Annotated in this window: 69 protein-coding genes (1 of these 69 running past the window's edge); 59 read left to right on the top strand and 10 right to left on the bottom strand. The window is 47.5% G+C overall.

Translation table 11 applies throughout. The features are described 5' to 3' along the window. From BM099_RS17795 to rplQ, 29 genes are all read left to right on the top strand, one after another. Nucleotides 1–129, top strand: a 129-nt coding sequence (locus tag BM099_RS17795) for an EF-Tu C-terminal domain-related protein (RefSeq protein ID WP_090731033.1), incomplete at its 5' end; no start/stop codon positions are given. A gap of 178 nt (nt 130–307) precedes the next feature. After that, the gene (rpsJ, locus tag BM099_RS17800) at nt 308–619 is read left to right on the top strand and encodes a 30S ribosomal protein S10 (protein ID WP_028470348.1); all 312 of its coding nucleotides are present in this window, start codon (nt 308–310) and stop codon (nt 617–619) included. 113 nt (nt 620–732) lie between these two features. Then, nucleotides 733–1,371, top strand: coding sequence for a 50S ribosomal protein L3 (rplC, locus tag BM099_RS17805; RefSeq protein ID WP_090730176.1), 639 nt, complete (start codon nt 733–735; stop codon nt 1,369–1,371). Between the two features lie 11 nt (nt 1,372–1,382). Then, nucleotides 1,383–1,988 carry a 50S ribosomal protein L4 gene (gene rplD, locus BM099_RS17810; protein WP_090730178.1) on the top strand — a complete coding sequence of 202 codons (606 nt, stop codon included), beginning with the start codon at nt 1,383–1,385 and terminating at the stop codon, nt 1,986–1,988. Then, nucleotides 1,985–2,281 (top strand): 50S ribosomal protein L23, encoded by a 297-nt coding sequence (gene rplW / locus BM099_RS17815; RefSeq protein WP_090730180.1) that lies wholly within the window; start codon nt 1,985–1,987, stop codon nt 2,279–2,281. Before rplD ends, rplW begins: the two co-directional genes overlap by 4 nt. A gap of 13 nt (nt 2,282–2,294) precedes the next feature. Beyond that, nucleotides 2,295–3,122, top strand: a complete 828-nt coding sequence (rplB, locus tag BM099_RS17820; RefSeq protein ID WP_090730183.1) for a 50S ribosomal protein L2 — start codon at nt 2,295–2,297, stop codon at nt 3,120–3,122. A 19-nt stretch (nt 3,123–3,141) separates the two neighbouring features. Continuing rightward, nucleotides 3,142–3,420 carry a 30S ribosomal protein S19 gene (rpsS, locus tag BM099_RS17825; RefSeq protein ID WP_090730185.1) on the top strand — a complete coding sequence of 93 codons (279 nt, stop codon included), beginning with the start codon at nt 3,142–3,144 and terminating at the stop codon, nt 3,418–3,420. Between the two features lie 14 nt (nt 3,421–3,434). Continuing rightward, a complete protein-coding gene (rplV, locus tag BM099_RS17830; RefSeq protein WP_090730188.1) occupies nt 3,435–3,764 on the top strand; it encodes a 50S ribosomal protein L22 in 330 nt (109 codons plus the stop codon). A gap of 24 nt (nt 3,765–3,788) precedes the next feature. Then, entirely contained in the window at nt 3,789–4,475 is a 687-nt protein-coding gene (rpsC, locus tag BM099_RS17835; RefSeq protein ID WP_090730190.1) for a 30S ribosomal protein S3, read from the top strand. 11 nt (nt 4,476–4,486) lie between these two features. Next, nucleotides 4,487–4,900 (top strand): 50S ribosomal protein L16, encoded by a 414-nt coding sequence (gene rplP / locus BM099_RS17840; RefSeq protein WP_090730192.1) that lies wholly within the window; start codon nt 4,487–4,489, stop codon nt 4,898–4,900. Further along, nucleotides 4,900–5,094 carry a 50S ribosomal protein L29 gene (gene rpmC / locus BM099_RS17845; RefSeq protein ID WP_090730194.1) on the top strand — a complete coding sequence of 65 codons (195 nt, stop codon included), beginning with the start codon at nt 4,900–4,902 and terminating at the stop codon, nt 5,092–5,094. Before rplP ends, rpmC begins: the two co-directional genes overlap by 1 nt. Further along, nucleotides 5,091–5,354 (top strand): 30S ribosomal protein S17, encoded by a 264-nt coding sequence (gene rpsQ, locus BM099_RS17850; protein WP_090730196.1) that lies wholly within the window; start codon nt 5,091–5,093, stop codon nt 5,352–5,354. The genes rpmC and rpsQ overlap by 4 nt, the downstream gene beginning before the upstream one ends. Nucleotides 5,355–5,429: 75 nt before the next feature. Continuing rightward, nucleotides 5,430–5,798, top strand: coding sequence for a 50S ribosomal protein L14 (gene rplN, locus BM099_RS17855; RefSeq protein ID WP_028470359.1), 369 nt, complete (start codon nt 5,430–5,432; stop codon nt 5,796–5,798). 98 nt (nt 5,799–5,896) lie between these two features. Further along, nucleotides 5,897–6,220, top strand: coding sequence for a 50S ribosomal protein L24 (gene rplX, locus BM099_RS17860; protein ID WP_090730199.1), 324 nt, complete (start codon nt 5,897–5,899; stop codon nt 6,218–6,220). Nucleotides 6,221–6,232: 12 nt separating this feature from the next. Continuing rightward, nucleotides 6,233–6,772, top strand: coding sequence for a 50S ribosomal protein L5 (gene rplE / locus BM099_RS17865; protein WP_090730201.1), 540 nt, complete (start codon nt 6,233–6,235; stop codon nt 6,770–6,772). A 12-nt stretch (nt 6,773–6,784) separates the two neighbouring features. Next, a complete protein-coding gene (gene rpsN / locus BM099_RS17870) occupies nt 6,785–7,090 on the top strand; it encodes a 30S ribosomal protein S14 (protein WP_090730204.1) in 306 nt (101 codons plus the stop codon). An 82-nt stretch (nt 7,091–7,172) separates the two neighbouring features. After that, nucleotides 7,173–7,565, top strand: a complete 393-nt coding sequence (rpsH, locus tag BM099_RS17875; protein ID WP_090730206.1) for a 30S ribosomal protein S8 — start codon at nt 7,173–7,175, stop codon at nt 7,563–7,565. Between the two features lie 9 nt (nt 7,566–7,574). Next, nucleotides 7,575–8,108: a 50S ribosomal protein L6 gene (gene rplF, locus BM099_RS17880; RefSeq protein ID WP_090730209.1), complete on the top strand. Its 534-nt coding sequence runs from the start codon at nt 7,575–7,577 to the stop codon at nt 8,106–8,108. Nucleotides 8,109–8,117: 9 nt separating this feature from the next. Beyond that, on the top strand, nt 8,118–8,468 hold the full coding sequence (gene rplR, locus BM099_RS17885; RefSeq protein WP_090730211.1) for a 50S ribosomal protein L18: 351 nt from the start codon (nt 8,118–8,120) through the stop codon (nt 8,466–8,468). 11 nt (nt 8,469–8,479) lie between these two features. Continuing rightward, nucleotides 8,480–8,980, top strand: a complete 501-nt coding sequence (gene rpsE / locus BM099_RS17890) for a 30S ribosomal protein S5 (protein ID WP_028470366.1) — start codon at nt 8,480–8,482, stop codon at nt 8,978–8,980. Nucleotides 8,981–8,986: 6 nt separating this feature from the next. Then, entirely contained in the window at nt 8,987–9,169 is a 183-nt protein-coding gene (rpmD, locus tag BM099_RS17895) for a 50S ribosomal protein L30 (protein ID WP_028470367.1), read from the top strand. Between the two features lie 12 nt (nt 9,170–9,181). After that, complete coding sequence (rplO, locus tag BM099_RS17900; protein ID WP_090730213.1) at nt 9,182–9,616, top strand: 50S ribosomal protein L15; 435 nt, start codon at nt 9,182–9,184, stop codon at nt 9,614–9,616. Next, nucleotides 9,617–10,945 (top strand): preprotein translocase subunit SecY, encoded by a 1,329-nt coding sequence (secY, locus tag BM099_RS17905; RefSeq protein WP_090730215.1) that lies wholly within the window; start codon nt 9,617–9,619, stop codon nt 10,943–10,945. It begins immediately after the preceding gene. Nucleotides 10,946–10,963: 18 nt separating this feature from the next. Next, nucleotides 10,964–11,080, top strand: a complete 117-nt coding sequence (gene rpmJ / locus BM099_RS17910; RefSeq protein ID WP_007021200.1) for a 50S ribosomal protein L36 — start codon at nt 10,964–10,966, stop codon at nt 11,078–11,080. Between the two features lie 131 nt (nt 11,081–11,211). Beyond that, complete coding sequence (gene rpsM, locus BM099_RS17915; RefSeq protein WP_090730217.1) at nt 11,212–11,568, top strand: 30S ribosomal protein S13; 357 nt, start codon at nt 11,212–11,214, stop codon at nt 11,566–11,568. 25 nt (nt 11,569–11,593) lie between these two features. After that, nucleotides 11,594–11,983 (top strand): 30S ribosomal protein S11, encoded by a 390-nt coding sequence (gene rpsK / locus BM099_RS17920; RefSeq protein WP_028470372.1) that lies wholly within the window; start codon nt 11,594–11,596, stop codon nt 11,981–11,983. 15 nt (nt 11,984–11,998) lie between these two features. After that, complete coding sequence (gene rpsD, locus BM099_RS17925) at nt 11,999–12,619, top strand: 30S ribosomal protein S4 (RefSeq protein WP_090730219.1); 621 nt, start codon at nt 11,999–12,001, stop codon at nt 12,617–12,619. 26 nt (nt 12,620–12,645) lie between these two features. Next, nucleotides 12,646–13,650, top strand: coding sequence for a DNA-directed RNA polymerase subunit alpha (locus BM099_RS17930; RefSeq protein ID WP_090730220.1), 1,005 nt, complete (start codon nt 12,646–12,648; stop codon nt 13,648–13,650). Nucleotides 13,651–13,689: 39 nt separating this feature from the next. Next, nucleotides 13,690–14,082 (top strand): 50S ribosomal protein L17, encoded by a 393-nt coding sequence (gene rplQ, locus BM099_RS17935; RefSeq protein WP_090730222.1) that lies wholly within the window; start codon nt 13,690–13,692, stop codon nt 14,080–14,082. 52 nt (nt 14,083–14,134) lie between these two features. Here rplQ and uvrA read toward each other — a convergent pair whose 3' ends face one another. After that, nucleotides 14,135–16,963 (bottom strand): excinuclease ABC subunit UvrA, encoded by a 2,829-nt coding sequence (uvrA, locus tag BM099_RS17940; RefSeq protein ID WP_090730224.1) that lies wholly within the window; start codon nt 16,961–16,963, stop codon nt 14,135–14,137. Nucleotides 16,964–17,164: 201 nt separating this feature from the next. On the opposite strand from uvrA, the gene ssb reads away from it, so the two are divergent. Both ssb and rfbD read left to right on the top strand, forming a co-directional pair. Continuing rightward, nucleotides 17,165–17,695, top strand: coding sequence for a single-stranded DNA-binding protein (gene ssb, locus BM099_RS17945; RefSeq protein ID WP_090730226.1), 531 nt, complete (start codon nt 17,165–17,167; stop codon nt 17,693–17,695). Between the two features lie 551 nt (nt 17,696–18,246). Continuing rightward, complete coding sequence (rfbD, locus tag BM099_RS17955; RefSeq protein ID WP_090730230.1) at nt 18,247–19,182, top strand: dTDP-4-dehydrorhamnose reductase; 936 nt, start codon at nt 18,247–18,249, stop codon at nt 19,180–19,182. Here the strand turns inward: rfbD and BM099_RS17960 are convergent. Then, entirely contained in the window at nt 19,179–19,565 is a 387-nt protein-coding gene (locus tag BM099_RS17960; protein WP_090730232.1) for a SirB2 family protein, read from the bottom strand. The two genes, rfbD and BM099_RS17960, sit on opposite strands and share 4 nt — an antisense overlap. Before the next feature lie 117 nt (nt 19,566–19,682). On the opposite strand from BM099_RS17960, the gene BM099_RS17965 reads away from it, so the two are divergent. The 5 genes from BM099_RS17965 (at nt 19,683) to BM099_RS17985 (ending at nt 23,587) form a co-directional block, all read left to right on the top strand. Continuing rightward, on the top strand, nt 19,683–20,900 hold the full coding sequence (locus BM099_RS17965) for a molybdopterin molybdotransferase MoeA (protein ID WP_090730234.1): 1,218 nt from the start codon (nt 19,683–19,685) through the stop codon (nt 20,898–20,900). A 65-nt stretch (nt 20,901–20,965) separates the two neighbouring features. Next, nucleotides 20,966–22,096, top strand: a complete 1,131-nt coding sequence (locus BM099_RS17970; RefSeq protein ID WP_090730236.1) for a 1-acyl-sn-glycerol-3-phosphate acyltransferase — start codon at nt 20,966–20,968, stop codon at nt 22,094–22,096. Beyond that, entirely contained in the window at nt 22,089–22,571 is a 483-nt protein-coding gene (moaC, locus tag BM099_RS17975; protein ID WP_090730349.1) for a cyclic pyranopterin monophosphate synthase MoaC, read from the top strand. Before BM099_RS17970 ends, moaC begins: the two co-directional genes overlap by 8 nt. Beyond that, nucleotides 22,568–22,825, top strand: coding sequence for a molybdopterin converting factor subunit 1 (moaD, locus tag BM099_RS17980; RefSeq protein ID WP_198064161.1), 258 nt, complete (start codon nt 22,568–22,570; stop codon nt 22,823–22,825). The genes moaC and moaD overlap by 4 nt, the downstream gene beginning before the upstream one ends. A gap of 3 nt (nt 22,826–22,828) precedes the next feature. Beyond that, on the top strand, nt 22,829–23,587 hold the full coding sequence (locus BM099_RS17985; RefSeq protein ID WP_090730238.1) for a lysophospholipid acyltransferase family protein: 759 nt from the start codon (nt 22,829–22,831) through the stop codon (nt 23,585–23,587). Nucleotides 23,588–23,671: 84 nt separating this feature from the next. On the opposite strand, the gene fabB is transcribed toward BM099_RS17985, so the two are convergent. From fabB to ispB, 3 genes are all read right to left on the bottom strand, one after another. Next, on the bottom strand, nt 23,672–24,889 hold the full coding sequence (fabB, locus tag BM099_RS17990; RefSeq protein WP_090730240.1) for a beta-ketoacyl-ACP synthase I: 1,218 nt from the start codon (nt 24,887–24,889) through the stop codon (nt 23,672–23,674). Nucleotides 24,890–24,998: 109 nt separating this feature from the next. Further along, complete coding sequence (gene fabA, locus BM099_RS17995; RefSeq protein ID WP_090730242.1) at nt 24,999–25,514, bottom strand: 3-hydroxyacyl-[acyl-carrier-protein] dehydratase FabA; 516 nt, start codon at nt 25,512–25,514, stop codon at nt 24,999–25,001. A gap of 205 nt (nt 25,515–25,719) precedes the next feature. Further along, entirely contained in the window at nt 25,720–26,688 is a 969-nt protein-coding gene (gene ispB, locus BM099_RS18000; protein WP_090730244.1) for an octaprenyl diphosphate synthase, read from the bottom strand. A 225-nt stretch (nt 26,689–26,913) separates the two neighbouring features. Here ispB and rplU point away from each other — a divergent pair, with 225 nt between their 5' ends. The 4 genes from rplU (at nt 26,914) to proB (ending at nt 29,966) form a co-directional block, all read left to right on the top strand. Beyond that, nucleotides 26,914–27,225 (top strand): 50S ribosomal protein L21, encoded by a 312-nt coding sequence (rplU, locus tag BM099_RS18005; RefSeq protein WP_090730249.1) that lies wholly within the window; start codon nt 26,914–26,916, stop codon nt 27,223–27,225. Between the two features lie 23 nt (nt 27,226–27,248). Then, nucleotides 27,249–27,506 carry a 50S ribosomal protein L27 gene (rpmA, locus tag BM099_RS18010; protein ID WP_090730251.1) on the top strand — a complete coding sequence of 86 codons (258 nt, stop codon included), beginning with the start codon at nt 27,249–27,251 and terminating at the stop codon, nt 27,504–27,506. A 105-nt stretch (nt 27,507–27,611) separates the two neighbouring features. Continuing rightward, a complete protein-coding gene (cgtA, locus tag BM099_RS18015; RefSeq protein WP_090730253.1) occupies nt 27,612–28,820 on the top strand; it encodes an Obg family GTPase CgtA in 1,209 nt (402 codons plus the stop codon). A 42-nt stretch (nt 28,821–28,862) separates the two neighbouring features. Beyond that, complete coding sequence (proB, locus tag BM099_RS18020; RefSeq protein WP_090730256.1) at nt 28,863–29,966, top strand: glutamate 5-kinase; 1,104 nt, start codon at nt 28,863–28,865, stop codon at nt 29,964–29,966. Nucleotides 29,967–30,103: 137 nt separating this feature from the next. Here the strand turns inward: proB and rpsT are convergent, their stop codons facing one another. Next, nucleotides 30,104–30,367: a 30S ribosomal protein S20 gene (gene rpsT / locus BM099_RS18025; RefSeq protein WP_090730258.1), complete on the bottom strand. Its 264-nt coding sequence runs from the start codon at nt 30,365–30,367 to the stop codon at nt 30,104–30,106. 236 nt (nt 30,368–30,603) lie between these two features. Between rpsT and murJ the strand changes: the two genes are divergently transcribed. The 14 genes from murJ (at nt 30,604) to thiO (ending at nt 45,395) form a co-directional block, all read left to right on the top strand. Then, nucleotides 30,604–32,097, top strand: a complete 1,494-nt coding sequence (murJ, locus tag BM099_RS18030; RefSeq protein ID WP_090730354.1) for a murein biosynthesis integral membrane protein MurJ — start codon at nt 30,604–30,606, stop codon at nt 32,095–32,097. 74 nt (nt 32,098–32,171) lie between these two features. Continuing rightward, a complete protein-coding gene (gene ribF, locus BM099_RS18035) occupies nt 32,172–33,104 on the top strand; it encodes a bifunctional riboflavin kinase/FAD synthetase (RefSeq protein WP_090730260.1) in 933 nt (310 codons plus the stop codon). 15 nt (nt 33,105–33,119) lie between these two features. Next, a complete protein-coding gene (gene ileS / locus BM099_RS18040) occupies nt 33,120–35,951 on the top strand; it encodes an isoleucine--tRNA ligase (protein ID WP_090730262.1) in 2,832 nt (943 codons plus the stop codon). Between the two features lie 4 nt (nt 35,952–35,955). Next, complete coding sequence (gene lspA, locus BM099_RS18045) at nt 35,956–36,501, top strand: signal peptidase II (RefSeq protein WP_090730264.1); 546 nt, start codon at nt 35,956–35,958, stop codon at nt 36,499–36,501. Beyond that, nucleotides 36,498–36,941 carry an FKBP-type peptidyl-prolyl cis-trans isomerase gene (locus BM099_RS18050; RefSeq protein WP_090730267.1) on the top strand — a complete coding sequence of 148 codons (444 nt, stop codon included), beginning with the start codon at nt 36,498–36,500 and terminating at the stop codon, nt 36,939–36,941. The genes lspA and BM099_RS18050 overlap by 4 nt, the downstream gene beginning before the upstream one ends. 309 nt (nt 36,942–37,250) lie before the next feature. After that, entirely contained in the window at nt 37,251–37,748 is a 498-nt protein-coding gene (locus BM099_RS18055) for a GspH/FimT family pseudopilin (protein WP_090730270.1), read from the top strand. Between the two features lie 51 nt (nt 37,749–37,799). Beyond that, on the top strand, nt 37,800–38,267 hold the full coding sequence (gene pilV / locus BM099_RS18060; RefSeq protein ID WP_177201224.1) for a type IV pilus modification protein PilV: 468 nt from the start codon (nt 37,800–37,802) through the stop codon (nt 38,265–38,267). Next, nucleotides 38,264–38,980 (top strand): PilW family protein, encoded by a 717-nt coding sequence (locus BM099_RS18065; protein ID WP_177201225.1) that lies wholly within the window; start codon nt 38,264–38,266, stop codon nt 38,978–38,980. Before pilV ends, BM099_RS18065 begins: the two co-directional genes overlap by 4 nt. A gap of 20 nt (nt 38,981–39,000) precedes the next feature. Then, nucleotides 39,001–39,603 carry a pilus assembly PilX family protein gene (locus BM099_RS18070; RefSeq protein WP_177201226.1) on the top strand — a complete coding sequence of 201 codons (603 nt, stop codon included), beginning with the start codon at nt 39,001–39,003 and terminating at the stop codon, nt 39,601–39,603. A gap of 12 nt (nt 39,604–39,615) precedes the next feature. After that, nucleotides 39,616–42,912, top strand: coding sequence for a pilus assembly protein (locus tag BM099_RS18075; RefSeq protein ID WP_090730281.1), 3,297 nt, complete (start codon nt 39,616–39,618; stop codon nt 42,910–42,912). An 11-nt stretch (nt 42,913–42,923) separates the two neighbouring features. Then, nucleotides 42,924–43,244, top strand: a complete 321-nt coding sequence (locus BM099_RS18080) for a hypothetical protein (RefSeq protein WP_090730283.1) — start codon at nt 42,924–42,926, stop codon at nt 43,242–43,244. A 5-nt stretch (nt 43,245–43,249) separates the two neighbouring features. Then, complete coding sequence (locus tag BM099_RS18085) at nt 43,250–43,660, top strand: type IV pilin protein (RefSeq protein WP_090730286.1); 411 nt, start codon at nt 43,250–43,252, stop codon at nt 43,658–43,660. A 55-nt stretch (nt 43,661–43,715) separates the two neighbouring features. Then, complete coding sequence (locus tag BM099_RS18090) at nt 43,716–44,258, top strand: GspH/FimT family pseudopilin (protein ID WP_090730356.1); 543 nt, start codon at nt 43,716–43,718, stop codon at nt 44,256–44,258. A 45-nt stretch (nt 44,259–44,303) separates the two neighbouring features. Next, the gene (gene thiO, locus BM099_RS18095) at nt 44,304–45,395 is read left to right on the top strand and encodes a glycine oxidase ThiO (RefSeq protein WP_090730288.1); all 1,092 of its coding nucleotides are present in this window, start codon (nt 44,304–44,306) and stop codon (nt 45,393–45,395) included. Between the two features lie 22 nt (nt 45,396–45,417). Here thiO and nadE read toward each other — a convergent pair whose 3' ends face one another. After that, nucleotides 45,418–46,251, bottom strand: coding sequence for an ammonia-dependent NAD(+) synthetase (gene nadE, locus BM099_RS18100; RefSeq protein ID WP_090730290.1), 834 nt, complete (start codon nt 46,249–46,251; stop codon nt 45,418–45,420). A 69-nt stretch (nt 46,252–46,320) separates the two neighbouring features. Further along, complete coding sequence (locus tag BM099_RS18105) at nt 46,321–47,253, bottom strand: outer membrane protein assembly factor BamD (RefSeq protein WP_090730292.1); 933 nt, start codon at nt 47,251–47,253, stop codon at nt 46,321–46,323. 144 nt (nt 47,254–47,397) lie between these two features. Between BM099_RS18105 and rluD the strand changes: the two genes are divergently transcribed. After that, nucleotides 47,398–48,369 carry a 23S rRNA pseudouridine(1911/1915/1917) synthase RluD gene (gene rluD, locus BM099_RS18110; RefSeq protein ID WP_090730294.1) on the top strand — a complete coding sequence of 324 codons (972 nt, stop codon included), beginning with the start codon at nt 47,398–47,400 and terminating at the stop codon, nt 48,367–48,369. Nucleotides 48,370–48,383: 14 nt separating this feature from the next. Next, nucleotides 48,384–49,127 carry a peptidoglycan editing factor PgeF gene (gene pgeF / locus BM099_RS18115; protein ID WP_232349029.1) on the top strand — a complete coding sequence of 248 codons (744 nt, stop codon included), beginning with the start codon at nt 48,384–48,386 and terminating at the stop codon, nt 49,125–49,127. A 42-nt stretch (nt 49,128–49,169) separates the two neighbouring features. Here pgeF and BM099_RS18120 read toward each other — a convergent pair whose 3' ends face one another. Next, the gene (locus BM099_RS18120) at nt 49,170–49,637 is read right to left on the bottom strand and encodes an Lrp/AsnC family transcriptional regulator (RefSeq protein ID WP_090730296.1); all 468 of its coding nucleotides are present in this window, start codon (nt 49,635–49,637) and stop codon (nt 49,170–49,172) included. 105 nt (nt 49,638–49,742) lie between these two features. Here BM099_RS18120 and BM099_RS18125 point away from each other — a divergent pair, with 105 nt between their 5' ends. From BM099_RS18125 to tdh, 3 genes are all read left to right on the top strand, one after another. Continuing rightward, nucleotides 49,743–50,798, top strand: a complete 1,056-nt coding sequence (locus tag BM099_RS18125; RefSeq protein WP_090730298.1) for a PLP-dependent cysteine synthase family protein — start codon at nt 49,743–49,745, stop codon at nt 50,796–50,798. Between the two features lie 110 nt (nt 50,799–50,908). Beyond that, on the top strand, nt 50,909–52,099 hold the full coding sequence (locus tag BM099_RS18130) for a glycine C-acetyltransferase (protein WP_090730307.1): 1,191 nt from the start codon (nt 50,909–50,911) through the stop codon (nt 52,097–52,099). A gap of 11 nt (nt 52,100–52,110) precedes the next feature. Beyond that, a complete protein-coding gene (gene tdh, locus BM099_RS18135) occupies nt 52,111–53,139 on the top strand; it encodes an L-threonine 3-dehydrogenase (RefSeq protein WP_090730310.1) in 1,029 nt (342 codons plus the stop codon). Between the two features lie 13 nt (nt 53,140–53,152). Here tdh and BM099_RS18140 read toward each other — a convergent pair whose 3' ends face one another. Beyond that, nucleotides 53,153–53,603, bottom strand: partial view of a helix-turn-helix domain-containing protein gene (locus BM099_RS18140; RefSeq protein WP_177201227.1) — the 3' portion only. 104 nt of this gene lie beyond the right edge of the window; 451 of the gene's 555 nt are visible here — the last part of the coding sequence; the start codon falls outside the window, past its right edge; its stop codon occupies nt 53,153–53,155.

A 53,603-nucleotide genomic window follows, 5' to 3' on the forward strand; every position in this document is an offset into this window, starting at 1 on the left:
CCAGGTGACAACGTTAAGATGGTTGTTACTCTGATTGCACCAATCGCAATGGATGAAGGTCTGCGTTTTGCGATTCGTGAAGGCGGTCGTACTGTAGGCGCTGGTGTAGTATCTAAAATTATCGCGTAATTCCTTTTCGGGATTGAGTGATAGTAAAAAGCCCTCTTATTGAGGGCTTTTTTGCTTTTGGTTAATAATTAGTCGGCCGGCCTTGACGTGGGCTGCTCTCCTGAGTAGAATTTGCGTCCCCTTCATAGAAGGGGAGGTCGGCTATTGCCGTAATAATCATTTGAAAAGTGTGATCAAAATGCAAAATCAGAAAATCAGAATTCGTCTGAAAGCGTTTGATCATCGCCTGATCGATTCGTCCGCGCAGGAAATTGTAAATACTGCTAAGCGTACGGGTGCACAGGTGCATGGTCCGATCCCGCTTCCAACTCGCAAAGAACGTTTTACCGTTCTGATCTCTCCGCATGTCAATAAAGATGCGCGTGATCAGTACGAAATTCGTACGCATAAGCGTGTTCTGGATATCGTTGAGCCAACAGAAAAAACTGTTGATGCTTTGATGAAGCTGGATCTAGCTGCGGGTGTAGAAGTGCAGATCAGTTTAGGCTAATCAGTCACTGCGCAGAATTATTTATTTAATGAAGCGCTGTTTGTGGAATGTTCCTGAAATGGACAGCCGTAGTGGGTAACAGCCCCGTACACAACTGGCAAGAGGTATAGGAAATGTCTGTAGGTTTAATCGGACGTAAAGCGGGTATGACTCGCATCTTCACAGAAGATGGCGTATCCGTGCCAGTCACGGTCATCGAGGTGGATCCGAATCGCGTAACGCAGGTTAAAACTGTTGAAACTGACGGCTACATGGCTGTGCAGGTGACTACTGGTGCTGTTAAGGCTAATCGCCTGAACAAACCAAAAGCGGGTCACTTCGCTAAAGCTAGCGTAGAAGCAGGACGTGGTTTGTGGGAGTTCCGTCTGTCGGGTGATGAAGGTATCAACGTTGGTGATTCACTAACGGTTGAGCGCTTCGCAGTAGGTCAGAAAGTAGATGTTGCCGGTCAATCTAAAGGTAAAGGTTTCCAGGGTGCTATTAAGCGCTGGAACTTTTCCATGCAAGATGCGACTCATGGTAACTCACTATCTCACCGTTCTGCAGGTTCCATCGGTCAGTGTCAGACTCCTGGTCGTGTTTGGAAAGGCAAGAAGATGGCAGGTCACATGGGCGCTGAGCGCGTTACTGTTCAGACTCTAGAAGTTGTACGTGTAGACGTAGAACGTAACCTGTTATTGATCAAGGGTGCTGTTCCAGGCGCAACTGGCGGTGACGTAATCGTTAAACTAGCTGTTAAAGCTGGCGCCTAAGGGGGGTTATGATGAATCTGAATCTCGCTGGAGCTAATGGATCGGTCGAAGTATCCGATCTGGCATTTGGTAAAGAATTCAACGAAGCATTGGTTCACCAGGTTGTTAACGCATACCTGGCTGGTGCTCGTCAAGGTACAAAAGCACAGAAAACTCGCTCTGAAGTTTCTGGTGGTGGTGCTAAGCCATTCCGTCAGAAAGGAACAGGTCGTGCGCGTGCCGGTACAATTCGTTCGCCTATCTGGCGTAGTGGTGGCGTTACGTTTGCTGCGAAGCCTCGTAACCACTCGCAGAAAGTGAACAAAAAAATGTATCGTGCAGCGATGCGTTGCATCTTCTCTGAATTGGTTCGCCAGGATCGCCTGGTAGTTGTTGATCAGTTCTCCATGGATACGCCAAAAACTAAACAGTTTATTGCTAAGATGAAAGAATTTGATCTGGCAAACGCGTTGATCGTAACTGAAGATGTTGAAGCAAACCTATACCTGGCTGCTCGTAATGTTCCGCATGTGGACGTACGTGATGTTGCAGGAATCGACCCGGTTAGCCTGGTTGGTTTTGATAAGGTTGTAGTTACTGTACCTGCTCTTAAGAAAATTGAGGAGGCATTAGCATGAACCAGGAACGTCTATACAAAGTATTGTTAGGTCCTCATATCTCGGAAAAAGCAACTATTGTCGCTGACGATGCTCAGCAGGTAGTTTTTCGTGTGGCTAAAGATGCTACCAAACCTGAAATCAAAGAAGCGGTTGAGCAGCTGTTTAACGTCAAAGTATCTGGCGTAAACGTTCTCAATGCTAAGGGTAAGACCAAGCGCACTGCACGCGGCCTAGGCAAGCGTAGCGATGTTCGTAAGGCATATGTATGTCTTGCTGCTGGCTCTGAGATTGATTTTCTTGGTGGCGAATAAGAGAGGTTAAGTTATGGCGGTTATGAAATCAAAGCCAACCTCTGCTGGACGTCGTCACGTAGTTAAGGTTGCAAGTGTTGAGCTGCATAAAGGCAAGCCTTTAGCTGCATTGATCGAAAAGAAAAGCAAGAGCGGTGGTCGTAACAATAATGGTCGCATTACGACTCGTCACATTGGTGGCGGTCATAAGCAGCATTATCGTGTAGTTGATTTTCGTCGCAATAAGGATGGTATCCCAGCCGTTGTTGAACATCTGGAATATGATCCGAACCGTACTGCGCACCTTGCCCTGCTGAAATATGCAGATGGTGAGCGTCGCTACATTATTGCGCCAAAAGGTGTTGTTGCTGGAGCTACTGTTGTTTCCGGTATTGATGCTGATATTAAAGCGGGTAACACGTTGCCGTTGCGCAACATACCTTTGGGTAGTGTTATTCACTGTATCGAACTGAAGCCTGGTAAAGGTGCTCAGATCGCTCGTTCTGCGGGTACATCTGCTCAGTTAGTTGCGCGTGAAGGAACTTACGCTACATTGCGTCTGCGTTCTGGTGAAATGCGTAAAGTGCTGGTTGAGTGTCGCGCAACGTTGGGTGAAGTTGGCAACAGCGAACATAGTCTTCGTCAGCTCGGTAAAGCCGGTGCTAAGCGTTGGTTGGGTGTTCGTCCTACCGTCCGCGGTGTTGCAATGAACCCAGTTGATCACCCACATGGTGGTGGTGAAGGTCGTACTTCGGGCGGTCGTCATCCTGTTACACCGTGGGGCGTTCCAACTAAAGGTTATAAGACACGTAAGAACAAGCGTACGAACAAACTAATCGTTCGTCGTCGTTCGGCTAAGTAACTAACTTGAGGATACAGCTGTGCCACGTTCACTGAAGAAAGGTCCATTTATCGACCTTCACCTGTTGAAGAAGGTAGAGGCTGCAATTGATGCGGGCGATCGTAAGCCAATTAAAACTTGGTCACGTCGCTCTACTATCTTCCCACATTTTGTTGGGATGACGATTGCAGTTCATAACGGCCGCCAGCACGTTCCAGTCTTCGTGACTGAAGATATGGTCGGCCATAAACTTGGCGAATTCGCTGCTACACGTACTTACCGTGGTCATGCTGCGGATAAGAAGGCTAAGAAGCGTTAATAAGGGGTTAAATGATGGAAGTCGCTGCTAAATTAATAGGCGCCCGCATTTCTGCCCAGAAAGCGCGCTTAGTCGCAGATCAGATTCGCGGGAAGTCGGTGGGTGAAGCTTTGAATATCTTAGCTTTCAGTCCGAAAAAAGGAGCAGATATCGTCAAGAAAGTGCTGGAGTCTGCGATTGCAAACGCCGAGCATAATGACGGTGCTGATATTGATGAGCTGCATGTCTCTGTTGTCTTCGTTGATGAAGGTGTGACTATGAAGCGAATCAAGCCACGTGCCAAGGGTCGCGCAGATCGCATCCTGAAGCGCAACTCCCACATCACCGTTAAGGTGTCCGACTAAGGCTGAGTGCTAGGAGAGTTCGTTATGGGTCAGAAAATACATCCGACCGGTATTCGACTTGGAATCGTCAAAGATCACACGTCTGTGTGGTATGCCGATAAGTCTGAATATGCAAGAAAATTGCTGAACGATCTTCAGGTGCGTGAATACCTTGAAGGTCAGTTAAAAAATGCTTCTGTCAGCCGCATCGAAATTGAGCGTCCTGCACAGAATGCAAAGATCACTATATACACGGCTCGTCCAGGTATCGTGATTGGTAAAAAAGGTGAAGATGTTGAGAAACTGCGTAATGCTGTTTCTAAAATGATGGGTGTTCCCGTTCACATCAACATCGAAGAAATTCGTAAGCCAGAACTAGATGCAATGTTAGTGGCACAAGGTGTTGCTAGTCAGCTTGAGCGTCGCGTTATGTTCCGTCGTGCTATGAAGCGTGCGGTTCAGAATGCAATGCGCTTAGGTGCTAAGGGCATTAAGATTCAGGTAGGCGGACGTTTAGGTGGCGCTGAGATCGCACGTTCTGAGTGGTATCGTGAAGGTCGTGTACCTTTGCATACACTGCGTGCAGATATCGATTACGCACCTTATGAGGCGCACACTACTTATGGTGTGATTGGCGTTAAAGTCTGGATCTTCAAAGGTGAAGTTCTTGGTGGTATCGGTCAGGTACGTGCTGAGAAAAATAACGCACCTAAGAAGAAAGGTTCTAAGTGAGGTAAACGTCAATGTTGCAACCTAAACGACTTAAATTCCGTAAGATGATGAAAGGCCGCAATCGCGGTCTGGCACATCGCGGTAGCAAAGTTAGCTTTGGTGAGTACGGTCTCAAAGCTACCGGCCGTGGTCGTATTACTGCGCGCCAGATTGAAGCGGCGCGTCGTGCTATGACCCGTCACGTTAAACGTGGTGGTAAAATCTGGATTCGTATCTTTCCAGATAAGCCGATTACTAATAAGCCACTAGAAGTACGTATGGGTAAAGGTAAGGGTAACGTTGAGTATTGGGTAGCGCAGATCCAGCCGGGTCGTGTGTTATTTGAAATTAGCGGTGTACCTGAAGAACTGGTTAATGAAGCTTTTGCTCTTGCGACTGCTAAATTGCCGGTGTCTACAACCATTGTCAAACGGACGGTGATGTGATGAATGCCAAAGAACTTCGTGAAAAGTCTTCAGAAGAACTTCAGCAAGTATTGCTGGGTTTACTGAAAGATCAGTTCCATCTGCGTATGCAGAAATCAACTGGTCAGCTGTCACAGACTCACCTTCTGGGTCAGGTTCGTCGCGACGTGGCTCGCGTTAAGACAGTACTGAATGATAAGGCAGGTGAAAAATGAGCGCTGAAAAACGTACTCGAACCGTTGTTGGCCGTGTCGTCAGCGACAAGATGGATAAAACCATCACAGTTCTGGTTGAGCGTAAAGAGAAGCATCCGATATACGGAAAGTTCATGACTCGCTCCTCTAAGCTGCATGCTCATGACGAAAAGAATGAGTGCCATGCGGGTGATCTCGTAACGATCGAAGAAACCCGTCCTTACTCCAAGAGTAAAACTTGGGCGCTTGTACGTATTGAAGAGCGTGCTGCGAAGGTGTAGAATACGCGCCTTCGCTCCAGTGACGGTTTGCCCGTCATGATTTTGACGGGCAGCTAACATATTTTGGAGTAGACCATGATTCAAACTGAATCGATGCTTGATGTCGCTGATAACAGCGGTGCCAAGCGAGTACAGTGTATTAAGGTTCTGGGTGGTTCACACCGCCGTTACGCAGGTATTGGTGACATCATTAAAGTTACTGTGAAGGAAGCAATTCCGCGCGGTAAAGTTAAAAAAGGTCAGGTTCTTAATGCCGTTGTTGTACGTACCCGTAAAGGTGTTCGTCGTCCAGATGGTTCTGTAATCCGCTTTGATGTTAACTCTGCGGTATTGCTGAATGCGAACAACGCACCTATGGGTACGCGTATTTTTGGCCCAGTAACGCGTGAACTTCGCTCTGAAAAGTTCATGAAAATCATTTCCCTGGCGCCTGAAGTGCTTTAAGACAGAATTCTTTGGAGTTTTGTCTGTTTAACGCCACTCCCGAAAGGGTTTGGCGTTTTTGAGCATGAGCAGGTAGTAGGAAGCGATAAAGGTATAGCATGCGTAAAATTAAACGTGACGACGAAGTGGTCGTTATCGCAGGTAAAGATAAAGGTAAGCGCGGTAAAGTTCTTCGTGTATTGAAGGATGATCGTCTTATTATTTCCGGTATCAACATGATCAAGAAAAGCACCAAGCCTAACCCTCAGTTGGGTAAGCCGGGTGGTATTGTTGAGAAAGAAGCTGGGATTGCTACTTCGAATGTTGCGATTTTCAATTCAGCAACAGGTAAAGGTGATCGTGTGGGCTTTAAAGTGCTTGAAGATGGCACCAAGGTTCGCTTCTTCAAGTCCAACGGCGAAATCGTCGGCGGCGGAAAATAAGGAGCGAATGTTATGTCAAGATTAAAAGCGCTTTATGCTAACGAAGTTAAGCAGAAGCTGAAAGAAGAGTTAAGCAGCCCGAACATTATGGCTGTTCCGCGTCTGACTAAAATCACACTGAACATGGGTGTGGGTGAAGCTTTAGGTGATAAAAAGCAGTTGGAATACGCTGTAAATGATATGACCAAAATTGCTGGTCAGAAACCTGTAGTGACATTGGCGCGTACATCTATCGCTGGTTTCAAGGTACGTGAAGGTTGGCCTATCGGTTGTAAGGTTACCTTGCGCGGACAACAGATGTGGGAATTCCTGGATCGCCTGATAGATGTTTCTATCCCGCGTATTCGTGACTTCCGTGGCCTGAACCCGAAATCTTTTGACGGTCGTGGCAACTACAGCATGGGTGTCAAAGAGCAGATTATCTTCCCTGAAATCGAATTTGATAAAGTAGATAAGATGCGTGGTCTGGATATTACGATCACAACTACTGCTAAGACAAACGACGAGGGTCGCGCCCTGCTGGCTGCCCTGAATTTTCCGTTTAAGATTTAACAGGGGTAAAGAATGGCTAAGTCATCTATGAAGGCGCGTGAAGATAAGCGCACCAAAGCTGTTGCTAAATACGCTGTTAAGCGTACACAGCTTAAAGAAATTATTAATAGTGCCGCCTCTTCGGAAGAAGAGCGTTGGGACGCAACTGTTGCGCTGCAGAAACTGCCGCGTGACTCTAGCCCGAGCCGTCAGCGTAATCGTTGTCAGATTACTGGTCGCCCACATGGTGTGTATCGTAAATTTGGTCTGTGTCGTAACAAGTTACGTGAAGCAGCAATGCGCGGTGATGTTCCGGGTCTTAAGAAAGCAAGCTGGTAAGACAGTTTGTTAAATGGTAAGCACAATGGTCTGGGCAGGAAACTGCTACCGCATTGTGCTGCACAACTGAGGAAGTAAATGCATGAGCATGCAAGATACATTAGCGGATATGTTTACTCGTATCCGTAATGGTCATATGGCTGAAAAAACAGCTGTATCCATGCCGTCTTCCAAGATCAAAGTATCAGTTGCTGAAGTGTTGAAGAGTGAAGGTTATATCGCTGACTACGCTGTAGAAGGTGAAGCTAAACCTCTTCTCACTATCGAACTGAAATATTTTGATGGTAAGCCGGTAATCGAAGAGATTAAACGAGTTAGTCGTCCAGGTCTGCGCATCTATAAGGCAACTAAAGAGCTGCCTACTATCGCAGCTGGTCTTGGTGTTGCGATCGTATCTACCTCTAAAGGTATGATGACTGATCGTGCTGCACGCGCTGCCGGTATCGGTGGTGAAATCATTTGCACGGTATTCTAAGGGGTTACAATGTCACGTATTGCTAAAAATCCCGTAGTCATTCCTGCAGGTGTAGAACTGAAACTTGATGGACAGTCCGTTAGTGTTACTGGTAAGAATGGCCAGTTAGCTATCAACATGCATCCATCTGTTTCAATGGAACAAGAAGGTGATGTTCTGACTTTTGCTGCTCGCGATGGTTCTAAAATTGCGCGTTCTATGTCAGGCACTGCTCGTTCTATTGTGAACAATATGGTTGTCGGTGTATGCGAAGGTTTCGCGAAAACTTTATTATTACAGGGTGTTGGTTACCGTGCTGCCGTTAAAGGAAGCGCTATTAATCTTACTCTGGGTTTCTCGCATCCAATCGAATATCAATTGCCTGAAGGCATAACAGCTGAAATGCCTAACCAAACCACAATTGTTATTCGTGGTGCTGATAAACAGCGGGTTGGTCAGGTCGCGGCAGAAGTTCGTGCGTTCCGTCCACCAGAGCCTTATAAAGGTAAGGGTGTGCGTTATGCTGACGAACATGTTCGTCGTAAAGAGGCTAAGAAGAAGTAAGGCAGGGTTATGAACGCTAAGAAAAAAGCTCGTATTCGTCGCTCACTGCGTGCTCGCCTGAAAATGCGTGAACTGGGTGCTGCGCGTCTGTGTGTTAACCGCACACCACGTCACATTTATGCTCAGCTAATTTCTGCTGATGGCGGCCAGGTTCTGGCTTCCGCATCAACAGTTGAGCAAGCGCTGCGCACAGGCAGTACTGGTAACGCCGAAGCTGCAGTAAAAGTAGGCGCACTGATTGCAGAGCGCGCTAAAGAAGCAGGTATCACTAAGGTTGCTTTTGATCGTTCGGGATTTAAATTCCACGGTCGTATAAAAGCGCTAGCTGACGCAGCCCGTGAAGGCGGCCTGGAATTCTAAAGGGGTCGATGATGTCAAATCACGAACAAAAAGATGGTGATCTACAGGAAAAGCTAGTTCAAGTAAATCGCGTTGCCAAAGTAGTAAAAGGCGGACGTATTTTTGCTTTTACAGCACTGACTGTAGTTGGTGACGGTAAAGGGCGTGTTGGTTTCGGCCGAGGTAAAGCCCGCGAAGTGCCTGTTGCAATTCAAAAAGCAATGGAAGCCGCTCGTCGCAACATGATCCGTGTTGAGCTTAATGGTGATACTTTGCAGTATCCTATTAAAGCACGTCACGGTGCGTCAAAAGTTTATATGCAGCCAGCCTCTCAGGGTACTGGTGTAATTGCCGGTGGTGCTATGCGTTCCGTTTTGGAAATTGCTGGTGTGCATAACGTATTGGCTAAATGCTACGGATCTACAAATCCTATCAACGTTGTACGTGCAACATTTAAAGGTTTGCAGCAAATGCGCTCACCTGAAGATATTGCCGCTAAGCGTGGTAAGTCTGTAGAAGAGATTCTGGGGTAGACGATTATGGCTAATACTTTGAAAGTAAAACTGGTCCGCAGCCCAATCGGTATCCTGCCTAAGCACAAATTATGTGTTAAGGGTCTTGGTTTGCGCCGTATCGGACATATTGTTGAGCTGGAAGATACTCCTTCAGTTCGCGGTATGATCAATAAAGTCCACTACATGGTTAGTGTAGTAGGCGAGTAAGAGGAGTTCGTCATGCGTCTGAACACTCTAAGTCCAGCTGCTGGTTCTAAGCCTGCACCAAAACGCGTAGGACGCGGTATTGGTTCTGGTTTGGGCAAAACCGGTGGTCGTGGTCACAAGGGTCAGAAGTCCCGCTCTGGCGGTACTGTAAAACCGGGTTTTGAAGGCGGTCAGATGCCGTTGCAGCGTCGTCTGCCGAAGTTCGGCTTCACTTCCCGTATAGCTCGTTTTGTTGCAGAAGTTCGTTTGAACGAACTGAACGGCATTGAAGCGGAAGTAATCGATCTGGCAGCATTGAAAGCTGCAGATATTATCTCTGAAGAGATCAAGTCTGCAAAAATCATTCTGTCAGGTGAGCTTAAGAAAGCAGTCAACATCAAAGGTCTTCGTGTGACCAAAGGTGCTTTGGTTGCAATCGAAACTGCTGGCGGCAAAGTCGAGGCGTAAATGGCTAAGAAAGGATCAATACCGGCAGGCAATCAGAGTGGTTTAGGTGAGCTATGGTCTCGTCTGCGCTTTGTGTTGCTGGCTATCGTGGTTTATCGTATCGGTGCACACATACCTGTGCCTGGTATTAACCCTGATCGTCTGGCCGCACTGTTCGATCAAAATCAGGGGACGATTCTCAGCCTCTTTAATATGTTCTCAGGCGGTGCTTTAGAGCGTATGAGTATTCTTGCGCTTGGTATCATGCCTTATATCTCTGCCTCTATTATTATGCAGTTGATGACGGTGGTGAGTCCGCAGCTTGAGCAATTAAAGAAAGAAGGTGAGTCGGGTCGTCGTAAGATCAATCAATACACACGCTACGGTACTGTCCTGCTGGCTACTGTTCAGTCGTTTGGTATGGCTGTTGGACTAGCTAATCAGGGTGTTGCCTTCCTTGGAGGGCCCAGCTTCTACTTTGTCGCCGTTGTGACATTGGTAGCTGGCGCAGTTTTCCTGATGTGGTTAGGAGAGCAGGTAACTGAGCGCGGTATTGGTAATGGTATTTCGATTTTGATTTTCGCTGGTATTGTTGCTGGTTTACCGAGTGCCATCGGGCAGTCTTTCGAGTCTGCACGACAGGGTGACCTGAACATTCTTGCGTTACTGGCGATTGCTGTATTAGCGGTTGCTACAGTCGGATTTGTTGTATTTATGGAGCGCGGCCAACGCCGTATCACCATAAATTACGCGAAACGTCAGCAAGGACGTCAGGTGTACGCTGCTCAGACCAGCCATCTGCCATTGAAAGTTAATATGGCGGGTGTGATTCCTCCGATCTTTGCGTCTAGTATTTTGCTGTTTCCTGCGTCAGTTGGCCAATGGTTTGGTCAGACTGAAGGAATGGAATGGTTAGGTGATATTGCTTTGGCTCTCGGGCCTGGGCAGCCGCTTTACATCATTTTGTTCTCAGTATGCATAGTGTTCTTCTGTTACTTTTATACGGCGATTATGTTTAATCCTCGTGAAGTGGCAGACAACTTGAAGAAGTCAGGTGCTTTTATTCCGGGCATACGCCCAGGTGAGCAATCGGCTCGTTACATTGACTCTGTGTTGGGTCGCCTAACTTTGTTTGGTGCACTTTACATCACAGCGGTATCTCTCATGCCACAATTTTTAGTTGTTGCCTGGAATGTACCTTTCTACTTTGGCGGAACGTCTTTGCTGATCGTAGTGGTTGTTGTAATGGACTTTATGGCTCAGGTGCAGTCACATTTGATGTCTCACCAATACGAGTCCCTGATGAAAAAATCAAATCTCAAAGGTGGCGGTGCAGGTTTACTGCGCTGAGCGCTCTAGGAGTGGATCATGAAGGTGCGTGCATCTGTTAAAAAGATCTGTCGTAACTGCAAGATTGTACGTCGCAACGGTTCGGTTCGTGTAATCTGCAAGGTGGAACCCCGCCATAAGCAGCGCCAGGGTTAATTTCCTGGAAAGGGAGTAGAGAGCGCGAAGTCTTGATTTAATATTAATCAAGGCGTATAATCTCGCGCTTTCTATGAACGTATTTATAGAATTTTGCTCAATGAGAGCATTTTTAAGATGGAGTAAGTTGAATGGCCCGTATAGCTGGCGTCAATATTCCTGACAATAAGCATGCGGTTATTTCTCTGACTTACATTTATGGGATTGGCCGTACGACTGCAAAGAAAATCTGCGTAACTTCTGGTATTACCGAAGCGACAAAGATTTCAGAGCTTAGCGAAGAGCAGCTCGATGTAGTTCGTGGTGAAGTTGGCAAGTTTACAGTTGAAGGTGACCTACGCCGTGAAGTGTCTATGAGCATTAAACGTCTCATGGATCTCGGTTGTTTCCGTGGTATTCGTCATCGTCGTAACCTGCCTGTTCGTGGGCAGCGTAGTAAGACCAACGCGCGTACGCGCAAAGGTCCACGTAAGCCGATCCGTAAATAAGTGTTAAGCGATAGGAATTTCCAATATGGCTAAGCCAGGTAATCGCACACGTAAGAAAGTTAAAAAGCAAGTCGTAGATGGGTTAGCCCATATCCACGCTTCTTTTAACAATACAATTATCACCATTACCGACCGCCAGGGTAATGCACTTTCATGGGCAACTTCAGGCGGCTCCGGCTTCCGTGGTTCTCGTAAAAGTACACCGTTCGCTGCGCAGGTTGCTGCAGAGCGTGCCGGCCAGGCTGCTTTGGATTATGGTTTGAAAAATCTCGACGTGTTTGTAAAAGGTCCTGGACCTGGTCGTGAATCGGCAGTTCGTGCGCTGAACGGTTGCGGCTACAAAATTACAAACATTACTGATGTCACGCCGATTCCACATAACGGCTGTCGTCCACCGAAAAAACGTCGCGTATAAACTGGAGACGGTATAATGGCAAGATATCTTGGGCCAAAGTGCAAGCTGTCACGCCGTGAAGGTACAGACCTGTTCTTGAAGAGTGGTGTCCGTGCACTGGATAGTAAGTGTAAAGCTGAAACTGTTCCTGGTGTACATGGTGCTCGTCGAGGTCGTCTGTCCGATTACGGTCTACAGCTTCGTGAAAAACAAAAAGTACGTCGTATTTATGGTGTACTGGAACGTCAGTTCCGCAATTACTACAAAGAAGCCGCTCGTCAGGCTGGCTCAACAGGTGAAAACCTGCTTCAGCTGCTTGAAGGTCGTCTGGATAACGTAGTTTATCGTATGGGTTTTGGTTCTACACGTGCTGAAGCTCGTCAGGTCGTATCACACCGACAGATCACGATTAATGGTCAGGTTGTAAACATTGCATCTTATAAAGTGCAAGCGGGTGATGTGGTCGCAGTTCGTGAAAAAGCTAAAAATCAGTTGCGTGTTAAAAGCGCTCTGACTCTAGCTTCGCAGCGTGCTCCAATTGAGTGGGTTTCAGTTGATGCTGGCAAAATGGAAGGCGTTTATAAGTCCGTTCCTGAGCGTAGCGAATTGTCGGCTGACATCAATGAGCAGCTGATCGTTGAGCTGTACTCTAAGTAATTCATGAACTCTTGATTGGTGGAACTATGCAGCGTTCTGTAAATGAGTTTCTGAGTCCTCGTCATATTGACGTTCAGGAAATCAGTAACACACGTGCTAAAGTGACCCTGGAACCGCTTGAACGTGGTTTCGGTCATACGTTGGGTAATGCCTTGCGTCGTATTTTACTTTCTTCAATGCCTGGCTGTGCCATCACTGAAGTTGAGATTGACGGCGTCTTGCATGAATACAGCACAATTGAAGGCGTACAGGAGGATGTCATTGAGATTCTTCTGAACCTTAAAGGCGTTGCTATCACGCTACACAATGGCGAAGAAGCAACTCTGACATTGAGCAAATCAGGCTCAGGTGCTGTAACAGCTGGTGACATTCAGTTGAACCAGGATGCAGAGATTGCAAATCCCGACCACGTGATTGCTCACCTGAACTCAGGCGCGACTCTGAATATGCAGCTTAAGGTAACCAACGGACGTGGTTATGTTCCTGCTGACACTCGCGCTAATGACGAAGATGAAACTCGTGCTATTGGTCGTCTCCAGTTGGATGCTTCTTATAGTCCGGTACGCCGTGTTTCTTATGTTGTCGAAAGTGCTCGTGTGGAGCAGCGTACTGACCTAGATAAGCTGGTTATTGATATCGAGTCAAATGGTACGATTGATCCTGAAGAGTGCATTCGTCGTGCAGCTACAATTCTTCAACATCAGTTGTCTGTTTTTGTTGATCTTGAAGATGCAGCTGACCAGGCGAAGGATGAGCCAGCAGAGCCGGAAGTTGATCCGATTCTGTTGCGCCCAGTCGATGATTTGGAATTGACGGTTCGTTCTGCCAACTGCCTGAAAGCTGAACAGATTTACTATATTGGTGATCTGATCCAGCGGACAGAAGTTGAGCTGCTGAAAACCCCAAATCTAGGTAAGAAGTCGCTGACAGAGATTAAAGATGTACTTGCTTCCAAAGGACTTTCTTTGGGCATGCGTCTTGAAAACTGGCCTCCGGCTAGCCTGAAGAACGACGATAAAATCGCATCGTAAGATGCGGTTTTAACTGACCAAGTTGGTAAGGAATTTATAATGCGTCATCGTAAATCTGGTCGCCATTTAAATCGTACCAGCTCGCACCGCAAAGCGATGTTCAAGAACATGGCATGCTCATTATTTGAACATGAACTGATCAGAACTACTTTGCCAAAAGCGAAAGAACTTCGCCGCGTAGCTGAGCCACTGATTACTCTGGCGAAAGAAGATTCGGTTGCAAACCGCCGTCTGGCATTTGACCGAACTCGTAGTAAAGAAGCTGTTGGTAAGCTTTTCACAGATCTGGGTCCTCGCTATGCGAACCGTCCAGGTGGATATATCCGCATTTTGAAATGTGGAAATCGTCCAGGTGATAACGCTCCTATGGCTTACGTTGAGCTAGTAGACCGTAAGGTTTCTGGCGCAGCCGCTGAAGATGTTGAAGGTTAATCTACCTTCATAAAAAAACCCGGCTTCGGCCGGGTTTTTTATGTCTGTTACTTTATCTCTTTTCGAGGAGTGGTTTCAGGAAGTGACCCGTATGTGAGTTGCACTCGTTTGCAACGTTTTCCGGTGTGCCCGCCGCCACAATAGTACCTCCGTTAATGCCTCCCTCGGGTCCTAAGTCGACGATCCAGTCCGCTGTTTTTATCACGTCAAGGTTGTGTTCAATAATGACGACGGTGTTGCCGTGATCTCTGAGTCTCGACAGTACCGCCATCAGCTGCTCTATGTCGTGAAAATGCAGTCCTGTTGTTGGTTCATCCAGTATATAAAGTGTTTTACCTGTGTCCCTTTTAGACAGCTCTTTCGCTAGTTTAACGCGTTGTGCTTCACCGCCGGAGAGTGTGGTGGCGGCTTGTCCGAGGCGTATATATGACAGACCTACATCAATCAGTGTTTGCAGGCGGCGCGCCAAAGCGGGAATGGCATCGAAGAACTCTCTTGCATCTTCTACGGTCAGGTTGAGTATTGCGTCAATACTTTTTCCTTTGTACTGAATCTCAAGTGTCTCGCGGTTGTAGCGCTTACTTTTGCAGATGTCGCACGGTACGTAGATATCGGCGAGAAAATGCATTTCAACCTTGATTACGCCATCTCCCTGGCAGGCTTCACAGCGACCGCCTTTTACATTGAAGCTAAACCGCCCGGGCTTGTAGCCACGAGAGCGAGCCTCTTGTGTACCGGCCAGAAGTTCGCGTATCGGTGTGAAGATGCCAGTATAGGTGGCTGGGTTAGAGCGTGGCGTTCGGCCTATCGGACTTTGGTCGATGTCTATGACTTTATCAAGATGTTGTAAACCGTCTATCGACTCATACGGGGCTGCATCTAATGTTGTTGCGTGGTTGAGAACTGCCGCTGCGAGGGGATACAGGGTGTTATTAATCAGTGTGGATTTACCTGATCCTGAGACTCCTGTGATACACGTCATCAGTCCCAGTGGAATCTCAATGGTGACATTCTGCAGGTTGTTACCCGTAGCGCCGGCGAGTGTTAGTGTTTTATTGTGATCAAACGGGTGGCGTTTATCAGGTATGGCGATTGATTTTATGCCTGACAGGTATTGTCCTGTCAGTGAGTTTTTATTGTTAATAACTTCATCAGGGGTGCCATAAGCAACAATCTCACCGCCGTGAACGCCTGCGCCGGGTCCTACATCTATCACATAATCTGCGAGACGAATCGCATCTTCGTCGTGCTCAACGACAATGACGGTATTACCCAGATCACGTAAATGAATGAGCGTTTTGAGTAAGCGTTCATTATCACGTTGATGCAGGCCAATCGAGGGCTCGTCGAGTATGTACATGACGCCAACAAGACCCGCGCCGATCTGGCTGGCAAGTCGTATGCGTTGGGCTTCTCCGCCTGATAGCGTGTCTGCTTTTCGATCAAGTGACAGATAATCCAGTCCTACATTTACCAGAAAGGACAAGCGCAACCGAATTTCTTTAAGGATTTTGTCTGCGATCTCGCCTTGTTTGCCGGTAAGTTTAAGGTTCTGGTAATACTCCAGGCTGGCTCCGATCGGCATGGTGACAAGATCAGGTAGGGTATGCTGGTCTATGTATACATGCCTTGCATCTCTTCTGAGTCTGCTGCCATGACACGATGGGCATGGCTGCATATTCAGATATTTAGCCAGGTCCTCGCGGACCATGTCAGACTCTGTTTCCTTGTATCGGCGTTGAAGGTTGTTGAGTACTCCTTCGAACGGGTGCGACTTAATAATGGTATCGCCGCGATCATTTAAATAAGTAAAAGGAACCTCTTCTGTTCCTGTGCCTTCGAGAATTAATGTTTGGTGTTTGGCCGACAGGTTTTCAAAGGGAGTATCGATATCAAACGAGTAATGTTTGGCAACAGCTTTGAGTTGCTGAAAGTAGTAAAGCGTTCTTCTGTCCCAGCCGCGAATGGCGCCTTCTGATAGGGTGAGTGTAGGGTCTTGAATGACTTTATGGGCATCAAAAAATTGTTTTACACCTAAGCCGTCACAGCTGGGGCAGGCCCCATGAGGGTTATTAAACGAAAACAAACGTGGTTCTAATTCCTGAATACTGTGGCCGCATTCCGGGCAGGCAAAGCGGGATGAAAAGACAAGGTCTGTTGCTTCTCCATCCATATAAGCAATACGTGCGATGCCATCCGTAAGGTTCAGTGCTGTTTCAAAAGATTCTGCCAGCCTGATTTGCAGATCACTTCGTACCTTGAAGCGATCGACCACTGCTTCAATCGAATGTTTTTTGTTTTTATCCAGTTCCGGGGCGCTATCAAGGTCGACAACAATGCCGTTGATTCTAGCGCGGACAAATCCTTGCTTTTTCAGGTCGTGAAGGGTGTGTAAGTGCTCACCTTTGCGCCCTTGTACAACGGGTGCTAGCAGCATTAGTTTGCTGCCTTCTTCCAGGGCTAGTACCTGATCCACCATCTGGCTGACAGTTTGAGCCGCTAACGGTAAATTGTGATCGGGGCAGCGAGGTTCGCCTGCCCGGGCAAATAGCAAGCGCAAGTAATCGTAAATTTCGGTGATGGTGCCGACAGTAGATCTGGGATTGTGTGACGTTGATTTCTGTTCAATCGAGATAGCAGGGGATAGCCCTTCGATGTGGTCAACGTCCGGCTTTTCCATCATAGATAGAAATTGCCTGGCGTAAGTAGATAAGGACTCAACATAGCGTCTCTGACCCTCCGCGTATAACGTATCGAACGCCAGTGATGATTTTCCAGAACCGGAAAGGCCTGTTATTACCACAAGCTTATCGCGCGGGATGTCCAGATCAATATTTTTCAGGTTGTGGGTGCGCGCACCGCGAACCAGAATAGTGTCCATGCTTGCTCCAGAGAGAAATACAAAAGAGATCGATTATAAAGTACTGAGGGGCGACAGCGCCATGTGTTCTGTTTCATATAAATGAATATGTTGGATCTGTTGTGCTGCGTATAAATTCATATGTTCTCTGTGGTATGCTTTGCAGAAATGAATAATGGTTTCCCTCTTTTGTAGGGGCTGATTTATGTGACGGAGAGAAGCATGGCGCGCGGTGTAAATAAAGTAATTTTGGTAGGTAATATGGGTGGCGATCCTGAGGTGAGGTATATGCCGTCAGGAAATGCTGTTACCAATGTTACGCTGGCTACTAGTGAGTCCTGGAAAGATAAGCAAACGGGTCAGAATCAGGAACGTACTGAATGGCATCGTGTTGTTTTTTTCAATAAATTAGCTGAGATTGCCGGTGAATATCTGCGTAAGGGATCTCAGGTCTATATTGAAGGTGCATTACGTACACGTAAGTGGCAGGATCAGAGTGGTCAGGATCGTTATACGACTGAAATTGTTGCCAGTGAAATGCAGATGTTAGGTGGCCGCGGCGGTAATAACGATAATGCTGGCTATTCTCAAGATCAGGAATATAGTCAGCAGGCCCCAGCACCGCAGCAAAGAGCTCCTCAGCAGGCGCGCCCGCAGAGCGCTCCGCCACAGCAAAAACCACAGCAGGCTCCTGCGAAGCCACAACAACCTGCCCCTAACTTTGATGACTTTGACGACGATATACCGTTCTAGGATACAATTTATGTAAAGTGTAGCGTTTTATAGATATCCTTTCTTAAAAGCCCCGCAATAGCGGGGCTTTTTTGTTTTTGTGGCATTGAAAAAGTGCAGAAATATTGGCACGAAAGAAAACCCAATAGTGCTAAAGGTGATGACAATATATTCAAGATCACTGCTGACTATTGTCGACTCATTTTCATGGGGCAGAATTAGTATATGTAAAACAGCCTCTCGTGAATTCAGTATAGATACCCCGTCTAAATATAAAGTCATGCCTTTGTGGCTAGAGTCGCAAGGCTGGATTCACTCACCCTATTGACCGACCCTAAACAGAAGGAGCTTTTTAGAAGTTGTGTGATAAAGAAGGCGTCGCGACCTCACAAAAAGTGAGACAGTTTATCCGTGAGTATTTTCAAGAAAGTCTGGCTCGCGAAGGGCAGATTAGGTTTTTGTCGGGTGTTAACCGGAGTCTTCTTAATGACAGGCATGGTTTATGTTCATTTCTATTCAATGGCGTGGTAAAAGTAAGTTTTCAGGCTATTTCAGACTAGGATCAGCGTAGTATGACGGAATGGACAAAACTGTTGCCAATCAAAATTCTTGTCACCGGTGGTGGCGGGCAGGTAGCGCATGATTTGGTGATGTTGGGAAAGCAAGACAGTCATTTTGATCTGATCACTTTAGATGCTTCGCGCCTTGATGTTGCCTCCCCAGCGTCTATTCAGAAAGCATTGGATCTGTATATGCCGGATTATGTGGTGAATACGGTTGCTTTTAATAATGTCGATGCAGCGGAGCATGACACCGCGTTTTGTTATCAATTAAATGCTACTGGTGTCAAAAACCTTGCTGTTGAGTGCGGGGCCTTATCTATTCCGCTTATCCACCTTTCGACAGATCATCTGTTTGATGGGCATTACGCGAGTGGCTACAGTGAAGATGATGAGGTTTCACCGTTAGGTGTCTTTGGTGAAAGCAAGCGCCAGGGTGAGGAGTTATTGAGGCAGTACCAGCCCAAGCATATTATTTTGCGGGTTAGCTGGATTTTCAGCGCTCGGGGTGATAACTATCTGCTTCGCACATTAGAAAAAGCGCGTACATTGTCGGCCATTGAAACAGCGGATGACCGACAAGGGTGTCCTACCTCTGCTGTGGATGTCGGGCGTGTCATCCTTGCTATTATCAAGCAGCTGCATAATGGTGCTGATGCATGGGGTACTTATCATTATTGTGGTGCGGAAGTGACGACCCGATATCGTTTTACTGAGGCGATACTTGCGGCGGCAAGGCAGTATGAAGAGCTAAAGACAACATCGCTGGTTCCGGTCTCTTCTCGTACGCTGCATGCTGAAGTTGATCGACCTGCTTCCTCGGTACTTCAGTGTAAGAAGTTGTTAAGTACCTTCGGTATCAGGCAGCGTCCCTGGCGTAACGAGTTAGTTGCTGTGCTGCGCCAGATTTATAAAACTAAAACTAAAACGGAAGCTAAATCGGGTTAGCTCCAGGGTAAGGCATTATGTGTTATAGCAACACTTAGCACGTAGGCAACGCAGCACAATGCAAGAATAAAGGCTGTGATTCTAATAGCTTTGGTTTTGCCGCGTTTCAAGGCAATCGTACCAAAACCGATATACAGAAACAGACCGATGACTTTCGCGGTTAACCAGTCTGCGACGAAGGGGTATTGACTCAGAATGATTGTGAGTGCGATCGCGCTGGCTAACAGGATTGTATCGATAATATGGGGTAATACTCTGACGAGTTTCTTTTGCAGCCACTCGGCGTCAACCAGCATGCCGGCACCGCGTACCACAAAGAATAAAATGCTTAAGGTGACGCTGGTCAGGTGAATATGTTTGATTAACGGATAGTATTCGGACATCAGTTTTTCCTGTTGGGCATTATGGCGGCCTATTAAACTCGCTTGCTTTTAAGACTGCAAGCTTTTAAGGCGTCAGTGCAGCGAGCAAATGAATACGAATAATACGAGGATTAAAGGATGTCTGTTGATCAAAATTCTGAATTGATCTCTATTGATGATGCCTTATCTGCGCTTTTGCAGGCGGCCCCGCAGCCCACAGAAACAGACGTGGTCTATCTTGAGCATGCGGTAGGCAGGGTGTTAGCTGAGTCGCCGGTAGCTGCGATCAATGTTCCGCCTGCGGATAATAGTAGTATGGATGGTTACGCTATTCAGAGCAGCGCCTTGAATGCTCAGGGGAGTACGTCGTTACCTGTTTCTCAGAGAATACCTGCAGGGAAAGCGCCGGATGTACTGTTGGCGGGTACTGCCGCCAGAATTTTTACCGGCGCAGAAATACCTGAAGGGGCTGATGCTGTAGTGATGCAGGAAGCGGTTGGATTAGATGGCGACAATGTCATTATCAGAAACGCAGTACTGCCAGGGCAGAATATCCGGCGTAAAGGTCAGGATATTCAGGCGGGGCAGGTGGTTCTGGATAAAGGTATGCGTCTTCAGGCTGTTGATGTGGGTGTGTTGGCATCGGTGGGGCTGGATAGTGTGACAGTATATCGGCCGTTAAAGGTGGCAATTTTGTCAACGGGAGATGAGTTGGTCAATCCCGGTGAGTCGTTGGCGGCGGGTCAGATATATAACGCTAATCGCTTTGTTTTGAGCTCGCTTTTGATTCAGATGGGCTGCGTTCCTGTTGATCTTGGAAGTGTTGTCGATAGCGCTGAAGCTGTCGAGGAGGCGCTTGAGTCTGCTGCCAGGCAGGCCGATTGCATTATTAGTACAGGTGGTGTGTCGGTCGGAGAGGAAGATTATGTTAAGCCGTCGGTTGAGCGTCTCGGGCAGCTAGATATCTGGCGCTTAAAAATGAAGCCGGGTAAACCGTTGGCGTTTGGTCGTGTCAAGCAGGTTCCTTTCTTTGGCTTGCCGGGCAATCCGGCTTCGGCGCTCATTACCTTTTGTTTATTGGCGCGTCCTTTTTTGCTGCGGATGCAAGGTGCAAATATGGATCCGCCGCTGGTATTTAACGTTCCGGCAGGTTTTGATCATCCCAAACCCGGTACGCGTCAGGAGTATTTACGGGCCAGAATAGAGAAAGGAGAGGTGGTGGTGTTTCATAATCAGAGCTCGGGTATGCTTTCTTCTGCCAGTTGGGCAAATGGTTTGGCTGTCATCCCGCCTGATACGGTAGTCGGTAAAGGAGATATAGTGAGCTTTATACCGTTTTCAGAGCTGTTAGGCTGATATTATTGGGTTTAGTATCTAATAGAAGGTAAAATGCGCAGTTTATTGGCTGGTCAGAGATCTTGATGGAAGTGAATACGCAACAGGACCCATTCAAAGAAATACGTCCTTATCATGACAACGAAGTCGAAGCTGTATTGCAGCGTTTGCTTTATGACAATGAATTGATAGGTGCGGTAACTCATTATCAGTTTCCTTCTTTACCCTCCTGGTTGGCAAAACTATTGAGGCCATTTGTCCGCATCGGGCTGGCGCGAGAGTTTGGTGATATTCAGTCTGTGAGGCAGTTTCAGCAGGCCGTCGCTAAATATATGGCAAAAATGATTGCCAGGTCGACGACCCGTCTGAGTTGCTCAGGGATGGAGGGCCTGGAAGATGATGAGGCTTATCTGTTTGTGTCGAATCATCGTGATATTGCCATGGATCCAGCCTTTGTTAACTGGACGCACTATCAGCGCAACCTGCCGACGGTGAGGGTTGCGATAGGTGATAATTTACTCTCTAAGCCTTACGTTTCTGATCTTATGCGCTTAAATAAAAGTTTTATTGTTAAGCGTTCGTCAAAAGGACCCAGAGAGATGTTGGCTGCTGTGACTCAGTTATCAGCTTACATCGACCAGAGTATTCATGAAGGAGAATCTGTCTGGATTGCGCAAAGGGAAGGTCGGGCAAAAGATGGAAATGACAAGACCGATCCTGCTATTCTCAAAATGTTTTATATGAGTCAGCGTAAGCAGCGCAGCTTTGCAGAAGCTATTAAGCGCCTGAATATTGTACCTGTTTCTATTTCTTACGAATTTGACCCTTGTGATCGTGCAAAAGCCATAGAGTTGGCCGAACGCGAGATAACGGGCGGATATAAAAAAGGCCAGCATGAAGATATTGAAAGTATTGTGCAGGGCATTACAGGATATAAAGGCGCTGTGCATATTCACTTTGGTGATGTGATTGTTAATGACTATGATGCCCCGGAAGTGTTGGCCGCCGAGTTGGATCGCCAGATTCATCAAGGCTACTTCTTGCACCCTTCCAACTATATTGCTGCGGGTCAGCTGGATAAAGCGACAGCTGAAGAGCGGGATGCTTTTGAAGAGCGTTTTAACGGGTTGAACCAGCGCCAAAGTGAAATTATGCGACGCATGTATGCCAATCCCGTTTATAACCAGGAATTAAATAAGGGTGATGCTTGTGAGTAAATTGACTCATCTGGATGAGCAGGGCCATGCTCATATGGTAGATGTCTCCGAAAAAGCGGTTACTACCCGTGAAGCACGTGCTTATGCGGAGATACATATGTTACCGCAGACACTGGAGATGATTGTATCTGGTGGCCATAAAAAAGGTGATGTACTTGCTGTGGCGCGTATTGCCGGTATTCAGGCGGCGAAGCGCACCAGTGATCTGATTCCGCTGTGTCACCCTCTGATGCTGACCAAGGTGTCGGTGGAGCTTCAGCCTGATTTGAAAAAATCGGCGATCTGCATCACGACATTGTGCCGCTTATCAGGTCAGACAGGCGTGGAGATGGAGGCATTAACAGCCGCATCGGTCGCTGCGCTGACCTTGTATGATATGTGTAAAGCGGTTGATAAAGGCATGGTGATTTCAGGCGTTAAGCTGCTGGAGAAAAAAGGTGGTAAAAGCGGTCACTGGATATCGGAGGATAAATGATGTTATCACTCGTTTTTTTTGCCAGTGTGCGAGAAAAGTTAGGTGTCGAAAAAGAGCAATGGGAGTGGAGCGCTGATATCTTAACGGTCGAGCAGTTGCTGGTTGCCTTAGTTGAAGCCAAAGGTGAGCATTGGGGTAGTGTATTGCTGCAGCCTAATTTGTTGATAGCGGTGAATCAGGAGATGGTCAGTTCGGATACTAGTATTAATGATGGCGATGAGATCGCTTTTTTCCCACCGGTAACAGGCGGCTAATTGATGTCAAAGCAGGAAAAAACAGTATTGGGTTATCTTCGAGCGTCTGTCTATTACATGGCATTTTATCCTGCCACTATTGTTTATAGCTTACTGTGTGTTGTTGTGGCCAGACCACTGCCGTTTCCTCAGCGATTTAAGTTCGTTACCTTGATTAATTATTTTTATATCGCATGGTTACGTATTTGTTGTGGTGTGAAATTACATATTGAAGGACTGGAGAATTTGCCGAAAGAGGGCGCTTATGTCGCGATTGCTAACCACCAGAGCGAATGGGAAACTATTTACTTTCAGGTGTTGATTCGTCCTCAGTGTATTGTATTAAAGAAAGAACTCTTAAAGATGCCGTTTTTTGGTTGGGCGATGGGCTTATTAGATCCGATTGCGTTAGATCGAAGCCAGAAGCGTGGTGCGCTGAAAGAGTTGCTGTTACAAGGAAAAGATCGCTTGGGTAGAGGTATACCGATCGTCATTTTTCCTCAGGGAACCCGGCTTGCAGTGGGGGAGCGGGGTAAATTTAATAAAGGTGGAGCGATGTTGGCGGTCAGCTCTGAAGTGCCTGTTATTCCAATTGCTCATAATGCCGGTGTCTATTGGCCGGGTAAGAGCTTCATTAAATATCCTGGTACCATTCAGTTGCGCATAGGTAAGCCTGTCTCCTCTGTAGGCAGAAGTGTTGATGAAGTTCATACAGAATCTGTGGGCTGGTTGCTGGCGCAGATGGAGCAGATGGAGCAGGTAGAGTCAGAAGAGCGCCTCTGATTTTTTGCTTGCGGCAGTGAACAGATATAAATTACAGATATAAAAAAACCGCCACTGGCGGTTTTTTTGATTTTGCTTCACGTATTAGCCGTTGTAGCGCTGAAATACCAGAGTAGAGTTAGTGCCGCCAAAGCCAAAGCTGTTGGACATAACGCGGTCTAACTTCACATTATCTTTACGCACGGTAACAATCGGCATGCCTTCTGCTTCAGCATCGAGTTCATCAATGTTGGCTGATGCGCAGATGAAATCGTTTTCCATCATCAGCAGGCTGTAGATCGCTTCCTGGGCACCTGTTGCGCCAAGGGAGTGCCCGGTGAGTGATTTGGTAGAGCTTACAGGAGGCATGTCAGCACCGAAGGTGTTCTTCATTGCTTTGAGTTCCTGTATGTCTCCGGCAGGTGTTGAGGTTCCGTGGGAATTGATATAGTCGATATTACCGTCGACGGTAGCCATTGCCTGCTGCATGCAGCGCATCGCGCCTTCGCCGGACGGGGCAACCATATCGTAACCATCGGAGGTAGCACCGTAGCCGACTAACTCGCCATAAATTTTAGCACCACGTGCTTTGGCGTGTTCCAGCTCTTCGAGAACCAGCATGCCTGCACCGCCTGCGATGACGAAACCGTCACGATTGGCGTCATAGGCACGAGATGCTTTGTCTGGTGTTTCATTGTACTTGCTGGACAGTGCGCCCATGGCATCAAACATCACAGTCAGAGACCAGTGCAGCTCTTCGCCGCCACCCGCAAAAACGATGTCTTGCTTGCCCATCTGAATCTGCTCCATTGCATTGCCAATGCAGTGAGCACTGGTGGCGCAGGCGGAGGTAATGGAGTAGTTGATGCCTTTAATTTTAAACGGTGTGGCGAGGCACGCTGAGACGGTGCTGCCCATAGTGCGAGTGACCCTGTAAGGGCCTACGCGGCGCACGCCTTTGTCGCGTAAAATGTCAGCGCTTTCAACGATATCAGCAGAGGATGCACCGCCGGAACCGGCAATCAGTCCAGTGCGAACATTGGATACCTGATCGTCAGTGAGCTGTGCGTCTTTAATGGCTTGTTCCATCGCAAGGTATGAATATGCTGCAGCATTACCCATAAAGCGACGAAGTTTGCGATCAATCAGCGCCTCCAGGTCGATATCAATGCTACCGGCCACATGGCTACGAAAACCTAATTCTTTGTACTCTTCCTGGAACTTAATGCCAGAACGGCCTTGTTTCAATGAATCAAGTACGGTTTCTTTATCGTTACCCAAGCAGGATACGATACCCATTCCTGTCACTACAACGCGTCGCATATGTTGTATCTCCTGTTAAGAGGATTTTGTTCTTATTGTTGATGGATTAGTGTGCCTGTAAAGCCCGCTCTGCATTTGATAAACGAAGTGGGCAAGACTGAATAATAGATCAGAAGTTGTCGGTCGATGTGAACAGGCCTACGCGCAGATCTTTAGCGGTATAAATTACACGCCCATCAACAGAAACAGTGCCATCGGCAATACCCATTACCAGTTTGCGTTCAATAACACGCTTTAATTCAATATGGTATGTTACTTTCTTGGCTGTAGGTAATACCTGTCCGGTGAATTTCACTTCGCCAGAACCGAGTGCGCGTCCACGACCTTTGTTGCCTCTCCAGCCAAGGTAGAAACCAACAATTTGCCACATGGCGTCTAAGCCTAAACAGCCAGGCATAACCGGATCCGTTGGGAAGTGGCATTCGAAAAACCATAGGTCTGGATTAATGTCGAGTTCGGCAATGATTTCTCCTTTGCCAAATTGTCCGCCATCATCGGATATGTTGGTGATGCGATCCATCATTAACATATTTCCTACTGGCAGCCGCGCATTGCCAGGTCCAAACATTTCGCCGTGCCCGCATTTCAACAGGTCTTCGCGTTCAAAAGAGGATGCTTTAGTCATGAGGAGGCTGTCTATCCCGAGAAAATTTTAGTCAAAATATGGGTTGATTATACCGGTTTGATTCACGCTAGGCACGGTTTGAGTCGGGTAAATTGCTCAAAGAGGCTTTTTTATTTTCTAAAAAGAGGCTTATTTCGGCGAAAATCCGGATTTCTGCCCATCTGAAGCTCAGATGGGCGCATTGATGGATGGCGTGGAGAGAATATTAAGCTTTTCTGTTTACAGCAATATGAGCCAGTAGTTCGAGGGTTTCTTTAAAGGAAGAATCAGGCAGAGAAGACAGTGCTTCTATTGCATAATCGGCTTGCTGGAGCGCGCTTTGCTGGGTGTATTCAATCGCGCCGCTACGTTTTACAATATCCAGTACGGGCTCTAAGTTTTCAAGTCCGCCTTTGCGAATGGTTTGGCGAATCAGTTGGCGCTCATCTTCTGTGGCAACTTTCATGGCCTGAATCAGAGGGAGAGTGGGTTTCCCTTCTGCTAAATCATCACCTGCGTTTTTGCCCATCTCTTCAGCAGTGGAAAGATAGTCCATGACATCGTCAATCAGTTGAAAAGCGATACCTAGATGGTGCCCGTAAATGCGCAATGCTTCCTGATGTTCTTTGGGGGCGTTCGCTAATATCGCGCCGACTTCGGTAGCGGCTTCAAAAAGCATGGCTGTTTTGCCGATGATGACTTGCATATAGTCTTCTTCGGTGGTGTCCGGATTGCGGCAGTTTAAGAGTTGTAATACTTCGCCTTCGGCAATCACATTGGTGGTGTTGGATATGACGTGCATAATGTCCATGCTGCCGATCTCTACCATGATCTGAAAAGCGCGCGAATAGAGGAAATCGCCTACCAGAACGCTGGGTGCATTGCCCCATTTTGCATTAGCCGTGTCTTTTCCCCGGCGCAGGTCTGAGTTGTCTACCACGTCGTCGTGAAGCAGTGTTGCTGTATGGATAAACTCAATAACGGCTGACAGAGATATATGATGGTTGCCTGTATAATTGCAGGCATTGGCAGCCAGCAATACCAGTAATGGCCTCAATCGCTTACCGCCACTTTCAACAATGTAGTGCCCGATCTTTTCGACCAGTGGGACATTTGATCCCAAGTGATTGATTATATAATCATTTACGGATTCGAATTGTGGCTCTATGGCTGGGTTTAGCTGATGTGGTTGCATGCGACAACTTTATTATATTGAAATGGACGTAAGGGCGCATGCTAGGGCTTGAGAGGCAAGCTGTCAAGAATTGGCAGTCAAGGTAGTAAATTGCTTGAGTTATTAGATCGATTGCTTTAAAATCTCGCGCCCTGAGCTTATCCAACTTAGCTCCCTACCATATGGGTTGTCCATTAGAAGTAGGCTTCGTTTTAGTAGCCGGATAAGCGTAAATTGGAGATAAAGATGTTTGCAGTAATCGTAAGCGGTGGAAAGCAGTATCGAGTACAGGAAGGTTATACGCTGAAGCTGGAAAAGCTGAACGCAGAAGCCGGTTCTAGTATTGAATTTGATCGTGTTTTGATGGTCGGTAATGGCGATGACGTTAAAGTTGGGTTGCCAACTGTCGAAGGCGCAAAAGTTACTGCTGAAGTGATCGGGAATGGTCGTGGCGCTAAAGTGTCAATTATCAAATTCCGTCGCCGTAAGCACAGCATGACTCGTCAGGGCCACCGTCAGTGGTTTACTGAAGTAAAAATCACTGGAATCAGCGCATAAGCTGAGTTGTCGGGAGATAGAAAATGGCTCATAAGAAAGCGGGTGGTTCTACTCGAAATGGTCGCGACTCACAATCCAAGCGTTTAGGTGTTAAGCGCTTCGGTGGACAGGTCGTGATCGCAGGTAACATTATTGTTCGTCAGCGTGGTACGCATTTTCATGCAGGTACTAACGTAGGTCTAGGAAAAGATCATACTCTGTTTGCTAAAGCAGATGGTGTGGTTAAATTCGAAGTCAAAGGCGCGAATAATCGTAAATACGTCAGCATCGTTCCAGCTTAAAAACTGGTGTTGTTGCTGAAAAAAAAGCTCCGCTCAGCGGGGCTTTTTTTGTTTCTGATCAATCCTCGCGGTATGCTTTGCGGGATTGTTCTTGGGAGATAGGTTATGAAATTTGTAGATGAAGCGACGATCACTGTTGAAGCGGGCAAGGGCGGTAATGGCTGTCTTAGCTTTCGTCGTGAAAAATATGTACCCAAGGGCGGTCCTGATGGCGGTGATGGCGGTGATGGCGGGTCGATCTTTTTAGAGGCTGTTGCTGGTCTGAATACGCTGGTGGATTTTCGTTTTACGCGTGTGCATAAAGCGCAGACGGGTCAGAGTGGCATGGGGCGTAACTGCTCGGGTAATAAAGGTGAAGATCTTATTCTCAAGGTGCCTGTGGGTACGACTGTTATTGATATTGATACCAATGAAGTGTTGGCGGATTTAACGGTTGAGGGGCAGTGCGAAAAAGTGGCTCAAGGTGGTTTTCATGGCTTGGGTAATACACGTTATAAGAGTAGTGTGAATCGCGCGCCACGACAGACCAGTAATGGTAGTGCGGGTGAGTTTCGCAATCTTAAACTTGAGCTTAAAGTGCTGGCTGATGTCGGCTTGCTGGGTTTGCCGAATGCAGGTAAATCGACGTTTGTGCGTGCCGTTTCCGCGGCGACACCTAAGGTGGCGGATTATCCGTTTACCACCCTGGTGCCGAGTTTAGGGGTTGTCAGAACCGAACGTAATCGTAGTTTTGTAGTAGCTGATATTCCTGGCATTATCGAAGGGGCGGCTGAAGGTGCGGGCCTGGGAATACGTTTCCTTAAGCATCTGGCTCGAAATCGTGTTTTGTTGCATATCGTTGATATGGCGCCGTGGGACGAACAGACTCCTGAGCAATCCGCTAAAGTGGTGGTTGAGGAGTTGACTAAGTTTAGTCCGACATTGGCTGCTCAGCCTCGCTGGTTGGTGTTGAATAAACTGGATATGGTACCTGCAGATGAGCAGGATGAGCGCTGTCAGTCTGTGATTGATGCGCTGGGTTGGGAAGGGCCTGTTTATCGCATCTCGGCCATCGATAAAGGTGGTGTGAAGCCGCTGACAATGGATTTACAGAATTTTCTTGATGAAAGGGCGGCTGCATTTGCTGCTGATCCTGAATTGCAGCAAGAAGAGAATGAGATCCGGGCGCTGGTAGATGCTGAGGCGCGTCTGCATATTGAGCGGCTGCGCCAGTCTATGCGTAAGAAGCGTGATAGCGATCAGGATATTGATATCGATGAAGATGATGACTTCGACGATGATGATTATGATGTTGATGTGGAATATGTTCGCTGAGTGTAGCGGGTAGGGGTAGATGTGACAGCAAATCGAGAGAGAATGCAAAAGGCGCGTCGATGGGTTGTTAAGATCGGTAGTGCTTTGTTAACCAATGATGGTCAGGGATTAGATGCGCAGGCGATCAGTCGCTGGGTGGATCAATTGGCGGCATTGAGGCAGCAGGGGATGGAGGTTGTACTGGTTTCCTCTGGTGCAGTGGCGGAAGGGATGACGCGGCTTGGCTGGTCTGCCCGGCCGAAAGAATTAAATCGTCTGCAGGCGGCGGCAGCTGTTGGGCAGACGGGGCTGGTGCAGGCCTATGAGGCTAATTTTCAGCGTCATGGTACTCATACTGCTCAGATTTTGCTGACGCATGATGATTTAACGAATCGAAATCGCTATCTGAATGCCAGGGCAACGCTGAAGACATTGATTGAAATGGGTGTCGTGCCGGTTGTGAATGAGAATGACACGGTCGTTACTGACGAGTTTCGTTTTGGTGATAATGATACGTTGGCGGCGTTAGTGGCAAACCTGATTGAGGCTGACGGTGTTATTCTGCTAACAGATCAGCTTGGTTTGTATACGGCTGATCCTCGCTCTAATCCGCAGGCTGAGTTGATTTCTCAGGCGCGGGCTGAGGATGAGGCGCTCGTCGCGGTGGCGGGCGGTGGTGGCAGGCTGGGGCAGGGCGGTATGGCGACCAAGGTAAGGGCGGCAAAATTAGCGGCCCGCTCTGGGGCGGTGACCTTGATAGCCAGTGGTCGGGAAGATGATGTGCTGCTGCGTTTGAAGCAGGGTGAGGTGCTGGGTACCTTGTTGGTGCCTGATCGCAGCCCGATGGCAGCGCGAAAGCAGTGGCTGGCGGGGCATCTGCAGGCTCGGGGTACGCTGGTGCTTGATGCGGGTGCTGTGTTGGCCTTAACGGAGCGTGGTAAGAGTTTGTTGCCGGCGGGTGTTCGCAGCTTGACGGGGCGATTTACGCGCGGTGAGATGGTGTTGCTCACGGATGAGGCGGGTAGAGTGGTTGCGCGTGGTTTGGTTAATTATGGGGCTGAAGATGCCCGAAAAATTATCGGTAAACCTAGTTCTTCAATATCTGTGACGTTAGGCTATGTCAGTGAAGAGGAGTTGGTGCACAGGGATAATCTGGTACTGGCTTGATTCTTTTTGGCAGTTGTTAAAATTTTGTTTAGTCTTGTTTTGGTGTCTGTGTTTTATCGAAATGCAGGCATAAAAATTACCAGAATACAGGCACAAAAAAACCGGCAGAAGCCGGTTTTTTTAATGGGCGTTGGAGATTAAGCCATAGCCTTGATTCGTGTGTTCATGCGGCTTTTGCTGCGGGCAATTTTGTTTTTCTCAAAAATGCCTTTGTTAACAGAAGCGTCCATGAATGGCTGTGCAACTTTCAATGCTTCAGTTGCAGCAGCTTTGTCACCGCTTGCAATAGCAGCAGTAACTTTTTTGATGTACGTGCGAACCATGGAGCGGAGGCTAGCATTATGCTGACGACGTTTCTCCGACTGGCGAGCGCGTTTACGGGATCCTGCGGAGTTGGCCACAATCCGGCTCCTTTCAAGTAGGGTTAATTTCCATCTGGTAAATCACCAGAATTTGAGACGCAAGATTATTCATGTTTCTGTGCCCGCTGTCAATAAAGAGAAGAAAGTTTATTATAAAATAGATAAGATGCGTGGCGTATATGGCCGTCGTTTAAAGGTGGATTGTGAATAAAGGCGCTGCAGAAGGGGTTAAAAAGCGGAGCGGATTGTTACGCTCCAGCGGTGTTGTCGGCATCATGACGATGCTGTCTCGTGTTTTAGGCTTGGTTCGGGACGTTGTTATCGCTGGGTATTTTGGTGCCAGTGGCAGTGCTGATGCGTTTTTTGTGGCGTTCAAAATTCCTAATTTTTTGCGCCGTTTGTTTGCAGAGGGGGCTTTCTCACAGGCGTTTGTGCCTGTTTTATCAGAGTATCAGACGCAGCAGGATCATGAGGCGGTAAAGCGTCTGGTCGATAGGGTGGCTGGAACGCTGGGGCTTATTCTGTTGGTGATTACTATTGTGGCGGTGTTGGCTGCGCCAGTGCTGACGGCCATTTTTGCACCGGGATTCTATATGAATCACAGTGCTAAGTTTGAGCTTGCATCTGAGATGCTGCGAATCACTTTTCCTTACTTGTTACTGATTTCTTTAACCGCTTTTGCGGGGGCTATTCTGAATACTTATGGGCGTTTTGCTATCCCGGCATTTACGCCAGTGTTATTGAATGTCAGCTTGATTGGGTCTGCTGTATTTCTCAGCCCGATGTTTGACGAACCCATAGTGGCGCTAGCCTGGGGGGTGTTGATAGCGGGTGTGTTGCAGTTGGTGTTTCAGTTTCCTTTTTTAATGCATCTGAAGTTGCTGCCAAAACCTGTGTTTGGATGGCAGGATGAAGGTGTTCAACGTATTCTTAAACTGATGATCCCCGCTTTATTTGGCGTGTCGGTTGCGCAGATAAATCTTCTGCTAGATACAGTGCTGGCGTCTTTTTTACAGACCGGGAGTGTCTCCTGGCTCTATTATTCGGACCGCTTGACTGAATTGCCGTTGGGTGTTTTTGGTATAGCGATATCGACAGTCATTCTGCCCAGCCTTGCCCGGAAACATGCCACTCGTTCGGCAAAAGAGTTCGCGCATACTCTGGACTGGGCAGTGCGTATGATTTTGTTGATTGGCTTGCCTTCCGCGGTGGCGTTGATTCTGTTGGCGGAGCCGCTCATCATTACCTTGTTTAAATACGGTGCGTTGACAGAAAGAGATGTCGCCATGTCGGCGATGAGTTTGCGGGCGTACTCCTGTGGATTGTTAGCGTTTATGTTGATTAAGGTATTGGCTCCCGGATATTTTTCGCGGCAGGATATGAAAACGCCGGTGAAAATTGCAGTTCAGGCGATGGTGGCTAATATGGTCTTGAATCTGTTGTTAATTTGGAATTTTCAGCATGTTGGCCTGGCAATGGCGACGGCATTATCTGCTTTTTTAAATGCAGGTCTTTTGTTGCGGGGCTTGCTGCGCGAAGGTGTATTTATATGGCAGCCGGGCTGGGCTATGTTGTTGGTGCGCCTGTTGCTGGCAGTGCTTGCGTTGGCTGCAGTGATCGTGTGGTTTAGCCCTGCAGCCAGTGTTTGGATGGCAGGTGATGTGTGGATGCGAGTTCAGCATATGTTGATTGTCGTCGTTGGCGGTGCCGCTGCGTACTTTGGTGTATTGCTGTTGGCAGGGCTTCGATTGGCACATATTCGGGCCTAATTCGAATTTGCAGTACTCGTTGTGCACTAACTGAGCTATAATTCTGCGTTTTTCTTCAGGTTGTATTAAATTCGATGGAATTGATTCGCGGGCTGCATAATTTACGAGAGAAACACCGTGGATGTGTGGCTACCATTGGCAATTTTGATGGCGTCCATCTTGGGCATGTGCGTGTTTTGGAGCAGGTTAAGACCAAAGCACGGCAGCTGGGCTTGCCGACTACCGTAATTATCTTCGAGCCACAGCCTCGGGAGTTTTTTGGTGGTGATAATGTGCCGTCAAGATTGACTCGTTTTGGGGAAAAAGTCAGCCTGTTGCGGGCCCAGGGGATTGATCGTGTTTTGTGCCTGGCATTCAACGCTCAGTTACAGAAAATGACGGCCGCCGAGTTCGTTGAAAGCCTGTTATTGAAAGGGCTGGATGTAAAGCATTTCGTGGTGGGTGATGATTTCCGTTTTGGTTGCGATCGTGCCGGTGATTACCGGATGCTCAAGTCCGTCGGAGAGCAGTATGGTTTTAGCGTTGTTAATACCCAAACCTTCACTGTTGATGCTGAGCGGGTGAGTAGTTCTCGGGTCAGACAGGTATTGGAACAAAGCGATTTTGACCTGGCTGAGCGCCTGTTGGGGCGCCGCTACTGCATAACAGGGCGTGTTATGCATGGTCAGAAACTCGGGCGCCAGCTAGGTGTGCCTACAGCGAATATCCGTATGCATCGGTTTATCGCGCCATTGAGAGGCGTTTATGCGGTCACAATGTATCGTGATCAGCAGTTGGTTGGACAAGGTGTGTGCAATATTGGGATGCGCCCTACGGTCAATGGCACTCATCCGGTTTTAGAAGTTCACCTGTTAGGTTTTGACGGTGATCTTTATGGGCAGTTGCTCAGTGTGGAATTTGAAAAATTCCTGCGAAAAGAACAGAAGTTTGATGGGCTCGAACAGCTCCGCAAACAAATTTTTAATGATATAGAGGTGGCGCAAACCTATTTTGCTCAGCCTAAATGATCTGGAATAAATGTGATGACCGACTATAAAGCGACATTGAATCTGCCGGATACCGAATTCCCAATGCGAGGTAACCTGGCGAAGCGTGAGCCCGATATGCTAAAAAAATGGCAGGATATGGGGTTATACCAGAAGATTCGTGAGATAAGTGCAGGCCGGCCGACGTTTGTTTTGCATGATGGGCCTCCCTACGCGAACGGCAACATTCATCTTGGCCACGCTGTTAACAAAGTATTGAAAGATATTATCGTTAAATCTAAAACGCTCAGCGGCTTTGATGCGCCTTATGTGCCTGGTTGGGATTGCCATGGTTTGCCCATCGAGCACAAGGTGGAAGTCACCCACGGCAAGAACATGGGGGCAGATAAAACCCGCGAACTATGCCGCAGCTATGCGCATGAGCAGATTGAAGGTCAGAAAAATGACTTTATTCGCCTGGGTGTGTTTGGTGATTGGGCTAATCCATACAAAACAATGGATTTTGCCAATGAAGCAGGAGAGATCCGCGCTTTAGGGAAAATGGTAGAAGGCGGGTACGTTTTTAAAGGCCTGAAACCGGTTAACTGGTGTTTTGATTGCGGTTCAGCGCTGGCTGAGGCGGAAGTGGAATATGCGGATAAAAAATCGTCAGCCATCGATGTGGCTTTCGAATGTACTGCAGCGGATAAATTAGCGGCTGCATTCGGTTTGAGTGCGCTGGATAAGCCGGCTTTTTCTGTTATCTGGACGACGACACCCTGGACAATTCCTGCTAACCAGGCGATGAATGTTCATCCTGAGTTTGAATATGCGCTGGTGGATGTGGGCGACCGTTTTCTGCTGTTGGCAGCGGAGTTGGTTGAAAGTTGTTTGCAACGCTATGAATTGCAAGGCCATATTGTGGCTAAAACAATGGGTGCAACACTAGAGCATATCGCCTTTAAGCACCCGCTGTATGATCGTGAGTCTCCGATCTATTTGGCTGATTATGTGGCGCTGGATGCCGGTACTGGTATCGTACACTCCTCACCCGCCTACGGCGTAGATGACTTTGTAACTTGTCGTAGCTACGGCATGGAATTTGACCAGATTTTGAGTCTGGTGAAAGCTGATGGTGTTTATATTGACGATCTGGAAGACTTTGGTGGGTTATCCATCTGGGATGCCAATCCTAAGATCGTCGAAAAGTTACAAGAAAAGCAGCGTTTGCTGACGCATAAAACTATCACTCATAGTTATATGCATTGCTGGCGACATAAAACGCCATTGATCTACCGTGCGACAGCGCAGTGGTTTGTGGGTATGGATAAACAACCCGAATCTGGCACGACATTACGCGAGAGTGCGCTGGACGCGATCGAAAAAACTCAGTTTGTACCGGGTTGGGGTAAACCGCGTTTGCACAGCATGATTGCTAATCGTCCCGACTGGTGTATCTCGCGTCAGCGTAACTGGGGTGTGCCGATCCCGTTTTTCCTGAATAAAGAAACAGGTGAGCTACATGAGGATACGGTTGCACTGATCGAGCAAGTGGCCTTGCGTGTTGAGCAAGAGGGTATTGAAGCTTGGTTTAAACTGGATTCCGCTGAGCTGCTGGGTGACGACGCTGATCAATATGACAAAGTCACCGATACATTAGATGTATGGTTTGACTCAGGTACGACACACTGGCATGTGATGCGTGGTTCTCATCCAATGGGGCATGATAGCGGCCCGCGTGCTGATCTGTATCTGGAAGGCTCGGATCAGCATCGAGGATGGTTCCATTCATCCTTGCTGACAGGTTGTGCGATTGACGGTCATGCGCCCTATAAAGAGCTGCTAACCCACGGTTTTACCGTTGATGAGAAGGGCTATAAAATGTCTAAATCATTGGGTAATACGGTCGTTCCGCAAGAAGTGACGGATACCTTAGGCGCAGATATTCTGCGTTTATGGGTAGCCTCAACCGATTACTCAGGTGAAATGGCGGTATCAAAGCAGATCCTGCAGCGTACAGCCGACTCCTATCGTCGTATCCGAAACACATCCCGATTCCTGTTGGCGAATCTGAATGGTTTTGATCCGGTGACGGATCTGGTGGCACCAGAAAATATGCTGGCACTGGATCGCTGGGCTGTTGATGCCACTGCTCGCTTACAAGAGAAGGTCAAAGAATCATACGCCAGTTATCGCTTTTTGGATGTTTATCAGCAGGTGCACCATTTCTGTGTTCAGGAGTTAGGTGGTTTCTATCTGGATATCATCAAGGACCGCCAGTACACCACTAAAGCCGACAGTCTGGTGCGCCACTCTTGTCAGACAGCGCTTTATCATATTGCACAGGCGCTGACTCGCTGGATTGCGCCGATCCTCAGCTTTACTGCAGAAGAGATCTACGCCGCATTGCCGGGTCAGGGCAAGAGCGAAAGCATCTTCTTTGAAACCTGGTACGAAGGCTTGTTTGAGCTGGATGCCGACGTTGCTTTTGACCGGGATTACTGGGTTCGGATCTTCGCTGTAAAAAGTGCGGTCAACAAAGTATTGGAAGAAGCGCGTAACGAAAAACTGGTGAAAGCATCCTTATCTACGGAAGCTACTCTGTATGTGAATGACAGCATTATGGCTGACCTGCAGCAGTTGGGTGATGAGCTGCGGTTCGTCCTGATTACATCAGAGGCGGCGCTGAAACCCCTCAGTGAGGCTGAAGCGGCACGTGAAACCGAACTGGATGGAATGAAGGTCGCGCTGAAGGCGTCCGAGCATGTGAAATGTGAGCGTTGCTGGCATCACCGCGAAGATGTGGGTGCGCATGCTGACCATCCGGAGTTGTGTAATCGTTGCGTAGATAATGTTTATGGTGTGGGTGAGGCGCGGAAATTCGCTTAAAAAAATGACGAAACTGGTAACAGGAAGCACGTTGGGTTCATTAAAATGGTTGTGGCTAACTGTATTTGTGTTAGCGGCTGATCTGCTGAGTAAGAAACTGGCACAGCAATGGCTGGATTATGGTGTGCCACATTCACTATTCAGCGGATTAGATATGACGCTGCTCTATAACACGGGCGCGGCATTTAGTTTTTTATCTGAAGCAGGCGGTTGGCAGCGTTGGTTATTTGTTGCTATTGCCGTGTTGATTAGTGGTGTGCTGGTTGTCTGGCTGAAACGTACCGATAAGCGTCAGTGGTGGCTGGGTATGGGCTTGGCTCTGATACTTGGCGGCGCATTGGGAAATCTGCATGACCGCATTTTGTTGGGTTATGTTGTCGATTTCATATCTGTCTATTATCAGACAAGCTTCTTTCCGGCGTTTAATTTAGCGGATAGTGCGATCACGCTTGGTGCAGCCATTATGATTATTGATATGCTGTTTTTGGAAAAGCAGAATGAAGATGCTAATGGTGAGCCAGAAGAGCATCCCGACCGGAGAAAAACATGACTGAGCAAATAATTGAACAACTGCAAATAGGTCCTGAAAAAACCATCACATTACACTTTGAAATAAGGTTGCAGAGTGGTGATGTGGTGGACAGTAATTTCAAGGGGCAGCCGGCGACTTTCACTATTGGTGACGGTAATATGCTGGCTGGATTTGAAGCCGCAATTTTTGGTCTGAAAGCAGGTGATCGCCAAACCTTTCAAATTACGCCTGAACACGGATTTGGTATGCCTAATCCGAGTAATATTCAAAAAGTAGGGCGTGAAAACTTTGCTGATATGGAGCTTGAATCAGGCTTGGTTGTCGCCTTTCAGGATGCCAGTGGCGAACTGCCGGGTGTTGTTGTTTCATTTGATGAAAAAAATGTTGCTGTTGATTTCAATCATCCACTGGCAGGCAAAACCCTGGAGTTTGAAGTCGAAATACTTGAAGTGCTTTAAAGAGGTGCTTTAAAGCGCTGTTTTAAGAAGTAGTTGAAATGCCTCTTAGCTGTTATCTGCTGTTATGTAAGTTAGACAAGGATTGTCTTCCCTCCTCATGCTATAAAACTCCTGCTGTTTTTTACTTTCTGTCGAAAATGGCCACATTCATTTTTTAGCCTATACTATTATTGCTGCTGTGTTTAGATTTTCTACAGTAAGCAAACAGTAGCACGTTACGTGTTTGAATTTGAATGAAATCTTCATGGAAAGAAGATTAGCCAAGACAACGGATTGTTAATGCTCCAGTACAGATAAATATATAATTATATGAAGCGAAACCTTGGTTTTACACTCGTTGAATTAATGGTGACTTTGGCTGTTTTAGTGATATTGATCAGTATAGCCATCCCTAGTTTTATGAACATGATTCAGAATAGCCGCTCAGCTGCTTTAGCCAATAGCATTGTTATTGCATTGAATGTGGCACGTAGCGAGGCAGTCAAAAGAAATGCCTTGGTGAACCTTTGTCCCAGTAGTGATGGCGCAACCTGTATGGCGGCGCCACTCGACTGGAGCGTAGGCTGGATTGTCCAGCAAAATGCTGGAGCGACTTTGCAGGTTTGGGATGCACCGGATGCGGGTGCCGTGATTGCTCAAACGGGCGGCGCGGCGGCCATTCAGTTTGATGGCAGTGGGTTGATGAGGCTGCCGGCGGCGGCGGTCACTATTAATAGCCGCTACCCTAACTGTACAGGGCAGCAAGCCAGACAGCTACAGATCAGTATTACGGGACGCGTTAGTGTAACGCGGGTGGCTTGTCCATAGAGTAACTATCTGAATGGATATATGAACGGATATATGAACGGTTATGTGAAAATGAAAAAAAACAAACAAGCCGGGTCTAGCTTAATAGAGGTGCTGATTACCGTTTTAGTGTTGTCGGTAGGTTTGCTGGGTATGGCGACACTACAGTTTGATGCAGTGAAGTTAAACCATGATTCCTTTTTACGTTCTCAGGCGGTTAATTTGGCTTACGATATGTCTGATCGTATCAGAGTAAACAGATCGGGAGCGAATGCTGGAGATTACGCTATCGCAATTGCTGCAGCACCACCCTCAGCCGTTGATACACCTGCTACTCCTGCTGAAATAGCCGATTCAGATATGAACATTTGGTTAAATAACTTAGCCTCAGAGCTTCCCTCTGGTGATGGAAGTATTGCGTACCGGACGGATGGCAATGTTAATCAGTTTGGAGATGAGTTTACCGTACAGGTTTGCTGGGATGAAAGTCGCGGAAATGGTGCCCCATTAACATGCTTCAGTTTTGTGACAGGTTTATGATGAGAAACAGGCCTTTTGAACATGTGCGCAGTGCAGAGAGAGGTTTTTCTCTGATTGAGTTAATGATCTCGATGGTATTAGGGCTGGTATTGATTACCGGCGTTATCAATCTCTTTTTGGCTTCTAGTCAAACCTATAGATTGCAGGACGCTATGTTTCGAGTACAAGAGTCTGGGCGGTTTGCTCTGGATTTTGTGTTAAGGGATTTAAGGTCGGCAGGATTCCAGAATGTACTGCCAACGAACACTTTCAGAAATACCAGCATTCAGGCAGTTGAGGGATTTCTACCTGCCGCAGCGGCTCCGCTTGGTGATGTTAAGGATGATGTCACTAGTGAAGCATTAAAAATATTTTCGACAGGTATCGCAGGTGGTGATGTTTATTACTATGTCGCGCCTGATGTTGGTGGAAGGCTAACATTGTTTCGAAATTTAAGTGCAGTTGTTGAAGGTGTCGAAGATGTTGCGTTTCTTTATGGAGTCGATACATCAGGTGATCGGCAGGCGGATAGCTTTTTGGCTCTTGGTGCTGTGACTGCTGCGCAATGGAGCGATGTTGTGGCTGTCAGAGTTAGCTTTTTAGTCGCTAGCAACGATGCGGGTGTCGTTGAAGCTGTGCAAGCCCCGCCAGCGCCGTTTGCCAGTATTCCTTCGGATAGACGTATGTATCAGGCATTCACGTCAACGGTTGCTTTACGTAACAAAATGCCATAATGGAAAACGGCCCAACGCATATGAATAAAAAACTACAAAATATTAGCGGATGGAAGCGTCAGCAAGGTGCTGCGTTGATAGTAGGCATGGTCATGATGCTGGTATTAACAATTATTGGTTTAAGTGCAATGCAAGGCACTGCAATGCAAGAAAAAATGAGCGGTAACATGCGTGATGCAAATTTGGCGTTGCAGGCGGGTGAAGCCGCGCTACGGTATGTAGAGGAAGGATATTTAAAGAGTCTGGATGATTTGGACGTCGGTAAGCCCTACGGAAGTTGTGCCGCTAATTGTCAAATTATTAACTCCTCAGATGCAACCACGTTGCCGGCCTCAGATAATGCTGCCTGGGATACCCAATCGATTAATTTTGGAAGTCTAAATGCCCCAAATGGTAATGTTATATCAGCCCCTGCAGGCTCAGAAATAAACACCAGTCATTTCCATTCTGTACCTTCTTTCGTGGTTGAATATGTGTCGTATAAAACGGATTCATATGATATCGGAGGAGGTGTTGTAGAGGATACGGGGAGCGCATTGTATCGCAATACCATTAAAGCACGGGGTGGCTCGGAAAATTCCGAAGTTTTACTGGAAACTATTTTTGCGCGTCGTTTCAGATAAAAGGAGGTTGTGATGAATAAATATAATCAAGTGCTGATGCCGGTTGCATTTTGTGCAGCTGTTTTTTTACCGGTTAAATTATATGCGGCAAATGATTTATCACTGGCAGAAGCCCCTTTGCTTGTTACAACGACAGTGCAACCCAACGTAATGTTGCTGTTGGATAACTCCGGGAGTATGGAAAACGTTGTTTGGTATCCGGGCGGTGTAATCGGTGGCGTTACCTACGCCGGGTATGATGATAGTGTGACTTATGATGATTGGAACTGGAATACTAACACGACCTATACTCCTCTGAATGATGGTAATGGGGACTGTAACGGAGACTCGGTTCGAGGCTTAAGAGGCGGTAATATCCGCTGTTTAATTCTACCGGATCCTGAAGGCGATAGTACCCGCTACAAAGGTAATTATCTTAATTACCTGTTTGTCACATTTGGGGTGAATGGCACAGCAAATACCGAAGATTTAACCGCATCCTTTGATGCAAAATACCAACAATCAAGGCTGCAAACCGTTCAAACCGTAGCCAAAGCGGTGACCGCAGCGACCAACACGAAAATGCGATTTGGTTTAGCAAAATTAGCTACGCTGGATGTTGGTGGAAATAACAATAAAGGCGGCACTGTTGTGAGTGCCTGCCAGCCAAATCAAAATTTAGATACTGCTATAGATGCTTTGACCCCGTCAACCTGGACGCCACTATCTGAAGCGCTATATGAAGTCACACGTTATTTCAGAGGTCTTGATCCCTTTTATTCAGCTGGAAGCTTTCCTAAGTGGGATGGCACTCATGTGAGTCCTATTGAATACCGATGCCAAAAGAACTTTACCATAGTGCTGACCGATGGTCTGCCAACCTATGATATGGAGTTTCCAGGTAGTGCTGATGACGACGATATTCCAACCGGAAGAAGCGTTCAAAACTGGGATGAAAATAGTGCAAATGATGGTCCTCAAGGAACAAGTGATGGAGATCAGCAAGATGAAGGCAATAGCCTTTATCTGGACGATATAGCCAAGTTTGCCTGGGATACTGATTTCAAAACAGCTGCTGATGGTAATGATGTTACCTCTGTCAGTTATCAGGATCCGGCATTTGAAAAGCAAAACATGCATACCTATACCGTCGGATTTGCTGTGGATAATCAGATGCTGCAGCATGCTGCGGAAGGTTTGCCCGCTGTGGATGGGGTGTCTGCTGCTGTGCCTTATGGCCATGGTCACTATTATACGGCAACGGACTCAGATGGGCTTACGGATGCACTCCTGGCCGCGTTTGCCGATATTGCAAAAAAAACAGGCTCCTCTTCATCTGCAGCGGCCAATACAGGAAGAGTACAGTCTGGTTCTCGGGCTTATCAGGCCCGCTTTAATAGTACGGACTGGTCTGGGCAGTTACTCGCATTTGAAATTGAATCCGACGCAACAGAGGCGGCGTATGGGGATGTGTTGACAGATGGTGCTGGTCCAAGCGGCTCTGAGTTTGATGCGGGAGAAAGTATCCCGGATTGGGATAGTCGAATTATTATAACCAATAAACTTGATACGTCGGTGAGTCCTTCCGTAGAGACAGGCTATAGATTCAGTTGGGATCAATTTACAGCGGCAGAGAAAACAGCTTATTTTGACGATCAGGAGGCAGTGCTGGAGTATTTGCGCGGCAGGAACGATAGTGCTGTTAGCGCTTACAGAGCACGCACTTCTATCTTAGGTGATATAGTCAGCTCCTCGCCTTACTTTGTCGGCAAGCCATCAGCGCGTTACCCTGAAACCTGGGGTGTGACCGGTAAAAGATATTCTGATTTTAAAGACTCGTTTGCTACAACACCGCGGCAAAATTTACTTTATGTAGGTGCTAATGATGGCATGCTACATGCTTTTGATGCCGATACCGGTGTTGAAAAAATGGCGTATATACCCGGTTCAGTATTGCCTAAATTGAAGGCGCTGGCCGATCCTGATTATGCGCATGATTTTTATGTGGATGGGTCGCCGACAGTGGTTGATGCCTATGATGCAACCACGGCTGCGTGGAAAACAGTATTAATAGGTGGGCTTAATAAAGGGGGCCAGGCTATTTACGCATTGGACATTACCAATCCGAGTACCTTTTCTGAGGCTAATGCCAACTCGATTTTCATGTGGGAATTTACCGATCAAGAAGATGCTGATTTAGGTTATACCTATAGCAGGCCTAAAATTGTGAAGTTACAAGATGGTCAATGGTACGCCATCTTCGGCAATGGCTATAACAGTACTGAAACAGATGGCCAAGCAAGTAGCAGTGGTGATGCCGTCATCTACATTGTTAATTTGTTTGACGGCACGCTAAAAAAGAAAATATCAACGAATGTGGGTGTCGCTGAAGACCCTGCTAATGCCAGTCGGCCGAATGGATTTGCTACGGTAACCCCGGTTGATGTGGACGGCGACCAAGTGGCGGATTTTGTTTATGGCGGAGATCTGTTCGGCAATGTATGGAAGTTTACTTTGGATAGCTCAAGCTCAGTAGATTGGGCGCTTGATTATAAGTTATTCTCTGCTTGTAGTGCTAATACTTGCACTTCCTCTAATGTTCAGCCGATTACCACGCCTGTTACTATCGGACGGCCTAAATATGGTACAGATCCAATGGTTTACTTTGGCACCGGTAAGTATTTAGAGACAACAGATAATAACGGCTCATTAGGCGGGATACAGAGCTTTTATGCTATTCATGATGAAGGTGCCGTTGTGCTCCGGTCTGCGTTATTACAGCAGAGTATTCTTGATGAATCATCAGTCACAGTGACAAATAAAAATGGCACACCTAATGATGCCAGCGATGATTATTCAGAAGACGTACCCTTGCGTAAAACATCAAATCTATATATGGCTTCTCATAAAGGCTGGTATTTAGATTTTGTACCTCCGCAAGGGGAACGTGGCGAACGATTGGTATCGGCACCAGCATTAAGAGGGGGGCGTGTACTTTTCGTGACTAACATTCCGGCTAATGATCCCTGCTCGCCAGGGGGGGATAGTTGGTTAATGTCACTTGATGCCTTTAGTGGCGGTCGTTTAATCAATACCTATGACATCGATAATAGTGGCTCGTTTGGCGCTGGAGATAGGGTCTATACTGATGCGGGAAGCCAAATAGTTGCTAGCGGTATTAAAGTTGGATCTGGAGGTAATGCTCCTAGTTTCATGCCTGGCAGTGATACAGATAAAGCTATTATTTCCGGTAACGATCAATTGGAAACATACGATGTTTATGGAGGGGATGATGTCAATCGCCAAAGTTGGCAGCAAATTACACGTTAGGAGTTGTTAAAATGCAGAAATTATATCGTTTGCTGTTTTCTATAGTATTTGTACTAACGGCTGTGGTCGCGCTTCCTATACAAGCCAGTGAATCAGGAAAACATAACAGTAAAGTCATTAATGATGTTCAAGGGGTGATCGAGAGTAAAGGCAAAAATGAGATCGTCATTGATGGTGTGAAATATAAGGTTGCATCGCACGCAAAGATTCGGGAAGGGGAGTCTGCTCTTCGCTTGCGCCATCTATTGATTGGCGCCGATATTGAGTTTGATTATAAGACGAAGAACAAAAGTGCGCCCGTTATTACGTCTATTAGCGTTATTATGAAGTGAATCATATGAAATCAAAGCAAAAGGGTTTTACCCTTATCGAACTGATGATCGTCGTCGCCATTGTCGGTATATTGGCTGCCATTGCTTACCCGAGTTATCAACAGTATGTGTTGCGTTCGTGGCGCACCACCGCGAGTGGATGTGTACTTTCTCTGGCGCAAAGCATGGAGCGCCAATTTACAGCAAATATGACGTATTCAGCGGCAGTGCCTGTGAGTGGCTGTACCACTGAAAATGGTATGGCAGCAAGATATACCATAGGGCTATCGGCATCGGGTGCAACTGCTACGGCTTATACTATTCAGGCGCAACCGCAAGGCGCCCAAGCCGCAGATACGCAATGTGGCACGATTAGTATTAATCAAATAGGTACGCGGGCTGAAACGGGTACAGGGAGTGTGCAAGACTGCTGGTAGAAGCATTTTAATTACAATTAATGATTTTGGCTAAGGATAGCCTGAGGACAAAAATATGCACAGGGAAGCGCATTATAAGTCGTTGCATTCGCAATTCGGCTTCACATTGATTGAGTTAATGGTCGCGTTGGCTGTTTCCTTAATTCTCATTGTTATCGGCATACCTTCATGGACACACATTTTGGCGCGTAGTGATGTTACATCAACCTCATTAGCCATTCGTGCTGGTTTGTCTATTGCCCGATCAGAGGCGGTAAAGCGTGGTGCGAGTGTCCAGGTGTGTAGTCTTGATAATGTATTGACACAATGTGCAGGTCATGTGGGTATAGGTCGATTGATGTGGGGTAACGGGTTTATCGTATTTCAGGATGTGGATAAGGATCGGGTCTATACCGCTGGGACCGATGAGCTATTGAACCTTACTCACTTTAGTGAGCCTGTAGACATAGATTGGGGACGAGGGCATTATTTAATTTATGCGCCCAGTGGTCGTCTGCAAATGGGTAACAGCTCATTTCATATCAAGCATTTAGCTTCTTCTCTTGAACGACATCTGATACTTAACAATGTGGGGCGGGTGCGTTCAACGGATATTTAAAATACACTAGCGGGCTTCTTTCTCTTCAAATCATCAGGTGCAGGAATGAGTGATTTTGTGATTGTCGGTGCAGGTGTGATCGGTATGATGCTGGCGCGTGAGCTAATGCAGGCCGGTGCTACGGTTTCGCTGGTGGATCGTTCAGCATGCGCACAGGAGGCGACGTGGGCGGGTGGTGGTATTGTTTCACCTTTATATCCATGGCGTTATTCTGATCCGGTAACTCAGTTGGCAACCTGGTCGCAAAGTAGTTATCTGCATCTGTCACAGGACCTGATCGAAGAAACCGGTTGTGATCCTGAGCTTCGTCAAAAAGGTATGTATATGGTGGATGTTGAGGATGAGCAAGACGCCTTGAGTTGGGCTGCACAGTTTAACCGGCCGATGAGTAAGGTGGGAGCCTCTCATCTTTATGCTCGGGAAGCTAATTTTTGTAGAGGCTATCAAAGTGCGTTGTGGATGCCGGAAGTATGCAGCATTCGCAATCCTCGTTTAGGCAAGTCATTAAGAGCCAGCTTGGAAAAATCACCCCGTGTGACCTTGTATGAACATCACGATGTGCACCACTTACTGTTAGATAACGATAAGGTTCATGGTGTGAGAACTGCACAAGGCGATATTAACGGCGGAAAAACCATTATCACTGCCGGTGCCTGGAGTGCTGAGTTACTGAAGCCGTTGGATATTAACTTGCCAGTTGAGCCTGTTAAGGGGCAGATGATGATCTTTAAAACCCCGGTGGGTACGGTTAATCGCGTCATCCTGATGGCGGGGCGTTATGTGATTCCGCGTAATGATGGTCGTGTTTTGGTCGGATCCACCCTGGAAAGAGAAGGGTTTGATAAACACACCACGCAGGGTGCTTATCAATCTTTACACCAGACAGCTATTCAGATCATTCCTGCGTTAGCCAAATGCGAAGTTGAGCATCATTGGGCCGGGTTGCGGCCAGGGTCGCCTGAAGGAATTCCGTTTATTGGTGATGTGCCGGGTGTTGCTGGTCTGGCGGTTAATGCGGGCCAATATCGTAATGGACTGGTTTTAGCGCCCGCATCGACGCGTATGCATGCGGATATGTTACTCGGACGTGAGCCTGTCGTGAATCCTGCGGCTTATCAGTTGGAAGGGCGTATTTAACCCTTCCTGCCCGCAAGGTCGGTTAATCGTAGATGGTTGGGATGGCGTTGCGCTTATGCTGGGTTTTCAGGTAGATGCTGATTAGTTTTTCCTGTATCTGCGTATCTACGTTTTTTCCTTCCAGGAAATCATCGATATTTTCGTAGGTTAGTCCTAGCGCATGCTCATCGGCTTTTTGCGGGACAAGGCATTCCAGGTCGGCGGTTGGTATTTTATGGACTAAGCTTTCTGGGGCACCGAGTTCCATCGCGAGCTGGCGTACCTGACGTTTACTCAGGCCAAACAACGGCGCCAGATCGCATGCTCCATCTCCCCATTTAGTATAAAAACCGGTGATGTTTTCCGCTGAGTGGTCGGTTCCCAGCACTAAGCCGCCAACAATACCCGCGATTTCATACTGGGCGATCATGCGTGCTCTGGCTTTTACGTTGCCTTTAGCGAAGTCGATGGCGGCTTCGCTGGCATTTAATAGCCGGCTTTCATGCAATGATGCGGTGACTTCTTGATGCAGGCCATCCGCGCCCGGCTTTACATTAACCGTCAGGGTTTCTGTCGGTTTTATAAAGGACAGCGCATGTTGAGCATCCACTTCATCATGCTGTGTGCCATAGGGTAGGCGCACAGCGATAAACGCAAAATGATTTGAGCCCGTTTCTGAGTTGAGTTCATCAACGGCTAATTGGGCTAATCTGCCACACGTGGAGGAGTCGACACCCCCGCTGATACCTAACACCAGATGTTTGAGTCCGGAGGCACGTAAACGCTCTTTAATAAAACCAATACGTCGTGCGATTTCAAACCCTGGCTCTATTTCAGGGATAACTCGCATCTCTTTAATGATGTCATTAGCATTCATCGCGCTTAGGTTCCTTTCTTAATTATTTGGGCTTAATTACTCGCAAGTAACAACTACTAAAATAGTGTATTACTCAAATACACCAAAGGTAATCCTGTCAAACCAGGATCTTTCTGTTTTTTCCGTCTTATCCTGCGTAACACCAGCGTTACTGTTAACTGTAGGACGTGATGGAGGAGTGGCGGCTGCATCGCTGCTGCCAAGTAGCCCGAAAGTGGCTGTTTCCAATAACGTCTTATTTTCTTTACGATAGGTTTTCAGGTCATAATCTGGGTAGTTTGTCAGTAAAACATCACGCGCACTGTTTGCCAGATCCGTCATACCCAGTTCGGTGTACGCCTGATACATAACGGCAAGCGCCTGAGGCGTTGCCGAGGTGTTTTGTAAATTCTCTACGACATATCGCCCGCGATTGGCCGCGGCGACAAAGGCACCGCGTTTCATATAAAAACGGGCAACATTGACTTCATAGGTCGCCAGCCGGTTTTTCAGGAAGATCATGCGCTTATTGGCATCAGGTGCATATTTGCTGTCCGGATAGCGATTCAGCAGTGTCGAAAAGCTTTCGAAAGAGGAGAGAGCGGCGCCAGGATCGCGGCGTGTAATATCGATGGGCAAGTAGCGCTCAAAGAATGTTCTGTCTTGCTCGAAGGCTGTCAGGCCCTTGAGGTAATAGGCGTAATCGATATTTTCATGCGATGGGTGCAGACGAATAAAGCGGTCAGCGGATGCACTGGCAGCTTCCGGTTCATAGTTCTTATGGTACGCGTAAATCAGTTCTAGCTGTGCTTGCTCTGAGTAACGCCCAAACGGATAGCGAGCTTCTAATAGCTGCAGTTTATCTACCGCTAACTGGTAATCAGCCTTTTCCAACGCCGCGATTGATTCTTCATATAATTGTTGTTCCGGAATATCCGGTTGCTCCTTATCGCCACCAAACCATGAACAGCCCGAAGCGAGAATGCAAAGAGTGACGATGCCAACGATTTTTACCAAGCGCATGTAATAAATCCTGATATTCCACGTATCCGATTCTCGGCGTAACTCGCCGTATCGGGTATACTGAGCCAAAATGCTTAATTAACGGTCTATTTAACCATAACCTGAAGCTAAGCAAAATCATCAGCGCTACAGATCGGTATATTGATGTCAGAAAAGATTGAATTAGAAGTGGTGGTCCCCGGTGAATTAACCGGAAAACGTCTTGATCAGGTGGTTGCGCAACTGTTTTCAGAATACTCACGCTCACGCCTGCAGTCCTGGATTAAAGATGGTTTTGTGACGGTGGATGGTAAACACGCAAAAATCCGTGAAAAACTCTACGGTGGTGAGCGTATCCGGGTGGACGCGACGGTTGAGCCGATAGAGAGCCATGCCGCCGAAAATATTCCGTTGGATATTGTCTATGAGGACGATGATATTCTGGTTGTTAATAAGCCGGCAGGGTTGGTGGTGCATCCGGCAGTCGGGCACCGGTCAGGTACCTTGCTAAATGCTTTGTTACATCACTTTCCTGATATAGCTTTAGTGCCGCGTGCCGGTATTGTGCATCGACTGGATATGGATACGACCGGTTTAATGGTGGTAGCCAAGACGATTCAGGCGCAGACAGAGTTGGTGTGTCAGTTGCAGGATCGTTCGATGGGGCGCGAGTATGAAGCCATAGTGCTCGGTGTTATGACCGGCGGCGGTTGTGTTGATGAGCCGATGGGACGTCACACAAAAAACCGCCTTAAAATGGCGGTCATTCGTGGTGGTAAAGAAGCGGTGACACATTACCGTGTTTTGGAAAAGCTACGTGTGCATACTCACTTGCGATTAAAGTTGGAGACAGGGCGCACGCACCAGATACGCGTGCATATGGCCCACATTAATTACCCTTTAGTGGGTGATCAGCTGTATGGCGGTCGTTTCCGTATGCCAAAAGGTGCCAGTGAAGAGACACAAGTCGTGTTGCAGGGCTTTAAACGTCAGGCCTTACATGCTAAAAAACTTGAATTGTGGCACCCTGCCACAAGAGAACAGATGTCCTGGGAAGTCGATCTGCCAGAAGATTTCCAGCAACTGCTGGCTGCGTTGCAGCAAGACAGTAAAGATTATGAAGATGACGATTTTTAGATGCGAATTTCTAGATGAGTGATGCTTCTATGCAGTTAATTAAGCCGTGCTGGGAGGCTCCCGGGCAGATTCAAGTGATATCCACCACTCGCTTCGGGGGTGTTAGCCAAGCGCCTTATGATGCTTTGAATCTGGGCGATCATGTGGGTGATCAGCCGGCTGCCGTCGCATTAAACCGATCACGACTGTTAGATGAGATTGGTGTTCAGAATGCTCAATGGCTGACTCAGGTGCATGGTACCGGATGCGTTGAAGCAAAACCTGATGGTTTGATCCATGAAGCCGATGCGTGCTGGACAGATCAGGCAGGCCTGGCGTGTGTCATTATGACGGCGGATTGTTTACCGGTTGTCCTTACTGATGGTAACAAAGTCGCCGCCGCTCATGCCGGTTGGCGAGGGCTGGCGGATGGCGTTTTAGAAACCACATTGGCGCAGTTTTCGGGCTCTGAGGTTTATGTCTGGTTAGGGCCTGCTATCGGGCCTGATGCATTTGAGGTGGGTGAAGAGGTCAGGCAGCAGTTCTGTGATCATCTGCCGTCATCAGCTGAATGCTTCAGAGCTTCTGTAAATAATGGTAAATGGTTGGCGGATCTCTATCAGTTAGCCAGATTGCGTTTGCTACGTGCCGGTGTGCAGCACATTAGCGGAGGCAACTTTTGTACTTACTCTGATCCGGCGCAATTTTTCTCTTATCGACGTGAGCAGCAGACTGGGCGCATGGCGACCCTGATCTGGAAAACTGAGATTGATGGTTAATTTATCGAAAGGCTTTAGTACTCTGCTAAGCCTCTCTTAAGATCAGATCGGCAATGCCGTCGTATATTTAATTTGCTCCATAGCAAAACTGGAAGTGACATCACTCAAATCGGGTGTTTCTTCTACTAAGCGTTTATAAAATCGATCAAAGGCGGCGATATCTGCGACAACAATGCGCATCAGATAATCGTATTCTCCGCTCATTCGGTAAAACTCGGCCACTTCATCGTAGTGCGCTATTTTTTCTGCGAAGTTCACATACCAGGCATGCGAATGGTTACGTGTTTTGATATGCACGAATACCGAAACATTTAATCCCACTTTGGCCGGATCAAGTAACACGACTTGTTTTCGGATTACACCTGCATCCTGTAGTTTTTGTACTCTGCGCCAGCAGGGAGTTGACGATAGGTTCACGCGTGCTGCTAACTCTGTAATACCAAGTTCGGCATTGTCTTGTAGCTCACGCAGTATTTGGCGATCTGTAGAATCAATTTTTATATTATTCATAAAATTAGAATTAATTTCTATTTATGTGAGTATTTAAGGAAATAATAACAGTATTTTTCTCGACTGACTCCTGCATAATCTAGCTTTAAAAAAGGAGAAGGTGCTATGAGTCAGAATCATTGGGTCGCCAACGCAATACGTCTAATTGAAGCAGACTATAATCGTTCTGCTGATACTCATCTGATTAAGCTGGATATGTCGGTTTTTCCTGATATTGATATCTATTTAAAAGACGAATCTACGCACCCGACCGGTAGTTTAAAGCACCGTTTGGCCCGCTCGCTGTTTCTCTATGCGCTGTGTAATGGCTGGATTAAGCAAGGCACTCCGGTCATCGAAGCCTCATCAGGCAGTACTGCGATCTCTGAAGCATATTTTGCAAGGCTGCTTGGTTTGCCCTTTATCGCCGTGGTGCCTGAGGGAACGGCGCTACGAAAAATGCGACAAATTGCTTTCTACGGTGGGCAATGTCACCAAGTCGCGGCATCTAATGTGTGTCAGGCAGCGGCAGATATGGCGCACGAAATGGGTGGCCACTTTATGGATCAGTTTACTTACGCAGAACGAGCCACCGACTGGCGTGGTAACAATAACATTGCAGAATCGATCTTTCGCCAGATGAGCGCGGAACGTTATCCTCAGCCGAGCTGGATCGTTATGAGTGCCGGGACGGGCGGAACCTCAGCGACGATTGGTCGGTACTTGCGATATCAGCAGTGCTGGCAACAACCGTCGCAGCTGTGTGTCGTAGATCCGGAGAACTCTGTATTTTTCGATTATTTCAATACAGGTGATAAATCCTTATCGATTCAACAAGGTTCGCGTATAGAGGGTATAGGGCGACCTCGGGTAGAGCCCTCTTTTTCTGCCGCTGTGATTGATCGCATGTTGCAGGTAGAAGGTAGTGAAAGTCTGGCGGCGGCACATTTTTTATCCGCTAAATTGGGACGGTTAGTGGGCGGCTCGACGGGCACAAATTTTGTGGGTGTGTTGACGTTGGCTGAAGAGATGAAGCAGCGTGATGAACGGGGGAGTATCGTAACCTTATTATGTGATGGGGGCGAGCGCTATCAAGATAGCTATTTTAATGATGAGTGGCTGGCGCAACGTGGATTTAATGTGGCAGAAAGAGTAAAACAGTTAGAAGAGCTTTATGAATAGTCTTTTATATTGGATTTTTTTACAGAATAAAATCAATCCTGGCTATTAATCGACTATTTTATTCTGTTATAGTGGATTTTATTCCAATATTAAGGTTTTTCGGGGGTGGCATGAAACGTTCAGACTTTCTGCAGCAATTGGCTGCACAGGCCGATCAGTTAAAGAGTGAAGGGTTATATAAAGCTGAGCGAGAGATTGTTTCTCCGCAGTCATCGCATATTCGTCTGCGCGATGGCAGTGATGTCATCAACTTTTGCGCCAATAACTATTTGGGGCTGGCGAACAATCCTGAACTGATCAGCGCGGCCAAGCAGGGCTTAGATGAGCATGGTTTTGGTATGTCATCGGTACGTTTTATATGCGGGACTCAGGACATTCACAAGCAACTCGAAGCCGCACTAAGCCAGTTTCTGGGAATGGAGGATTCCATTCTTTATTCGTCCTGTTTTGATGCCAATGGCGGGCTGTTCGAGACCCTGTTGGGTGAAGAGGACGCGATTATCAGTGATGCCTTGAATCATGCCAGTATTATTGATGGTGTGCGTTTGAGTAAAGCGCGCCGATTACGTTATGCGAATAATAACCTGGCTGAATTGGAGCAATGCCTGCAACAGTCACAGGATGCTCGTGTCAGATTAATTGCGACAGACGGCGTGTTTTCGATGGATGGTGTGATAGCCAACCTGCAAGGGATCTGTGATCTGGCTGATAAGTATAATGCGCTGGTAATGGTTGATGATTCGCATGCCGTTGGTTTTGTCGGAGAACATGGACGCGGCAGTCATGAATACTGCCAGGTAATGGGCCGTGTCGACATTATTACCGGTACTCTGGGTAAGGCCTTAGGCGGAGCTTCTGGTGGTTACACCGCCGCAAAGCGTGAAGTCGTTGAATGGCTGCGGCAGCGCTCAAGGCCTTATCTGTTTTCCAACTCTGTAGCCCCTTCTATTGTTCAGGCGACATTGAAAGCGCTGGAGCTGGTCGGGCAGGGTGGCGACCTGCGTCAGCAGCTTAATAGCAATGCTGATTATTTCAGAACACAAATGGAGCGTGCCGGTTTTACGATGGCCGGGAGTGGCCATGCCATCATTCCGGTGATGATAGGTGATGCGGCGCTGGCATCGGAGCTGTCGAATCGCTTACTCCAGGAGGGTATCTACGTGGTCGGATTCTCTTTTCCGGTCGTACCTAAAGGGCAGGCGAGAATTCGTACACAGATGTCGGCTGCACATAGCCGCGAGCAATTGGATCAGGCTATTGATGCCTTTACGCGGATTGGCCGCGAGCTGGGAATTATCTGAGGAGAGATGGCATGAAAGCGCTGGCAAAACTTTATCCACAGGAAGGGATCTGGTTACATGAAACGGATAAACCGGCAGTAGGCCATAACGACTTGTTAATAAAAATTCGTAAAACCGCCATCTGTGGTACCGATGTACATATTTATAACTGGGATGAATGGTCACAGAAAACCATTCCAGTACCGATGACGGTGGGCCATGAGTATGTGGGCACGGTGGTCGAGATTGGTTGTGAAGTCGAGGGGTTCACGGTGGGTGACCGGGTTTCGGGTGAGGGACACATCACTTGTGGTCATTGTCGAAACTGTCGGGCGGGGCGGCGTCACCTCTGCCGAAATACGCAGGGTGTGGGTGTGAATCGTTCGGGATCCTTTGCTGAATACTTATCACTGCCGGCGGTGAATGCTTTTAAAATCCCCGATAATATATCGGATGACTTTGCCGCTATTTTTGACCCGTTCGGCAATGCGGTGCATACCGCATTGTCATTTGATCTGGTGGGTGAGGATGTGCTGATTACCGGTGCGGGGCCGATTGGCATTATGGCGGCGGCAGTCGCACGTCATGTTGGTGCTCGTCATGTAGTACTGACCGATATCAATGACTATCGTTTATCGCTGGCCAATAAAATGGGAGTCGTACATACCGTTAATGTTGCCGAGCAATCTCTGCAAGACAAAATGTCAGAGTTGCAGATGACCGAAGGCTTCGATGTTGGTTTAGAGATGTCGGGTGCGCCGCCCGCCTTTCGCTCTATGCTGGATGTGATGAATCATGGCGGAAAAGTGGCCATGTTAGGTATCCCTTCCGGTGATATGGCCATTGACTGGACTAAGGTGATTTTTAAAGGACTGATTCTGAAAGGGATATACGGCAGAGAGATGTTCGAAACCTGGTATAAAATGGCCAGCATTATTCAATCAGGGCTGGATCTTACCCCGATTATTACACATCACTTCCCACTGGAAGATTTCCAGCAGGGGTTTGATGTAATGCGCTCAGGTGCTTCGGGTAAGGTCATACTCGATTGGCCTGAATGAGTGAGTCAATACTTTAGCGCTTATGCACGACCAGAAATGCCCGGGCAGTGATGCTTCCCGGATTTTTTATGCAATGTTGAATATCGGCTGGGTAGCGTAACGTATCGCCTAATGATCCGGTTTCACTGACCTCTTCGCGCTCAGCTCTCAGTTCAGCTCTTAACTCAACTCTCATCTGGCCTTCAATCACAGACAGGTGCTCCTGAGTACCGCGCACATGTGCTTCAGATTCCAGTTGGCTGCCCGGTTGAATGATGAGCTGATACCACTCAAATTCAGTGGCGGTGTCTACCGGGTTTAAAGCAATGAGCTCACACCCCTTATCTTTACTGCGCATTCTAGGGGTATTGATCGCGTTTTGCCGTTCGATAACCGGAGGCGGATTTTCGCTGCTGTTATGTGCCAGCTCATCAATGCTGACGCCCAGTGCCTGGGTAATATTCCACAGGTTAGTGAAAGTCGGA

The sequence above is a fragment of the Neptunomonas qingdaonensis genome, from assembly GCF_900113275.1.
In the GTDB taxonomy this organism is placed as follows: Bacteria; Pseudomonadota; Gammaproteobacteria; order Pseudomonadales; family Balneatricaceae; genus Neptunomonas; species Neptunomonas qingdaonensis.

What these genes read in the sequence shown, in the direction of transcription:
- rpsJ (WP_028470348.1), top strand. Translation starts at nt 308, where the DNA reads ATGCAAAATCAGAAAATCAGAATTCGTCTGAAAGCGTTTGATCATCGC.
- rplC (WP_090730176.1), top strand. Translation starts at nt 733, where the DNA reads ATGTCTGTAGGTTTAATCGGACGTAAAGCGGGTATGACTCGCATCTTC.
- rplD (WP_090730178.1), top strand. Translation starts at nt 1,383, where the DNA reads ATGAATCTGAATCTCGCTGGAGCTAATGGATCGGTCGAAGTATCCGAT.
- rplW (WP_090730180.1), top strand. Translation starts at nt 1,985, where the DNA reads ATGAACCAGGAACGTCTATACAAAGTATTGTTAGGTCCTCATATCTCG.
- rplB (WP_090730183.1), top strand. Translation starts at nt 2,295, where the DNA reads ATGGCGGTTATGAAATCAAAGCCAACCTCTGCTGGACGTCGTCACGTA.
- rplV (WP_090730188.1), top strand. Translation starts at nt 3,435, where the DNA reads ATGGAAGTCGCTGCTAAATTAATAGGCGCCCGCATTTCTGCCCAGAAA.
- rpsC (WP_090730190.1), top strand. Translation starts at nt 3,789, where the DNA reads ATGGGTCAGAAAATACATCCGACCGGTATTCGACTTGGAATCGTCAAA.
- rplP (WP_090730192.1), top strand. Translation starts at nt 4,487, where the DNA reads ATGTTGCAACCTAAACGACTTAAATTCCGTAAGATGATGAAAGGCCGC.
- rpmC (WP_090730194.1), top strand. Translation starts at nt 4,900, where the DNA reads ATGAATGCCAAAGAACTTCGTGAAAAGTCTTCAGAAGAACTTCAGCAA.
- rpsQ (WP_090730196.1), top strand. Translation starts at nt 5,091, where the DNA reads ATGAGCGCTGAAAAACGTACTCGAACCGTTGTTGGCCGTGTCGTCAGC.
- rplN (WP_028470359.1), top strand. Translation starts at nt 5,430, where the DNA reads ATGATTCAAACTGAATCGATGCTTGATGTCGCTGATAACAGCGGTGCC.
- rplX (WP_090730199.1), top strand. Translation starts at nt 5,897, where the DNA reads ATGCGTAAAATTAAACGTGACGACGAAGTGGTCGTTATCGCAGGTAAA.
- rplE (WP_090730201.1), top strand. Translation starts at nt 6,233, where the DNA reads ATGTCAAGATTAAAAGCGCTTTATGCTAACGAAGTTAAGCAGAAGCTG.
- rpsN (WP_090730204.1), top strand. Translation starts at nt 6,785, where the DNA reads ATGGCTAAGTCATCTATGAAGGCGCGTGAAGATAAGCGCACCAAAGCT.
- rpsH (WP_090730206.1), top strand. Translation starts at nt 7,173, where the DNA reads ATGAGCATGCAAGATACATTAGCGGATATGTTTACTCGTATCCGTAAT.
- rplF (WP_090730209.1), top strand. Translation starts at nt 7,575, where the DNA reads ATGTCACGTATTGCTAAAAATCCCGTAGTCATTCCTGCAGGTGTAGAA.
- rplR (WP_090730211.1), top strand. Translation starts at nt 8,118, where the DNA reads ATGAACGCTAAGAAAAAAGCTCGTATTCGTCGCTCACTGCGTGCTCGC.
- rpsE (WP_028470366.1), top strand. Translation starts at nt 8,480, where the DNA reads ATGTCAAATCACGAACAAAAAGATGGTGATCTACAGGAAAAGCTAGTT.
- rpmD (WP_028470367.1), top strand. Translation starts at nt 8,987, where the DNA reads ATGGCTAATACTTTGAAAGTAAAACTGGTCCGCAGCCCAATCGGTATC.
- rplO (WP_090730213.1), top strand. Translation starts at nt 9,182, where the DNA reads ATGCGTCTGAACACTCTAAGTCCAGCTGCTGGTTCTAAGCCTGCACCA.
- secY (WP_090730215.1), top strand. Translation starts at nt 9,617, where the DNA reads ATGGCTAAGAAAGGATCAATACCGGCAGGCAATCAGAGTGGTTTAGGT.
- rpmJ (WP_007021200.1), top strand. Translation starts at nt 10,964, where the DNA reads ATGAAGGTGCGTGCATCTGTTAAAAAGATCTGTCGTAACTGCAAGATT.
- rpsM (WP_090730217.1), top strand. Translation starts at nt 11,212, where the DNA reads ATGGCCCGTATAGCTGGCGTCAATATTCCTGACAATAAGCATGCGGTT.
- rpsK (WP_028470372.1), top strand. Translation starts at nt 11,594, where the DNA reads ATGGCTAAGCCAGGTAATCGCACACGTAAGAAAGTTAAAAAGCAAGTC.
- rpsD (WP_090730219.1), top strand. Translation starts at nt 11,999, where the DNA reads ATGGCAAGATATCTTGGGCCAAAGTGCAAGCTGTCACGCCGTGAAGGT.
- BM099_RS17930 (WP_090730220.1), top strand. Translation starts at nt 12,646, where the DNA reads ATGCAGCGTTCTGTAAATGAGTTTCTGAGTCCTCGTCATATTGACGTT.
- rplQ (WP_090730222.1), top strand. Translation starts at nt 13,690, where the DNA reads ATGCGTCATCGTAAATCTGGTCGCCATTTAAATCGTACCAGCTCGCAC.
- uvrA (WP_090730224.1), bottom strand. Translation starts at nt 16,963, where the DNA reads ATGGACACTATTCTGGTTCGCGGTGCGCGCACCCACAACCTGAAAAAT.
- ssb (WP_090730226.1), top strand. Translation starts at nt 17,165, where the DNA reads ATGGCGCGCGGTGTAAATAAAGTAATTTTGGTAGGTAATATGGGTGGC.
- rfbD (WP_090730230.1), top strand. Translation starts at nt 18,247, where the DNA reads ATGACGGAATGGACAAAACTGTTGCCAATCAAAATTCTTGTCACCGGT.
- BM099_RS17960 (WP_090730232.1), bottom strand. Translation starts at nt 19,565, where the DNA reads ATGTCCGAATACTATCCGTTAATCAAACATATTCACCTGACCAGCGTC.
- BM099_RS17965 (WP_090730234.1), top strand. Translation starts at nt 19,683, where the DNA reads ATGTCTGTTGATCAAAATTCTGAATTGATCTCTATTGATGATGCCTTA.
- BM099_RS17970 (WP_090730236.1), top strand. Translation starts at nt 20,966, where the DNA reads ATGGAAGTGAATACGCAACAGGACCCATTCAAAGAAATACGTCCTTAT.
- moaD (WP_198064161.1), top strand. Translation starts at nt 22,568, where the DNA reads ATGATGTTATCACTCGTTTTTTTTGCCAGTGTGCGAGAAAAGTTAGGT.
- BM099_RS17985 (WP_090730238.1), top strand. Translation starts at nt 22,829, where the DNA reads ATGTCAAAGCAGGAAAAAACAGTATTGGGTTATCTTCGAGCGTCTGTC.
- fabB (WP_090730240.1), bottom strand. Translation starts at nt 24,889, where the DNA reads ATGCGACGCGTTGTAGTGACAGGAATGGGTATCGTATCCTGCTTGGGT.
- fabA (WP_090730242.1), bottom strand. Translation starts at nt 25,514, where the DNA reads ATGACTAAAGCATCCTCTTTTGAACGCGAAGACCTGTTGAAATGCGGG.
- ispB (WP_090730244.1), bottom strand. Translation starts at nt 26,688, where the DNA reads ATGCAACCACATCAGCTAAACCCAGCCATAGAGCCACAATTCGAATCC.
- rplU (WP_090730249.1), top strand. Translation starts at nt 26,914, where the DNA reads ATGTTTGCAGTAATCGTAAGCGGTGGAAAGCAGTATCGAGTACAGGAA.
- rpmA (WP_090730251.1), top strand. Translation starts at nt 27,249, where the DNA reads ATGGCTCATAAGAAAGCGGGTGGTTCTACTCGAAATGGTCGCGACTCA.
- cgtA (WP_090730253.1), top strand. Translation starts at nt 27,612, where the DNA reads ATGAAATTTGTAGATGAAGCGACGATCACTGTTGAAGCGGGCAAGGGC.
- proB (WP_090730256.1), top strand. Translation starts at nt 28,863, where the DNA reads ATGCAAAAGGCGCGTCGATGGGTTGTTAAGATCGGTAGTGCTTTGTTA.
- murJ (WP_090730354.1), top strand. Translation starts at nt 30,604, where the DNA reads ATGACGATGCTGTCTCGTGTTTTAGGCTTGGTTCGGGACGTTGTTATC.
- ribF (WP_090730260.1), top strand. Translation starts at nt 32,172, where the DNA reads ATGGAATTGATTCGCGGGCTGCATAATTTACGAGAGAAACACCGTGGA.
- ileS (WP_090730262.1), top strand. Translation starts at nt 33,120, where the DNA reads ATGACCGACTATAAAGCGACATTGAATCTGCCGGATACCGAATTCCCA.
- lspA (WP_090730264.1), top strand. Translation starts at nt 35,956, where the DNA reads ATGACGAAACTGGTAACAGGAAGCACGTTGGGTTCATTAAAATGGTTG.
- BM099_RS18050 (WP_090730267.1), top strand. Translation starts at nt 36,498, where the DNA reads ATGACTGAGCAAATAATTGAACAACTGCAAATAGGTCCTGAAAAAACC.
- BM099_RS18055 (WP_090730270.1), top strand. Translation starts at nt 37,251, where the DNA reads ATGAAGCGAAACCTTGGTTTTACACTCGTTGAATTAATGGTGACTTTG.
- pilV (WP_177201224.1), top strand. Translation starts at nt 37,800, where the DNA reads ATGAAAAAAAACAAACAAGCCGGGTCTAGCTTAATAGAGGTGCTGATT.
- BM099_RS18065 (WP_177201225.1), top strand. Translation starts at nt 38,264, where the DNA reads ATGATGAGAAACAGGCCTTTTGAACATGTGCGCAGTGCAGAGAGAGGT.
- BM099_RS18070 (WP_177201226.1), top strand. Translation starts at nt 39,001, where the DNA reads ATGAATAAAAAACTACAAAATATTAGCGGATGGAAGCGTCAGCAAGGT.
- BM099_RS18075 (WP_090730281.1), top strand. Translation starts at nt 39,616, where the DNA reads ATGAATAAATATAATCAAGTGCTGATGCCGGTTGCATTTTGTGCAGCT.
- BM099_RS18080 (WP_090730283.1), top strand. Translation starts at nt 42,924, where the DNA reads ATGCAGAAATTATATCGTTTGCTGTTTTCTATAGTATTTGTACTAACG.
- BM099_RS18085 (WP_090730286.1), top strand. Translation starts at nt 43,250, where the DNA reads ATGAAATCAAAGCAAAAGGGTTTTACCCTTATCGAACTGATGATCGTC.
- BM099_RS18090 (WP_090730356.1), top strand. Translation starts at nt 43,716, where the DNA reads ATGCACAGGGAAGCGCATTATAAGTCGTTGCATTCGCAATTCGGCTTC.
- thiO (WP_090730288.1), top strand. Translation starts at nt 44,304, where the DNA reads ATGAGTGATTTTGTGATTGTCGGTGCAGGTGTGATCGGTATGATGCTG.
- nadE (WP_090730290.1), bottom strand. Translation starts at nt 46,251, where the DNA reads ATGAATGCTAATGACATCATTAAAGAGATGCGAGTTATCCCTGAAATA.
- BM099_RS18105 (WP_090730292.1), bottom strand. Translation starts at nt 47,253, where the DNA reads ATGCGCTTGGTAAAAATCGTTGGCATCGTCACTCTTTGCATTCTCGCT.
- rluD (WP_090730294.1), top strand. Translation starts at nt 47,398, where the DNA reads ATGTCAGAAAAGATTGAATTAGAAGTGGTGGTCCCCGGTGAATTAACC.
- pgeF (WP_232349029.1), top strand. Translation starts at nt 48,384, where the DNA reads ATGAGTGATGCTTCTATGCAGTTAATTAAGCCGTGCTGGGAGGCTCCC.
- BM099_RS18120 (WP_090730296.1), bottom strand. Translation starts at nt 49,637, where the DNA reads ATGAATAATATAAAAATTGATTCTACAGATCGCCAAATACTGCGTGAG.
- BM099_RS18125 (WP_090730298.1), top strand. Translation starts at nt 49,743, where the DNA reads ATGAGTCAGAATCATTGGGTCGCCAACGCAATACGTCTAATTGAAGCA.
- BM099_RS18130 (WP_090730307.1), top strand. Translation starts at nt 50,909, where the DNA reads ATGAAACGTTCAGACTTTCTGCAGCAATTGGCTGCACAGGCCGATCAG.
- tdh (WP_090730310.1), top strand. Translation starts at nt 52,111, where the DNA reads ATGAAAGCGCTGGCAAAACTTTATCCACAGGAAGGGATCTGGTTACAT.